This is a genomic window from Streptomyces sp. NPDC051051, from assembly GCF_040682975.1.
In the GTDB taxonomy this organism is placed as follows: Bacteria; Actinomycetota; Actinomycetes; order Streptomycetales; family Streptomycetaceae; genus Streptomyces.
The window spans coordinates 56036-111051 of sequence record NZ_JBFBCB010000001.1; the positions used below are offsets into that span (position 1 = coordinate 56036).

The following is a 55016-nucleotide window of genomic DNA, read 5'->3' on the forward strand; positions in this document are numbered from 1 at the left end:
GGGTGCTCGTCAACGACCTCGTCACCAACGGCGTGATCTGCTCGGTGTACTTCTTCAAGGACCGCAGCTGCGACGAGATGACGTCGATCCGCCTCCAGGCGAAGCTGACGTACGACCTCCAGGCCTACGTCGACAGGATGCACGGCGGCGCCGGCAAGGGCTGGTTCCGGATCGTCACCGACAGCGCCCAGGCCCGCCAGGTGATCGCGCAGGGCAAACTCGCGGTGGTCCTCGGCGTCGAGACCTCGGAGCCGTTCGGCTGCAAGCAGGTCCTCGACATCGCGCAGTGCGACGAGGAGGACATCGACAAGGGCCTGGACGAGCTGTACGCGCTCGGCGTGCGCAGCATGTTCCTGTGCCACAAGTTCGACAACGCGCTGTGCGGCGTCCGCTTCGACGAGGGCGGTCTCGGAACGGCCATCAACGTCGGGCAGTTCCTGTCCACGGGCACCTTCTGGAAGACGGAGAAGTGCACCGGCCCGCAGCACGACAACCCCATCGGCACCGCGGCCTCCGGGGCCGAGAAGGACCTGCCGGCGGGCGTCGAGGTCCCCGCCTACGACGAGAACGCCCGGTGCAACGTCCGCGGCCTCAGCGACCTCGGCGAGTACGCCGTGCGCGGCATGATGAAACGCAGGATGATGCTCGAGATCGACCACATGAGCGTCAAGGCCACCGGTCGCGTCCTCGACATCTTCGAGTCCGCCTCCTACCCCGGCGTGCTCTCCTCGCACAGCTGGATGGACCTCGGCTGGACCGAGCGGGTCTACGGCCTCGGCGGCTTCGTCGCCCAGTACATGCACGGCTCCGAAGGGTTCAGCGCGGAGGCGAAGCGCACGGACGCCCTGCGCGACAAGTACGGCGTCGGCTACGGCTACGGCACCGACATGAACGGCGTCGGCGGCTGGCCGGCCCCCCGCGGCGCGGGCACCTCCAACCCGGTGACGTACCCCTTCCGCAGCGTCGACGGCGGGTCCGTCATCGACAGGCAGACCACCGGCGACCGCACCTGGGACCTCAACACCGACGGAGCCGCCCACTACGGCATGGTCCCCGACTGGATCGAGGACATCCGGCTGGTCGGCGGCCAGGACGTGGTCGACGACCTGTTCCGCGGCGCCGAGTCCTACCTCGACACCTGGGGCGGCACCGAGACGCACCGGGCGGGCGTCGACCTCGCCGAGGGCGCCGCCGCGAAGGCCAGTTCGCAGGAGTGGAACCTCCTCACCAGTTACGCGGCGGGCCGCGCGGTGGACGGCGACCCCGGCACCCGCTGGGCCAGCGACTGGAGCGACGACCAGTGGCTGCAGGTCGACCTCGGCGCCACGCACCTGGTCGGACGCGTCACCCTCGACTGGGAACGCGCGTACGGGAAGTCGTACCGGATCCAGCTCTCCACCGACGGTGAGAACTGGCGGACGGTCTGGTCCACGGTCTCCGGTGACGGCGGCCTGGACACCGCCCGCTTCACCGGCACCCCCGCCCGCCACGTCCGGGTTCAGGGCCTGGCACGCGGCACGCAGTGGGGGTACTCGCTGCGCGAGGTCGGCGTGCACAGCGGCTGACCCCCACCCCGCCCGCCCGCGGGCGGGCCGCCGCGGACGCGAAGGACGCGCACATGGCGCGGATGCCGTCGGCCGAACGGCGCCGGCAGCTCACCGAGGCGGCGATCCGGGCGATGGTCCGCGACGGCGTCGCCGGGACGACGACCCGGTCCATCGCCGCCGAGGCGGGCGTGTCCCTGAGCGTCTTCCACTACTGCTTCGACTCCGAGCAGGCCCTCGTCGAGTCCGTCATCACGGCGATCACCGACCACTACGTCAGGGTCGTCCGGGAAGCGATCCGGCCGCGGGCCACGCTGGAGGAGACCGTCCGGGCCGGCTTCCAGGCGTACTGGGACCACGTCCGAGCCCACCCCGAGGAGCACCTGCTCACCTACGAACTGACCCAGTACGCCCTGCGTCGGCCGGAGTTCGAGCATCTCGCACGACGCCAGTACGAGCTGTACGCCGACACCTACGCCGAACTCGTCGAGCAACTACGCGCGAGCACGGACCTCGGGCTGCGCGTGCCCGTACCCGTCCTGGCCCGCTACCTGGCCGCCATGACCGACGGACTGACCCTCAACTGTCTGGTCCTCGGCGACGAAGCCGTCTGGACCGGCATCCTCGACACCGTCACCGCCCACATCGCCGGCCTGGTGCGGTCCCCGTGACGGGCCGTCACCCGGCCGGGGAGCGGGCGCTTCGCCCACCACCGGCCCGCTCGGGTCCGCCTCCGCTCCGCCGGGACCGGCGGGGCCCGTCCAGCAACCGGGCCGCCTGCTCCACCCGTGCGGGCAGCGGCCGGCGCCGGGCGAGCGCGGCGGGCAGCCGCGCCGTGACCTCGCGCAGGGCACGGCGGGCACCGGGCTCGCCGCGCACCGCGGAGGCCGCCAGCCGGACACCGGCCCGCAGGGCCAGTGGGAACGGACGCCGCAGCACCAGTGTCAGCACCTCGTTGCGCCGCACCTGATGACTGCGCCCGCTCCTGCCGCCGGGCTCGGGAACGTGCCGGGCGGTCAGCGAAGGCTCGTAGGTCACGCCCCAGCCGTCGGCCGCGAGGTCGTAGGCGAGCAGGGTCTCCTCCCCGCCGAAGAAGAGCAGCGGGTGGTAGCCGCCCGCCTCGAGGAAGGCATCGCGGCGTGCCACGCAGGCGCACGCGAGGAAGCCCAGCACCGGTCGGCCCGGCAGGTCGGGTTCCGGTGGCAGGGGCGAGGCCGCGAGCACGGCGTTCAGGGGGTCCTCGCCCCGGCCGGAGCCGACGAGGGTGCGCGCGGCGACCAGGCCCAGCCGCGGCCAGGCGTCCAGCAGGTCCGCCGCCCGGCGCAGGCTGCCCGGCTCCCACCACGAGTCGTCGTCGCTGAACGCCACGTACGGCGTGACGGCCTGCCGGACCGCGAGGTTGCGGCCGACGGCGCCGGTGTTGACGCCGGGCCTGATGAGACGGGTGACCGCCGGATGCGCGCGCACCGTCTCGAGGGCCGCGCCGTCGGAGCCGTTGTCGACGACGACCACGGGCGGGCGTTCCGGCAGCGCGGCCAGCACGTCGAGGGTGCGCAGCAGGCTCTCCGGCCGGTCGCGGGTGATCACCGCGACCGTGACCCGGCCGTCAGGGGCGGACGGGTGTGACACGGGCTTCCGCCCCCTTTCCCGCACAGGCGCGGTCCCGTCGCAGAAGCGTCCGCGCCGCGGCGGCGGCCTCGTCGACGTCGATGCGCAGCAGCCGCGGGTCTGGCACGGCGGCGTGCGGGTCACCCGGCGGCCCCGCCTTCCACAGGGCGACATGGCGCGGCGAACGGGGCGGGCCCCACAACCGCGGCGCCACCGGCCCGCAGAGCGTCACCGACGGTGTCGCGTGCGCCACGGCGAGGTGCGCGAGCCCCGTGTCGCCGCTGACGACGAGCGCGGCCCCCGCGACGAGCGCCGACAGCCGGCCGAACGGCAGTCCGCCGTACAGTGCGTCCCGCTCCGGCAGGCCCGCCCGCCCGGCGACGTCCAGGACCAGCGCGTCCTCCGTCGGACCGCCGGTGACGACGACCCGGTGGCCCTCCCCGCGCAGCGCCCGCACGAGGGCGGCGTAACGCTCGGCGGGCCAGCGACGGGCCGCGGACTCCGCGCCGGGGTGCACGACGACGGCCCCCGGCGCGGGCGAGTCCGCGGCCGGCGTCGGCAGCCGTACGTCGGCAGGGTCGGCGGCGATGCCGTAGGCCGCGAGGAAGCGGCACCAGCGGTCGCGTTCGTGCTCGTCCGGCCGCCACTCGGGCGGCGGCGGGTCGGGCTGGGCGAAGGCGAGCAGCCGACCGGGGGAGAGGGCGGCGAGCGCGTCCCGGCTCTCCGGTCCATTGCCGTGCAGGTCGACGGCGACCCGCGGCGGCGGTCCCGTCCAGTGGGCCAGCGACGGCACGCCCCGCCGCGGCGCCTGCGCCGGCAGGACCGTGTCCACCGCCCCCGTGGACAGCGCGGCCTCGCGCAGCGCCGGCGGCAGCGCCAGCACCACCTCGTGGCCGGGGAAGGCCCGGCGGACACCGCGCAGCGCGGGCACCCCGGCGAGCAGGTCGCCCAGACCCAGCGCCCGCAGCACCAGGACCCGAGGCGTCACCGGTGCCCCCGTCCGGGCGCCGGCCCCGCAGACCGCGGGGACAGAGCCGCCTTCTCGGCGATGCCGCTCGTCGAGCGGCCGTCCAGATAGGGGAAGAGGACGACCTGCCCGCCCCAGCTCTCCACCAGCGGGGCCTCCGGCAGCCGCTCCAGGGCGTAGTCGCCGCCCTTGGCCCAGATGTGCGGGCGCAGTTCGGCCAGCAGCCGCTCCGGGGTGTCCTCGTCGAACACGGCGACCGCGTCCACGCACTCCAGCGCGCGCAGCACCCTGATCCGGTCCGCGACCGGCACCAGCGGCCGTCCGCCGCCCTTGCGGCGGCGCACGGACGCGTCCGAGTTCACGCACACCACCAGACAGTCCCCGGTACGGCGGGCCGCCTGGAGCAGGGCGACGTGGCCGGCGTGCAGCAGGTCGAAGCAGCCGCCGGCGGCCACCAGGGTGCCGCCCGCCGCCCGCACCCGGGCGGCCGTGCGCAGGGCGTCGTCCGTCGGCTCGGCGTCGGCCGCCGGAGGCTCGGGCATCGGCAGCGCGGACACCGCGCGGGCGCCGCCCTCGGCGACGTACCGGGTCGCGGCGTGCACGGCTCCCCGGACCGCGGACTCGGTCAGCTCACCGTCGGCGAGGAGCCCGGCCGCGGTCGCCGCGAACCGGTCCCCGGCGCCGCAGGCGTCGCCTTCGGCCGTCACCGGCGACGGCACCAGCAGCGGGGTGTCGCCGTGCGACAGCAGTGCACCCCGGCCGCCCAGCGTCACCGCCACCGAGGCCGCTCGCCAGGCCCGGACGAGAGTGTCCGCGTCACGCGCAGCCGTCTGCAGCGTGCCCGCGCCCTCGGGCGGCTCGTCACCGGCGAAGCCCCGCGCCTCGCTCGCCGACGGCGTGACCAGCCGTACACCGGGCACCGGCCGCTCCCCGCGCGGATGCGGGTCCCAGACGACGGGCACCCGGGCCGCCGCTGCCGCCAGCTCCTCCCGCAGAACCTCGGCGGTGCCGCGGCCGTAGTCGGAGACGAGGACCGCGCCGGCCTCGGTGACCGCCCGGCGCGCCTCGTCGGTCACCCCGCCGGCCCGGCCGTCGCCGTCGTCCAGCCGCAGCAGCGGTGTGCCCTCGGCGAGGACCCGGGTCTTGCTGGACAGGTCGCCGGTCAGCGGCAGCCGCACCAGCCGCACCCGGCCGCCCAGCGCCTGCACCAGACAGGCGCTGGACTCGTCGTCACCGAGCGCGGTCACCAGGGTGACGGGCCTGCCGTCGGCGGCGGCGAGCCAGGCGGCGAGGGCCGCCCCGCCCGGCCGGGTGGTGCGCCGCGTCGAGCCGACCACGGGCACGGGCGCGTCCGGTGCCAGCCGCTCGGCCCTTCCGCACAGGTCGTGGTCGAGGAGCGCGTCCCCGACGACGAGCAGGGGGGCCGGGGCGCTCATACGCCGTCCCTCCCCGCCCCGCCCGCCCACCGGCCCGTGCGTGGACGCCGCCGTTCCACGGTCCGGTCGAAGGACTCGCAGAGCATGTGCACGGCCACCAGGTGCAGCTCCTGCACCGTGGCGGACGTCGCCCCCGTCACGCACAGGGCGTCGTCGGCCGTGCCCTCCAGGGGGTTGGGCGCGGGTCCGGTCAGCGCCCAGACGGTCATCCCGAGGCGGGCGGCCTCCTTCGCCGACACCAGCAGGTTCTCGCTGGCACCGCTGGTGGACAGCAGCATCAGCACGTCCGCGTCCCGGCCGTGCGCGGAGACCTGCCGGGCGAAGATCTCCTGCACGCCGTAGTCGTTGGCGATCGCCGTGGTGGACGAGGTGTCGGCGTGCAGGGCGATCGCGGAGAACGGCGGGCGGTCGTCGCGGTAGCGGCCGACCAGTTCGGCGGTCAGGTGCTGGGCCTGGGCGGCGCTGCCGCCGTTGCCCGCGACCAGCAGCCGCGAACCCGACCCCAGCCGGTCGGCGAGGGCCGCGCCCCACCGCTCCACCACGGGCGTGGCGTACTCGCGGAAGCCTGCGAGTGCCTTCATCAGGTCGTCGCAGTGAGCGACGGCGGCGGCGATTTTCATCGGACCACTCCCGAGAGCGAAGGGACGGAGGAGACGGCGCCGTAGACCCGGGTCACCCCGTCGGCGACGCGGTCCCAGGTGTAGCGGGCGAGGACCCGGCGCCTGCCCGCGGCGCCGTACCGGGCGAGCCGGGCCGGGTCGTCGAGCAGGTCGCGGATCGTGGCGCCGAGGTCGTGGTCCTCGGCGGGCGGCACGAGGAGGCCCGTGACGTCGTCGACGACCGTGTCGAGCTGGCCGCCGACGGCGGTGGCGACGACGGGGGCGCAGCAGGCCATGGCCTCGACGGGGACGATCCCGAACGGCTCGTAGCGGGGCAGGGAGAGCACCAGGTCGGCGCCGGACATCAGCCGGGGCATCCGGTCCGGGCCGATCCCGCCGAGGAGGGTCACCCGGTCGTCCACCCCGCACTCCTCGGCGACCGCCCGCAGTCGCTCCGCCTCGGGCTCGGCGCCCAGCAGGGCGGGCTCGGGTCCTCCGGCGATGAGGAGCTCGGCGTCGGGGACGTCGGCCAGGGCGCGGATCGCGCGGTCGAAACCCTTGCGGGGGACGAGCCGGCCGACCGACAGCAGCCGGCGGGGCCCGGAGCGGGACCGCCGGGCCCCGGCGACGGGCGCGAACCGCACCGGGTCGACCCCGCAGGGGACGACGGAGATGCGGTCGCGCGGCAGCCCCATGGCGATCAGCTCCGCCACCTCGTCCTCGCAGGTGGCGATGATGCCGCCGCATTCCCGTCCGACGGCGGACTCGATCGCGACGCGCTGCGGCGGGCTGGTGTCGGCGGCGCCCTGGTACCGCTTCTTCACGGTGCCGAGCGCGTGGTACGTCTGCACCACCGGCACTCCCAGGGCGCGTGCGCCGGCCACCGCCGCCATGCCGGACATCCAGAAGTGGGCGTGCACCACGTCGGGCGGCCCGGCCGCCCACTCCTGCGCCAGCCATGCGCCGAACTCCGGCATGTACGGAAGGAGTTCGTCCTTGGATATGGGCGCCGGAGGCCCGGCGGGCACGTGGACCACCTTCACCCCGTCCGGTGTGGTGACCCGCTCCGGCAGCCCGGGGCCGTCGCGGCGCGTGTACACGACGACCTCGTGACCGCGGCGGGCCAGCCGCCCGGCGAGCTGGGCCACGTACACGTTCTGTCCGCCCGCGTCCGGGCCGCCGAGTTCGGCCAGGGGGCTGGCGTGCTCGGAGACCATGGCGACGCGGCCGGCGGTCGGCTGACTGGGGCTCATCGGGTGACCTCCTTGATCAGGCGTTCCCAGTCGTCGCGGAAACGCCGTTCTGCGTAGCGGGCCTGGACCGCGGCCCGGCCGGCCTCCCCCGTCGCGCGGGCGTACGCGGAGTCCGCGACCAGGCGGCGGACGGCGTCCTCCAGCACGTCGAACCGGTTGGAGACCACCCCCGCCCCCTCGGGCACGGCCTCGCGCACCTCGGTGGTGTCCAGTGCCACCACGGGCATCCCGAGGAACATGGCCTCCAGCAGCGACAGCCCGAGCGAGGTCCAGCGGATCGGATGGAGGTAGAGGCGGCACCCGGCCATCGCCGGGTGCAGTTCGCCCTGCGGGAGGTCCCGGCTGCGGCAGCGCTCGGGCGGCAGCCCGAGGTGCCCGGCGAGTCCTTCGGTGCGCATGCCGAAGACGTCCAGGGGCGCCCACCGGGCGAACCGGGGCAGCAGATCCGTCCCGGTGGTACGGCCGCGCCGCACGGGCTCGTTGACGACGACCGCGGCGCGGGCCTCCTCACCGGTCCACAACGGGCCCGGGTCGATGATGCCGTGCTCGATCACCGTCGTCGGGGCCCGGCCGTTGTCCCACATCAGGCGGTTGAAGTGGGTGACGTGCACGACCGGCACGTCGGTCCGGCCGGCGAGGGGGTGGCGGGTGCCGACGGCCGACCCGTGCGGGCTGTTGTGCTCGACGTACACGGCCGGGACGTCGATCCCGGGGCGGCGGCCGGTCCACGCGCGGGCCAGCTCCAGCTCGTGCGGGCGCTGCAGCACCATCAGGTCGATGTCGGCCTCGCGCAGTTCGCCGGGCCCCGCCTCACGGACCGTGGCCGGCCAGTCCCAGGTCCTGGCCCGGCCCAGACCGTCGGGCCCGCGGTCCGGGGTCACCGGGACGAGGAAGGTGTACGGGCCCTGGACGAACGACGTCAGCCATGAGCCGTGCACATGCCAGACAAGGATGTTCATGTGTGCTCCTCGAGCAGTTTCCGCACCGCCTGCACCACGTCCTGGCCGGTGACCTCGTCCAGGCAGGGATGGCCCGCCACGGGACACTGCCGGGCCCTGCTGTCCGCGCACGGCGCCCGCTGGTCGCCGAGCAGCACGTTCGGCACGCCGTACGGCCCCCAGCGCTCCGCCGGGACGACGGGCGCGAACAGGGACACGACCGGGGTGCCGACCGCCGCCGCCAGGTGCGCGGGGCCGGTGTTGCCGCACACCACGACGTCGGCGGAGCGCAGTACGCCCGCCAGGGTGCGCGGCTCGGTCCGGCCGCCGAGGTCCACTGCCGTGCCGCCGCCGACCCACCGGGTGAGGTCCCTCTCGTCGGGCCCGCCGGTGACGACCACCCGGTGACCGGCGTCGGCGAGCAGCGCCACCGCCTCGGCACAGCGGTCGGGGCTCCAGGTGCGGGCGGGCGCGCTGGCACCGGGGTGGACGACGACGTACGGTCCGTTGCCGGTCAGCGCGACCGTGTCCGGCGGCGGCAGCACGCGCAGCCGCCCGTCGTCGCCGGGCGGTAGGGGAAAGCCCAGCGCGGCGGCGGTGTCGAGTGCTGCCTCGGCCTCGTGCCGACCGGGCAGCCGCCGGTGGCGCACGTCGAGGAGGCTGCCGGGGGCGTCGGCGCTGTCGGCGCCGATCCGGCCGACGCCGGCCAGCCGCAGCACCAGGGCGGTGGGCAGCGGGCTCTGGTGGAACGACGTCAGCACGAGGGCGACGTCGAACGCGGCCCGCCGCAGCCGCCGCACCAGCGCGTCGACGTCGGCCGCCCGCACCGGGGGCGGGTCCACGCCCTCCCACGGCGCCGACCACACCAGGACCTCGTCGACGCCGGGCAGCAGCCGGGCGGCCGGTTCGCCGCGCGGCCCGCACAGCATGGTCACGTGCGCGCCGCGGGCGGCGACCGCGCGGACGGCGGGCCCGGCGAGCAGCACGTCGCCGAAGCTGTCGAGCCGTACGACCAGTGCTTTCACGGCCGTCCTCCCGGTCTCCGCGCCAGCAGTCGGTCGACCGCGGTGAGCAGGTCGGGGGCGGTGGCGGGCGCCGACTCGACCTCCTCGGGCAGGGTCACCGCCGTCGGGACCAGCACGCACCGGGCGCCCGCGGCACGGGCGGCCAGCACATCCGCGCCGATGTCGCCGATCACCACGCAGTCCCCGACGGCCACGCCCAATCGGCGCGCCGCCTCGATCACCAGGCCGGGACGCGGTTTGCGGCAGGCGCAGCCGTCGCCGGGCGCGTGGGGGCAGTACACCCACGTGCCGAGACCGCCGAGCAGGGCGTCCACCCGGTCGTTGACCCGGCGCACGTCGGCGTCCGTGAGCAGTCCGCGGCCGATCCCCGACTGGTTGCTGACCACGCCGGTCGGGATGCCCTCGGCCCGCAGCAGGTCCAGCGCCCGCCGCGCGCCGGGCAGCAGGCGTACCCGGTCGGGGTCGCCGTTGTAGGGCACGTCCTCGACGAGGGTGCCGTCCCGGTCGAAGAGGACGGCGGCGACCCGGACCCGGCCGGCGGCGCGGCGGGTCACGGCCGGCCTCCCGTCGGCAGCACCCGGCGGTGGCGCACCAGGCCGTGCAGCCAGTGGCTCACCGCGAGCGGCGGGATGACCACGCTGGTGACCACCATGGTGGTCACCTCGTCCGGGGACCGCGGGCCGGGACGGATCCGGGCCGCGGCGAACTCGGCCGTGCCCAGCAACCACAGGGCGCCGGCCGCGGCGGCGGCACGGCGCCGGCCCGCCAGCACGCACAGGGAAGCGCTGAGCGCGGCGGACGTCACCAGGACGTGCCGGGGGAGCCGTCCGCGGGGCGCCTCGGCGCGGCTCCACCAGTCGGGGCCGTGCAGCCGGTTCATCAGGACGTCGTCGGCGTTGCCCCGCTGGGCGCGGACCGACACCCAGCGACCGGCCGGCCGCACCGGGTGCGCGGTCGTGCGCCGGCCGCGCCGCAGCGTCCAGCCGGCCTCCAGGACCCGCAGTGCCAGGTCGGCGTCCTCCCGGAAGGCCCGCCGGAACCGTTCGTCGAAGCCGCCCACGCCGACCAGTGCGGCCGTGCGGTAGGCCATGTCGGCGGTCGCCCAGGCGGCCTGCTCCAGCCCCGCCGTGCAGCGCTCCCAGTCGGTGGGCCTGCGGTTCTCGGGAAGGGGGACGGTCAGCCGGCCCTGGACGCCGCCGGTGTCCGGGCCGACCGCTCCGAGATCGTCGGCGAGGAGTCGGGACCACTTCGGCGGCACCCGCACGTCGTCGTCGAGGAACACCGTCCAGGGCGTGCCCACCGTGCGCCAGCCGGTGTTGCGGGCGGCGGCGGGGCCGCGTCCGCCGCTGCACAGGGTGCGCACCCGTCCGCGCAGCGGGCCGGCCGCCTCCAGCGGCAGCTCCCCGGCGGGCTCGGGGCGGTCGTCGACCACCACGACCTCCTCCGGCGGGTGGCCCGCGGCCGCGGCGAGGGCGCGCAGGCAGTCGGCGAGACAGGGCCGCCCGATCGTCGGGATCACCACCGAGTAGGCGGGTGCGCCCGTCACGCGAACACCTTCTTCCGCCGGACCGCGAACGGGCCGAGCGCGAGCAGGTCCACGGGCGCGGACCCGAAGCACTCCAGCGCGTCCCGGGGGTCGTCGACCATCGGCCGTCCCGCCGTGTTCAGGCTGGTGTTGACCACCACCGGCAGCCCGGTCCGCCGCTCGAACCCGTCGATCATCCGCGCCACCAGCGGTTCGGCCGCCCGGTCCACGGTCTGGATGCGGGCCGTGCCGTCCACGTGGACGACGGCCGGGATCCTCTCCCGCCACTCGGCGGCAACCTCGTGCACGAACAGCATGTACGGGCTGGGCAGCGGCCCGTCGAACAGGTCCGCTGCACGCTCCGCCAGCACCATCGGGGCGACCGGACGGAACTCCTCCCGCCCCTTCACCGCGTTCAGCCGCTCCAGGTTCTCCGCCCGCCCCGGATGGGCCAGCAGCGAACGGTGGCCGAGCGCCCGCGGCCCGAACTCGCTGCGCCCCTGGAACCAGGCCACGACACCGTCCCGCGCCAGTTCCTCGGCGACGGTCTCGGCGATGTCCGCCGGCTCCTCGTACGGCACGGCCGCCCGCTCCAGCCGGTCCCGCAGCTCCGCGTCGCTCCAGCCGCGGCCCAGGGCGGCCGTCGGCATGGCCTCCACCGCCTCCTTCTGGTGCGCGACGTGCAGCGCGGCCCCCAGCGCCGTGCCGGCGTCACCGGCCGCGGGCTGCACCCAGACCCGCTCGAACGGTCCCTCCCGGTACAGCCGGGTGTTGGCCACGCAGTTCAGCGCCACCCCGCCTGCCAGCGTCAGCACGTTCTCGCCGGTGCGCTCGTGCAGCCACCGCACCAGGGCGAGCAGCACCTCCTCCAGACAGGCCTGCGCGCTGGCCGCGACGTCGGCGTGCTCCTGCGTCCAGGGCGCGCCCGCGGCACGGGGCGGGACCAGCGAGGACCACGGCACGGGCCCGGCCCGGAAACCGCCCTCGCCGTCCGGGCGGACGTACTCGCGCAACCGGTCGAGGAAGCGCGGGGTGCCGTACGAGGCGAGCGCCATGACCTTGAACTCGTCGCTGCTGCGGAGGAAGCCGAGATGCTGGGTGAGGTCCTCGTAGAACAGGCCCATCGAGTCGGGCAGCGACTGCGAGGCCAGGACGGTGAGCTCACGGTTGGCGTAGCGGCCCGCCAGGTGGGAACCGCACTCGCCGCGGCCGTCGAGCACCAGGACGGCGCAGTCGGGGTACGGGGAGGCCTGGCCGGCCGAGGCTGCGTGGGCGACGTGGTGGGGGACGAAGCGGACCTTGGCCGGGTCGAGGCCGGGCAGCGCCTCGGCCAGGAACTCCGGGGCGCGGCGCGCGTACTCCTGCCGCAGATGGTCCCAGGGGTCGTCCAGTCCGAGTCTGTCCGCCGGGCGCGTCAGGTCGGGGTGGTAGGAGTAGGCGACGGCGTCCAGCTCGGACGGGTCGAGTCCGGCCTGCTCCAGGCACCAGCGGGCGGACAGTTCGGGCAGCTCCCATGCGGAGAAGGGAACGGGGCGCTTGCCGTGCTTGCGGCGGCTGAAGCGCTCTTCCTCCGCCGCCGCCGCGATCCTGCCGTCCAGGACGAGCGCGGCGGCGGGATCGTGGAACAGGGCGTTGACACCCAGTACGCGCATGCGATGCCTCCGTGGTGGCGGGGGTGGGACGGGGCTCGGCGCCGCGGCCTACAGCTGCGGATCCCGCGTCGGCTGCGTCGCGGCGAAGTAGGCGATCGTGTGTTTGATGCCCTCCTCCCAGGGCATCCGCGGGGCCCAGCCCAGCAGCTCCCGGGCCAGCGTCGTGTCAGGGCGGCGCCGCTGCGGGTCGTCGACGGGACGGTCGACGAACTCGATCCGCGAGCCGGATCCGGTCAGCTCCACCACCCGGCGCGCGATGTCGCGGACCGCCACCTCGTCGGTTCCGCCGATGTTGACCGGTCGCACCGACTGACTGGCGGCCACCAGCAGGACCCCCTCGACCGTGTCGTCGACGTAGCACAGCGACCGCGTCTGACCGCCGTCGCCCGCCACCGTCAGCGGCTCACCGGCCAGTGCCTGACACACGAACGTGGGCACCGCGCGCCCGTCGTGCGCCCGCATCCGCGGCCCGTACGTGTTGAACAGCCGGACGATGCCCGCGTCGGCGTCGCGGACGCGGACGTGGGCCGTGACCAGCGCCTCGGAGAACCGCTTGGCCTCGTCGTACACGCTGCGCGGGCCGACGGGATTGACGTTGCCCCAGTAGTCCTCCCGCTGCGGATGCACCAGCGGGTCGCCGTACACCTCGGACGTCGAGGCGAGCAGGAACCTGGCCCGGTCCCGTTCCGCGACGGCCAGCACGTTGCGGGTGCCCAGGCTGCCGACGTCCAGCGTCTCCAGCGGCAGCCGCAGGTAGTCGGCCGGCGAGGCCGGACAGGCGAAGTGCAGGACCAGGTCGTACGGTCCCTCCAGGCGTTCCGGGCAGTCCGGCGCGGACACGTCGCACTCGACGAACCGGAAGCCGGGCCGGCCTTCGAGGTGAGCGACGTTCGCCCGTGAACCCGACACCAGGTTGTCCGCGCAGTCGACTTCGACACCTGAAGCCGACAGGCGCTCGCACAGATGGCTGCCGAGGAAGCCGGCGCCGCCGGTGACCACGGCACGGCGCCAGGGCAGACTGGTGGTCGCATCGTTCATGGGACGTCCTTCGGTCGCGTGCGGAAGAGCGCCGGCCAGGCCTGCGCGCCGGTCCGGTGCGGCACGGGGGTGAGTCGAACGGTGAAGGAGCGGGACGCGCGGAGGGCTGCGCAGCGGTCCCGGCCGGCTGCCGTGTTCCCGACGGCACGGGTGCGGGATTCCCGTACCAGGTGCTTTCACTTTTCGATCTTCATTGTGCGGAGACACCGGAGGTTCCGCGACCGCAGCCGACGGCACCACCCGCATCGTCCGCCCCGGCAGCACCACAGCCCGTGCCACCCGGTCGAACCGGTGTCAGGGGGGCGGCGCCGGGCACCCGGGGCCGTGGCGGGCCCGTCCCGGGCCCGAGGTGCCGAGGCTTGGAGGTACAGGACATGGGGCACGGTGGGAACGTCATCGACGAGCTGATGGCCGATCATCGCGAGGTCGAGGAGCTGTTCGGCAAGATCGAGGGGCTGCCGTCCGGCCACAAGGACCGCAAGATGTACGCCGATCAGGTGACGATGGAGCTGGTCAGGCACTCGGTGGCCGAGGAGGCCTACCTCTACCCGGCTGTGCGCGAGCACGTCGCGGGCGGGGACGCCCTGGCCGACAAGGAACTGGAGGACCACGCCGGAGCCGAACAGATCATGAAGGACCTGGAGGGCTGCGAGGCGGACGACCCGCAGTTCGACCTGCTAGTCGGCAGGCTGATGAGCGAGATCCGGGAGCACGTCGCCGACGAGGAGGGCAACCTCTTCCCGCGACTGCGCTCGGCCTGCCCCGCGGACGCCCTCGACGACCTGGGGGACAAGGTCCGCATGGCGAAGAAGACCGCACCGACACGCCCCCACCCCTCCGCCCCGGACAAGCCGCCCGCCAACAAGATGCTGGCCCCGGGGGTCGGCCTGGTCGACCGGATGCGCGACGCGCTGAGCGGGCGGGGCAAGCACGGCTGACGCCCCGGACGCAGGGTGCCGGGCCCGTCGCATTCCGCGACGGGCCCGTCGGCGTCCCGAGCGGACGACCGGGGCCCCGGCGGCCCTGTGAGCAACCGCACTCGGCACGGCAAGTACCCCACGGGCGCCCCTGTTTGGGCCGTCGGCGGTGCCGCGGCGGGGGCGGCCTGTCCTCGACCCGCCCGGCCCGTCTGCCACGATGGTCCGCGCCGTGACCGATCAGGCGGAGTGGCCGCGCGACGCAGCCGACGTTCCCCGGTTCCGCGGCCCGTGACCTCCCCTTCGCACCCTCGGGTACCGCACTGTGTCTTCGCCCCCCGTCTCCGCGCCCGCCCCTGCCCCCGGCACCTCCTCCCGCGCCACCTCACGCTCGCCGTGGCGGTCCCTGCGGCACCGCAGCATGCGCTGGTGGTCCGTCGCGAACTTCGTGTCCAACGCCGGCACCTGGATGCAGCTCACCGTCCAGAACCTGCTCGTCCTCCAGATCACCGGGTCCGCCGCCGCCACCGGCCTGTCCATGTCCGTGCAGGCGGCCCCCGCGCTCTTCATGAGCATGCTGGGCGGTGCCGCCGTCGACCGCTGGCCGCGCAAGGCGACGGCCGCCGTCAGCCAGGCGCTGCTGGGCGCGGTCGCGTTCACCACGGCCGTGCTCGTCGCGACGGACCGGCTCGACATGACCTCGCTGATGGTGCTGGCCGCCGTGACCGGCACCATCGCCACCGTCGACGGACCGGCCTGTGCCCTGCTCGGCAACGACCTGGTGCCGCTGGAGGACGTGCCCTCCGCGATCGGCGTGGGCGCGCTGGTCCACAACGCCGGCCGGCTCGTGGGCGCGGCACTGGCCGGTGTCACGGTGGGCTTCCTCGGCACGGCCGCCGCCTACGCGGCCAACGGGCTGTCGTTCCTCTTCGTCGCCGCGGTCGTCCCGTTCCTGCGCCCGGCGGCCGGCGCCGCGCGGCGGGCGGCCGGCCCCGGTCCCCGCACCGGGAAACGCGACGACATGACCATCCGCGAGGGGCTGGCCTTCTTCGCCCGCCGACCGCGCCTGGTCGCGCTCGCCGGCATCACCGGCGTCAGCGCGGTCTTCGGGCGGAACTACGGGCTCACCCTCGCGGTCCTCGTCACCGGCCCGCTGGCCGGTGGACCGGGTGCCTTCGGCACCGTCTCGACCGTCCTCGCGGTCGGCGGCATCCTGGGCGCCGTGCTCGGTGCCCGGCTGCGCCGTCCCTCGGTCCGCGTCGTGGGAACCCTCGCGGCGGCGGGCGCGCTGCTCCAGGTGGTGGCCGGACTGTCGCCCTCGCTCGCCGTCCTGCTCGTGCTGGTGCTCCCCATGGCCGTCGTCGAGTCCGTCTCGGACACGGCCGGTACCGCCGTGCTCCAGACCGACCCGCCCCCTCACCTGAGGGGACGCGTCCTGGGCGTCTGGAGCAGCATCGGCACCGTGTGGGGCCTCGGCGGTCCACCGGCGCTCGGCCTGCTGATGGAACTCGCGGGCCCGCGCGGCGCGCTGGTGACCGGCGGCGTCGTCGTCGCCGCCACGATCACCGCGGGCCACATCCTGCGCGCCCGGCGCACCCCGCGACCGGTGCCGCTCCCGACGCGGCCGGGGGAGGAGATCCCGGGGCGCGAGGCACTGGGGACGGCGGCCTGAGGGATTCCCCCCTTGCCTCCACGCGCCCGCACCCTCAGGCGATCAGCGCCTGCCCGGGGCCCAGCAGGTCCCTCAGCCGCGGACCGTGCAGGTCGGCGACGTGGGCCAGGAGGTCGGGGTGGCGGAGGAGGGCCGCCGCCTCGCGGTCGCGGGTGTCCGGGGTGAGCAGGCGGCGGAACTCCACCGGCACACCGGTCGTGTGGTCGCCACCGTCCAGGCGGGCCACCGCCAGCGCGGCCAGCCCGGGGTCGGCGAGCAGGCAGGCCGCCCAGCTCGCCACCACCTCGTCCACCCAGCTGCGCCAGGCGTCCGTACCGTCCGCTCCCGTACCGTCGGCGTCGCTCCCGCAGATCCGGTCCAGTCCGGCCGAGCCGCCCGGCCCCGCCATCCCGACCAGCGCGGCGTCCATCACCGTCGGATAGCGCAGCCAGGCCGCGACGGTCACCGCCTGGCGGGCCTGGGCCTCGCACAGGGCGGACGCGAGCGCGCCGCCGCAGGACGGGTAGGCCCGCGTCAGCCACCGGGCGGTCGCCGCTATGACAGGGGAGAGATCTGCGCGCACTGATGGCCGTCCGAGCTGCGTACGGGGGAGGGGACCTGCGGGAAACCGTAGCCCGCGCCCCACGCGTGAGGACATGGCCGAGCGCTCGGGAACGACGTGGCTTCGGCCACACGCCGGCCGTGGCCGTCGTGCTCAGTGGCGCAGCAGGTAGCGGGTGAGCAGGGAACGGGCCCGGTCCGGGCTGACGCCCAGCGCCGTGCCGACGGACGCCCAGGACAGCTCGTCGTCGCGCACCGCCTGGGCCGCCTCCTGCCCGATGTCGGGCAGCAGCCGTTCCAGCGTGGTCACGGCCTTGAGCGCGGCCACCGGGGCCCGCTCGGTCAGAGCGGTCAGCTGCTCCTCCAGCTGGTGGATCAGGTACGTGAGCTGGTCCGGAAGCGGCACGGTCCGGCGCTCGACGGCGCGGATGTGCCCCCTCCAGTCACTGCGCGCGGCGGAGACGTCCAGTTCGTGGAGCCGGCCGTCGGCCGTCCACACCCCGTCGATCGGATGGGTCTCGCCACGCCAGCCGCACGCGCAGGCCGCGCGGAAGCCGGCCGCTCTCGGGCGACGGAGCCTTCCGTCGTACGCCCACCACTCGCTGGTCTCCAGCACGCTGTCGGCGCTGCTGCCGAAATCCAGGTACACCGGCTTGGGCTCGCTGCCGTCGGCCAGGACCGCGCCCGCGATGCCCTCGTGGGACTCCCCGAACTCCTCCGTCGTCCACCCCAGCGCGTCTTCCCCCTTGTCCGTCGCCTGCCCCGAGCGGGACGCCACCGCACGGCGAGGGCCGCCCCGGAGACGAACATGCCCCGGGCAGGTCACCGGTGAACCGTCCGCCCCAGGCGTCCACCGGCCGGTCGGCGACCCGCAGGACGCGCCCCGCGAGGCAGGACTTCGACGAGGGGGACGCGCCGGCCGGCGCGTCCCCCGGTTCCGCGATCGCCTGCGCCGCCATCGAGACGATCCGGCCTCCTGGCCGTATCTGGGGGCACGAGGGGCCGTGCGCCCCCGGCACCGCCGTCGAGCCAGTCGATCCAAGGGAATCCGCCTCATGAACGCAACCGCCGCCATCGGTGTCACCGGTCTCGGTGTGATGGGCCGCAACCTCGCGCGGAACTTCGCACGCAACGGGTACACCGTCGCCGTCCACAACCGCACCGCCGGCCGCACCCGTGCGCTCGTCGAGGAGTTCGGCCACGAGGGCGCGTTCGTCGCGGCGGAGACGGCGCGGGAGTTCGTCGCCGCGCTCGAACGCCCCCGCCGGCTGATGATCATGGTGCAGGCGGGCGCCGTCACGGACGCGGTCGTCGACGAGTTCGTCCCGCTCCTGGAGCCCGGCGACATGATCATCGACGGGGGCAACGCCCACTTCGCCGACACCCGCCGCCGCGAGGAGGCCCTGCGCGCGCGTGGCCTGCACTTCGTCGGCACCGGCGTCTCCGGCGGCGAGGAGGGCGCCCTCGACGGGCCGTCGATCATGGTCGGCGGCTCGCCCGAGTCGTACGACGTGCTCGGGCCGATGTTCGAGGCGATCAGCGCGCGGGTCGGCGGCGAGCCCTGCGCCGCGCACGTCGGCACCGACGGCGCCGGGCACTTCGTCAAGATGGTCCACAACGGCATCGAGTACGCCGACATGCAGCTCATCGCGGAGGCCTACGACCTGCTGCGCCAGGTCGCCGGCTACACCCCGGCCGAGATCTCCGACATCTTCCGCGCCTGGAACCAGGGGCGGCTCGGTTCCTACCTCATCGAGATCACCGCGGAGGTCCTCGCGCACACCGACGAGGCCACCGGAGCGCCGTTCGTGGACATCGTGACCGACGCGGCCGGGCAGAAGGGCACCGGCCGCTGGACCGTGCAGACCGCCCTCGACCTCGGCTCGCCGGTCACCGCCATCGCCCAGGCCACCTTCGCCCGTGCCGCCTCCGGCCAGGCCGACCTGCGCGCCGCGTACTCCGGGCTGCCCGGCGGCACCACCCCCGTGATCAGCCGCACGGAGGCCGCGCGCTTCACCTCGCAGGTGGAGCACGCCCTGTACGCCTCCAAGGTCATCGCCTACGACCAGGGCTGGAAGATGATCCAGGACGCGGCGGGCGAGTACGGCTGGAAGATCGACCTGGGCGCGGTCGCCCGGATCTGGCGCGGCGGCTGCATCATCCGCGCCTCGTTCCTGGACCGCATCCGCACCGCGTACGCCGCCGACCCCGAACTGGTCAGCCTGCTCGGGGAGATGGAGTTCGCGATGGAGATCACCGACGCCCAGGTGCCCTGGCGCGAGACGGTGGCCTCCGCGGCCCGCCGGGGCATTCCGGTCCCCGCGTTCTCCGCGGCCCTCGCGCACTACGACACCCTGCGCGCCGGCCGGCTCCCCGCGGCCCTGCTCCAGGGCCAGCGCGACTACTTCGGCGCGCACACCTACGGCCGTACCGACCGCCCCGGCGCCTTCCACACGCAGTGGGCCGAGCCCGGCCGCCCGGAGACGGTCTCGGGCTGAGACGCACGACGTGTCCGGCCCGGCGGAACCGGGCCGGACCGCCGGTCAGGCGCGCGGCGCCGGGAACGTCGGGTACTCGACGCCCGACACGTGCTGGACGACGCGGACGACCTGGCAGGAGTAGCCGAACTCGTTGTCGTACCAGAGGTAGAGGATCGCATTGTCGCCCTCCACCTTCAGGGCGCCGGCGTCGACGATCGAGGCGTGGCGCGAGCCGATGAAGTCGCTGGAGACCGCGTCGGGGGCGCTGATGAAGTCGATCTGGCGCTTCAGCGGCGAGGTCAGCGAGACGTCCCGCAGGTAGTCGAGGACCTCGTCGCGGCCGGCCTCGCGGGCCAGCTGGAGGTTGAGGATCGCGATCGACACGTCCGGCACCGGTACCCGGATCGAGCTGCCGGTGATCCGCGCGTCGAGGTCGGGCAGCGCCTTGGCGACGGCGGAGGCGGCGCCCGTCTCGGTGATGACCATGTTGAGCGGCGCGGAGCGGCCCCGGCGGTCGGACTTGTGATAGTTGTCCAGCAGGTTCTGGTCGTTGGTGAACGAGTGGACGGTCTCCACGTGGCCGCGCAGCACGCCGTACTCGTCCGCCATCGCCTTCAGCGGCGGGACGATCGCGTTGGTGGTGCAGGACGCGCAGGACAGGATCCGCTCGTCCGGCTTGATCGTGTCGTGGTTGACGCCGTGCACGATGTTGGGGACGTCGCCCTTGCCGGGCGCGGTCAGCACGACCTTGTCGATTCCGGGACGCAGGTGCTTCGACAGCCCCTCGCGGTCGCGCCACTTGCCGGTGTTGTCGATGAGGATGGCGTCGGTGATGCCGTACGCCGTGTAGTCGACCTCGCTCGGGTCGTCGGCGTAGATCACCTTGATCTCGTTGCCGTTGGCGACGATGGTGCTGTTGTCCTCGTCGACGGTGATCGTGCCCTGGAACTGTCCGTGCACGGAGTCGCGGCGCAGCAGTGACGCCCGCTTGACGAGGTCCTGCTCGCCGCCCCCGCGCACCACGACGGCGCGCAGCCGCAGGCCGTTGCCGGACCCGGACTTCTCGATGAGCAGGCGGGCGACGAGGCGGCCGATGCGGCCGAAGCCGTACAGCACGACGTCGCGCGGCTCCCGGCGCTCGATCTTGTGGGCGCCGGTGGCGCCGGCGACGGCCTCGGCGGTGAACTCCGGCACCGACAGACCGTGGTCGCCCGCCCGGTAGTGCTCGGCGAGCAGGCCGATGTCGATCTGGGACGGGCCGAGGTCGAGCGCGGTGAGGGCCTGCAGGAACGGCAGGGTCTCGGTGACCGAGAGTTCCTCACCGGCGATCTGCCGGGCGAAGCGGTGGGTCTTGAGGATGCTCACCACCGACTTGTTCACCAGGGAGCGGCTGTGCAGCAGGACGGTGACGTCCCGCTCCCGGTGGAGCTTCCCGATCATCGGGATCATCGACTCCGCGATCTCCTCGCGGTTCTTCCAGTTGGTGAACGAGTCGTCGTTGACAGTCACAGGATTCTCTTTCGAGCTAGGTGGCGCTCATATGCTAACCACCCCCTCCTCCGATCATTCAAGCGGCCCCCCGCTCAGGTGTGCGCGGCCCTCCGGAGGCGTCCCGAAGCCTGCTTTCCGGGTCCTGAGCCCCGCCTTCCGGCGCCCGACCCGATGAGGGCCGCCGCGCGTCGCCGAAATGCGCCGCCCCTCTTGGTGCGGAAAGGGAGATACCCGCTCAGGCTGCCCGTAGGTTTGGCCCCGAGTCACGGCGGTGAGGTCGGGCGCGGCCCCGTGGCTGATCACGGGGGAAGTGCCGTGTCCGATCCTCGGCTGGGGAGCGGCTCTCGGCCGACGGCCCGGCCCGGGCCGCCCGGCTCGGTCCCGCTGCGGCCTGCGCGCGACGGCGGCGCGCTGGGACCCGCGGGTGGGCGTGCCGTTCGGGGAGGAGTTCCGCCGCGCCCTCACGCCTCCTTCGCCGGGGCCCCGGCCCGCGGCCGGCGCGGGATGCCGAGGGCGCACAGCGCGCCGAGCAACACCACGGCGACCCCGGTCCACACCGCGGGGCGCAGCCCGTCCACGAACTCCTGCGGCCCCCGCGTGCCGCCGTGCGCCACGAACACGGTGCTCAGTACGGCGATGCCGAGCGCGCCGCCGATCTCGCGGACCGTGGTGTTGGCACCGGACGCCTTGCCCGCGTGCTCCGCCCGGACCGACCCGAGGACGACCGCCGCCGTCGGCGCGAACACGAAGCCCATGCCCGCTCCGGCCACGATCATCGGGGCGACCAGGGCCGAGTAGGCGGTGCCGGTGCCGGCGAGGAGGTTGAGCCAGGCCAGTCCGACGCCCTGGAGGAACAGCCCGAGCGCCATCAGCCGGCCGCCGCCGACCCGGTCGGTGAGCAGTCCGGCGACCGGGGCGACGAACATCGGCATCAGCGTCCAGGGCAGGGTGCGCACCCCGGCCTCCAGCGGGGTGCGCGGCGGCACGATCTGGAGGTACTGGGCGAGCAGGAACAGCGAGCCGAAGACACCGAAGTACATCGCGGCCGAGACGACGTTGGTGAGGGTGAAGGCCCGCACCCGGTAGAAGGACAGGGGCAGCATCGGCTGCGGGACGCGGGCCTCCCAGGTGACGAAGGCCGCCAGGAGCACGAGGCCCGCCGCGAACGCGCCCAGCACCGTGGCCGAGGTCCAGCCGTCCGGCTCCCCGTGCACGATTCCCCACACCACGGCGCACAGTCCGGCCGCCGCGAGGACCATGCCGACCAGGTCGAGGCGGGCGTCGGGCAGGGCGCTCTCCCGCAGCGCGAACAGCACCAGCGGCACCGCGATCAGGCACACCGGCACGTTGATCCAGAAGATCCACCGCCAGTCCAGGCCCTCGACCACCGCGCCGCCCACCACCGGTCCCATCGCCACGGCGAGCCCGCTCACGCCGGACCACACGCCCAGGGCCACGCCGCGCATCCGTTCCGGCACCGCTGCGGACAGCAGGGTCAGCGACAACGGCATCACGGCCGCCGCGCCGAAGCCCTGGACCGCGCGGAAGGCGATCAGCCGGCCGCTGGTGTCGGCCAGGCCGCAGCCGACGGAGGCCAGGGTGAACAGGGCGATGCCCACGACGAAGACCCGTCGCCGTCCGAACCGGTCGCCGAGCGCGGCGCCCGTCATGAGCAGGCAGGCGAAGCCGAGGACGTAGGCGTTGACGAACCACTGGAGTTCCTGGGTGTCCGCCCGGAGGTCGACGGCCAGGGTGTGCAGGGCCGTGGACACGACGAGGTTGTCGAGCGCGACCATGAACATGGGCACGCTGCAGGCGACGACCGCGAGCCACAGCGGCACGCGCCGTCGGGCTCCGGCGGCGGCGACGGGGTTCCCGTCGAGGACGGGCGGGGACACGGTCATGGCGGGCTCTCTCCTCGGGAAGGGCCGGGCGGGGTCTCAGGCGCCGGTGCGTTCCTGCTCGGCGAGCCGGCGGCGGGCGTCCGCCCAGTCGACGGGCAGTCCGGCGGCCGGGACCCGCCAGAAGGTGAACGCCGAGGCCTTCGTCGTGGAGCGCAGTCCGGTCATGACCGACCGGTGCGGCTCGGTCCGCGCGTACCGGTACAGGGCCTCCTCGCTCTCCCAGGCCGACAGGGTCCAGAAGGTGCGCTTGAGGGGCTGGGCGACGAGCGAGGCGCCGTACGCGCCCGGCGCGCGGGTGACCTGCCGCCACGCGCCGAGGGACTTCAGGAGGAAGCGCGGGACGTCCTTGAGGGAGCGGACCTCGAAGCGGGAGGCCATGACGACGGCCTCGGCGCCGGGGGCGGGCTCGTCGACCGTGGTCCAGGGCAGGGTGGGCATGGCTGTGCCCTTCCGTGAGACAGGCGGGACAGGGGGAGGGATCCACGCGGAGTGATTGGATACCTTCACTATCCATGTTAGACAGTGGAGGTATCCAATTTCTAGAGCGGAGCCGTCCCGATGCGCATGTCCGAGCTGAGCCGCCGCAGCGGCGTCTCCGTCACGACGATCAAGTACTACCTCCGCGAGGGCCTCCTCCCGCCCGGCCGGCAGACCTCCGCGACCCAGGCCGAGTACGACGACCAGCACCTGCGCCGCCTGCGCCTGATCCGGGCGCTGACCGGCGTACGGGGGCTGTCCGTCACCACCACCCGCGAGGTGCTGGACGCGCTGACGGAGCGCACCGGCGACACCCACGTCCTGCTCGGCCTCACCCTGGGCTCCGTGTCGCTGTCCGGCGATTCCCCCGCACAGGACCCGGCGGCCGGTGAGGTCGAGGCGCTCGTCGAGGAGCTGGGCTGGCGCGTGCACGAGGCGGCGCCCGCCCGCGCCACCCTCGCCGAGACCCTGACCTCGCTGCACTCGCTCGGCGTGCCCGTGGACCGGCACACCCTGCTGGCCTACGCCCGGCTCGCCGAACGGATCGCCGTCCTCGACCTCGACCAGCTCGACGGCCTCACCGATCCGCTGGAGACCGCCGAACGAGCCCTGCTGCTGACCGTCCTGCTGGAACCCGCTCTGATGGCGCTGCGCCGCATGGCCCAGGAGAACGAGTCGGCCCGGCGCCACACGCCGTAGAGGCGGCGCCGCGCATCGTGGGGGAGGCGTCCCGCGACGCGGAGGTGGCGTCCCGTGGCGTGAGGCGGACGGCGGAAAGGACGAGGCGAATGGCCGAAGACCCGATTGCCCGCCGGCGGACGGGGTACGCGTGGCCGGACCCGCCAACCACCGCTACCCGGGGAGTTGCCATGGAGACACCCGCCCACGACACCGCCGCCGCGCAGGCGCTGGACGCGCTGGCCAAGGACACCGGCGACACGACCGCACTGGACACCCTCGCGCACTGCGAGGTCCTGGTGCCGGTGCCCGAGGACGCCACCGACGAGGACGTGACCAATCCCAGCATGCTGGCCCTGCCCGTCCTGGAACAGCCGGGCACGACGCCCGTCGTCCCGGTCTTCACCTCCGAACCCGAGATGGTCGACCTGCTCCCGGGGGTGGACCGCTACCGCCTGGTGCCCCTCGGCGCACTGGCCCATCAGTGGCCGGAGGGCGAGCTGTCCCTCTCCATCGACGCCGCGGGCGACCACCCGCTGACCCTCACCTCGGAAGGGGTGCGCACCCTGCTGGCCCGCTGAGCCCGGCCGTCACACGCCCGCCGGGCCCGAAGGCGTCACACCCGCCCCCCGTGCCGGGCTCAGCCGGCCAGCATGCGGGTCAGCACCGCGCGCTGGAGCGGCAGCACCTCCTCGTGCAGGGCCCGGCCCTTCGGGGTGAGGGCGACCCACACCCCGCGCCGGTCGTCCGTGCAGACGGAACGCTCCACCAGACCGTCCTTCTCCAGTCGCCCTATGAGGCGCGAGAGCGCGCTCTGGCTCAGATGGACGCGTCCGACGAGGTTCTGCACCCGGCACTGGTCACCCGGCCGGGGCGCCTCGGTGGCCAGGATGTCGAGCACCTCGAAGTCGCTCGCCCCGAGACCGTGCGGATGCAGTACGCGGTCGATCTCGCACGTCGTGCGCGCGTGCACCGACAGAATGTCCCGCCACCGGTCCTCGAGGTCCGTTCCGGCCGTCTTCGCTGCCATACCTGCACGGTAACACCGAGAACCCGGTTTGTTTACTGTGCAACTAGTGCGGGTGCAAGGGAATCGCGGACCGCACGGGAGGCGGACGAGGACTCAGGAGGCCGCCGGGTCCTGGGTCAGCCCGACGAGGTTCCCGTCGGCGTCCTTCACGAAGGCGATCAGCTTGCCGCCGCCGACGTCCTGCACGTCCTGGAGCACCTCCGCCCCCGCCTCCACCAGCGCCGCCAGCCGCGTCCGGATGTCGGCCACGTGCCAGTACGGCACCGGACCGGTCATGCCCCTGGCGTGGCCGTTGGGGTCGAGCCCGACGTCCTGCCCCGCCGATCTGAAACCGACGTAGTAGCTCTCGTCGGCGTAGGGCTCGACCTCGAGCAGCGCCCGGAACAGGGCCTTCGCCCGGTCGAGGTCCTTGACGGGGTAGATGACGGTCTGCAGGCCGGTCTTCATCGCGCACGCTCCTCGCCGAGATCGGGACCGACGGACACCGTCGGTGGTCCCACGCTAGGCGAGGGCCGCACCGGGCGCTTCCTCAGTCCCGTCCGCACCTCACGTCGACTCGCGGGTGACCAGTTCCGTCGGCAGGATGACCGCGGCCGGGTCCTCGCCGCCGATCTGCGCGAGGAGGACGCGGACCATCTCGCTGCTGATCCGGTCCCAGGGCTGGCGGATCGTGGTGAGCGCGGGGGTGGAGGAGGTGGCCGCGGGGGAGTCGTCGAAGCCGCCGACCGCGACGTCCTCCGGCACCCGGCGGCCGGCCCGCCGCAGCGCGGCCAGCGCACCCTGCGCCATCAGGTCGGACGCGACGAACACCGCGTCCAGGTCGGGGGCCTGCGCCAGCAGCCGCTCGGCGCCCGCCTCGCCGCTGGCCCGGCTGTAGTCCCCGGACACGACCAGCCGCTCGTCGATCCCGATGCCCGCCTCGGTGAGAACCTCCTTGTAGCCGGCGAGCCGTTCCACACCGCCGGGGGTGTCCAGCGGGCCCGTGACCACACCGATCCGGCGCCGGCCGCGGTCGAGCAGGTGGCGCACCATGTCCCGGGCGCCGTCGCGGTCGTCGGCGGCCACGTAGCTGACCTTCGACCCGATCCCGATCGGCTTGCCGCAGGCGACGAGCGGCACGCCCGCCTCGCGCAGTTCGGTGGCGATCGGGTCCCCGGAGTGGCTGGACACCAGCAGCACCCCGTCGACGTGCCCGGCGGTGATGTACCGGGTGATGCGCCGCCGCTCGTCGTCGGTCCCGGCCAGCATCAGCAGCAGGGGGACGTCGTGCGTGGCCAGTGCCTGGGTGCAACCCCGCAGCAGCACGTTGAAGTTGGGGTCCTCGAAGAACCGCTCCTGAGGCTCCGTCAGCAGGAAGCCGACGGAGTCGGAGCGGCCCGTGATCAGGGAGCGGGCGTGCCGGTTCACGACGTAACCCGTCCTGCGGATGGCGGCGTTGACCGCCTCCTGGGCGGCCGGACTGACGTAGTGGCCGCCGTTGAGCACGCGCGAGACGGTCCCTCGTGAGACCCCCGCCTCGCGCGCCACGTCGTGGATGGTCGGCGGCCTGCGCCTGCCCCCGGTGTTGCTCATGGTCATGACTTTACGGCCCCGGACAGCAGGTCCAGGCTCCAGAACCGCTGAATGACCAGGAACAGCGCCACCAGCGGAAGCACCGCGAGGAACGCGCCGGTGATCACCAGGGTGTACAGGGCCGGAGTGTTGGCGCCCTGCTCCAGCAGCGTGAACAGCCCGAGCGTGATCGGGAACTTCTCGTCGTCGCTGAGCATGATGTACGGCAACAGGAAGTTGTTCCACACGGCGACGAACTGGAAGAGGAACACCGTCACCATGCCGGGGACCATCATCGGCAGTGCGATCCGGGTGAAGATCCGCCACTCGCTCGCCCCGTCCATCCGGCCGGCCTCCACCACGTCGGCCGGCACGGCCGCGGCCGCGTAGATGCGCGAGAGGTAGACGCCGTAGGGGGAGAGGAGCTGCGGCAGCAGCACGGACCAGTAGGAGTCCGTGAGATCGGCCTTGGCCAGCAGCAGGTACTGCGGCACGGCCAGGATGATCGGCGGCATCAGCACGCCCGCCAGCAGGACGTTGAACATCGTCTCGCGGCCGCGGAAGCGGTACGTCGCCAGCGCGTAGCCGCTGAACGCGGACACGCACGTCGACAGCAGGGCGCCGAGACCGGCGTAGAGGGCGGAGTTGCCCATCCACTTCCAGTAGACGCCGTCGCGGTAGGCGTTCAGGTCCGCGATGTTGTCGGTGAAGCCACTGCCCGGCAGGAACGTGAAGGTGGAGAATAGTTCGCTGCCCGACTTGGTGGACGCGATCACCACCCACGCCACCGGCAGCAGGCAGTACAGCGCGCCGAGCAGCAGCGTGATCGTGGGGACCAGGGCGACACGACGGCGCAGCGGCGGTCGGCCGCGGTCGGCGTCCGTGGTGCCGGCCGCCGACGGGGTCTTGTGGACGGCGAGAGAACTCACTGGGCTGCCCCCTGCTTGTTGCGACGGTTCGCGGCCCGCAGGAAGCCGAAGGACAGCAGCAGCGTGGCGATGGCGATGATCACGGCCTGGGCGGCCGCCGCGTAGATGTCACCGGTGCCGAACGCGTCCCGGTACACCTTCATCAGCGGACTCCACGTCGTGGAAACGGAGTTGGTGAGCGGTTTGAGGGTCGTCGGCTCGTTGAACACCTGGAGCGTCGCGATGATCGAGAAGAAGAAGGTCAGCACCAGCGAGGGCGCCACCATCGGGATCTTGATCCTGAGCGCGATCTGCAGCGGGGTGGCGCCGTCCAGCTTGGCCGCCTCGTACACCTCGGCCGGAATGGCCTGGAGCGAGGTGTAGATGACGATCATGTTGAAGCCGGTGCCGCCCCACACCGCGATGTTCGACAGGGCGAGATACAGCGGTCCGCCGTCCAGCAGGTCCGGCTGCGGCAGGCCGAGCCGGTCCAGCACGAAGTAGAACGGGCTGACGTCCGGCAGGTACAGGAAGCCCCACAGCAGCGCCGCCACGACGCCGGGGATGGCGTACGGCAGGAAGATCGCGAGGCGGGTGAACGGGGCCAGCCGCACCTTGTCGGAGTCCAGCATCAGCGCGAAGACCAGGGCGAGGCCCAGCATCACCGGGACGACGATGCAGCCGTAGCCGAGGACGCGCAGGGCGCCGTCCAGCAGCTCGCTGTCGGTGAAGGCGTCGGTGTAGTTCTCCAGGCCGGCCCAGACCTCCTTGCGGGCGCCGGAGCCCAGGCCGAGGCCGGACACCTTCACCTTGTGGAAGCTGAGCCAGACCGCGTACCCGATGGGCAGCGCGAAGAACAGGGCGAAGAGGACGGTGGCGGGGAGGAGGAAGGCGTACGGAGCCCCCTTGACTCCGTACGCCTTCCGGCGTGCGCTGGTCACTCGGAGACCTCGAAGCCCTGCTTCTTCATGTCGGCGACGGTGTCCGCCTGCATCTTGTCCAGGGCGGCGGAGAAGTCCGACTTGTTCTTCGCGGCGGCGCCGAAGGCGTCCTTGAAGGTCGTGTAGGCGACGTTCACGTTCGGGCCCCAGGCCGAGGGAGCCGTGGTCTTCGCGATCTTCGCGGCGGTGGTGTAGAAGTCCGCCTGGTTCGAGAAGTACGCCGGCGGGTCGATGAAGGCGCCGCTGAGCTGGGCGGAGGTGGAGGCCGGGTAGATGCCGCTCTCCTTGGCCAGCGCGTTGAGCGCGTCGCCGTCGGTGTTCAGCCAGGCGGCGAACTTCGCGGCGGCCTCCTTGTTCTTGGAGTCCGTCGTGACGGCGGTGGACGAACCGCCCCAGCTGCCGGTGACGTCGTCGGTCTGCGACCATTGGGGGAGCGGGGCCATGGCCCACTTGCCCTTGGTGTCCGGGGCGGCGGTGGTCAGGGTGCCCGGCGCCCACACGGCACTGACCCAGGCGATCTGCTTGCCGGTGTTGAGCGCCTTGTTCCAGGCCGGGGTGTACATCGGCTGGTTGTCGACGGCGCCCTCCTTCACGAGGCCGCCCCAGAAGTCGGCGACCTTCTTGGTGGCCGCGTCGTTGATGCCGACCCGCCACTTGTCGCCGGCGGTGGTCCACCACTTGGCGCCGGCCTGCTGGGCCAGGCCCGCGAAGAGTCCGGAGTCGTTGGCCGAGAAGGTGGTCAGGTCCGTGCCGGGGGCCTTCTTCTTCAGCGCGCGGGCGGTCTCGGCGAACTGCTCCCAGGTGGTGGGGACGGTCAGGCCGTACTTCTCGAACAGGTCCTCGCGGTAGTAGAACATCATCGGGCCGATGTCCTGCGGCACCGCGTAGACCGCGTCCGTGCCCAGCGTCGTCTGCTGCCAGACGCCGTCGGCGAACTTGCTCTTCACGTCGCCGACGTTCTTCGCCATGTCCGCCAGCGCGTCGTTGCTGACCAGCGTCGGCAGCGCCTGGTACTCGGCCTGGACCAGGTCGGGGGCCTTGCCCGCCTTGTGCGCGGTGAGGATCTTGGTGACCAGCGTGTCGCCGGAGGCCTGCTTCTTCACCGTGACGGTGATCTGCTCCTTCTTGCCCGGCCCCTTGTTCCACAGGTCCACGACCTTGTCCATGCCGGGCGTCCACGTCCAGTACGTGAGCGAGACCGGCCCCGACCGGGCCTCGTCGTCGTCGGACGAGCCGCAGGCGGTGAGTGCGGTGGCGCCGAGCGCGACGGCGACGGCGGACGCTGCGACCTTGAAGAGCCGCCGGCGCTGGGTGTTGGGCATGGGTTTCTCCCCTGACCTGGGTTCCCGCCTGCTGCGGGAACCTGCCATGCGTCACATGAACCGGTGTCCTCGCCCGTCGCGAGGCCCTGCCATGCTTCTGTGAGCGTTCACAGTAGAGAAACATCCCGGACACTTGTCAATGGTTGTTGCTGTGCGGTTATGTTGGGCTCGCATCGCCGAAAACATGTGTGCACGTTCCCAAATGATCGATTAAACGGGAGAGATCCATGCCGGAGACCACCCCCAAGGGCCTCACCAGGCTCGCCTTCGGTGGGGACTACAACCCCGAGCAGTGGCCGGAAAGCGTCTGGCAGGAGGACGTCCGGCTCATGCGCGAGGCCGGCGTCACCATGGTGAGCGTCGGGATCTTCTCCTGGGCGCTCCTGGAACCCGCGCCGGGGGAGTACGACTTCGGCTGGCTCGACCGGATCATCGGCCTGCTGCACGAGAACGGCATCCGCGTCGACCTGGGCACGCCCACCGTGGCCCCGCCCGTCTGGTTCTACCGCGCGCACCCCGAGGCCCTGCCCGTCACCGCCGACGGCGTCCGCTACGAATTCGGCTCGCGCGCGGCGATCTGCCACAGCAACGCCGACTACCGCGCGGCCGCGGCGAACATCGCCACCCGGCTCGCCGAGCGCTACGGCGACCACCCGGCGCTCGCGATGTGGCACGTCCACAACGAGTACGGCGTCCCCGTCTCGGCCTGCTACTGCGAGTCCTGCGCCGCCCACTTCCGCCGCTGGCTGGAGACGACGTACGGCACCGTCGACGCGGTCAACGAGGCCTGGGGCACCGCCTTCTGGGGCCAGCGCTACGCGGCCTTCGGCGACATCAACCCGCCGCGCACCACCCCGACCGTCGGCAACCCCGGTCAGGCGCTCGACTACCGGCGCTTCGCCGACGCCACCATGCGCGAGAACTTCGTCATGGAGCGCGACATCCTGCACCGCCTCGCGCCCGGCGTCCCCGTCACGACCAACTTCATGACCGCGCTCAGCCAGTGCGACTCGGTCGACTACTGGGCCTGGGGCCGTGAGGTCGACATCGTCACCAACGACCACTACCTGATCACCGACGGCCGCCGCACCCACGTCAACCTGGCGATGGCCGCCGACCTCACCCGCTCCGTCGCCGGCGGCGCCCCCTGGATCCTCCTGGAGCACTCCACCTCGGGCGTCAACTGGCAGCCCCGCAACCCGGCCAAGGCCCCCGGCCAGATGGCCCGCAACTCCCTCGGCCACGTGGCCCGCGGCTCCGAGGGCGCCATGTTCTTCCAGTGGCGGCAGTCCCGGCGCGGCGCCGAGAAGTTCCACTCCTCGATGGTCCCGCACGGCGGCACCGACACCCGCGTGTGGCGCGAGGTCGTCGAACTCGGCGCCGCTCTCGACTCCCTGAACCCGGTCCGGGGCACCCGCACCGAGGCCGACGTCGCCGTCCTGTGGGACTGGCACTCCTGGTGGGCGCAGAACCTCGACTGGCGTCCCAGCGAGGACCACGACGCCCGCGAGCGCGCCGACGCCTTCTACGAGGCCCTCTACGACCGCCACCTCACCGTCGACTTCGCCCACCCCGAGGCCGACCTCTCGCCGTACCCGCTGGTCGTGGTGCCCGCCCTGTACCTGATGACGGAAGCGGCCGGGAACAACCTCCGGGAGTACGTCGAACGCGGCGGCACGCTCGTCGTGTCGTACTTCTCCGGCATCGTCGACCAGCACGACGCCGTGCACGAGGGCCCCTACCCGGGCGCGCTGCGCGACGTCCTCGGCCTCACCGTCGAGGAGTTCTCCCCGCTGCTCGGGGGCGAGCGCGTCCGGATCACCGGCCCGGACGGGGCGGAGCTGAGCGGCGACGTGTGGACCGAGTTCGTCGAGCCGCGCGGCGCCGAGACCGTCTGGACCTACGCCGACGGCCTCACCGCCGGCCGCCCGGCCGTCACCCGGCACCGCCTCGGCGAGGGCACCGCCTGGTACGTCTCCACCCGGCTCGGCGCCGAGGGCCTGGACGCCCTGCTGGGCCGGGCCGCCGAGGACGCCCGCGTCGCCCCGCGCGCCGGCCTGCCCCGCGACGTCGAGGTCGTGCGCCGCTCCGGCGAGGGGGGCGGCTACCTCTTCGCGATCAACCACACCGCCACCGACGCCAAGGTGCCGCTGGAGGCGTCCGGCACCGAGCTGCTCACGGGCGAACACGCCGCCGGCCGCCTCGCGGTACCGGCGGGAGCCGTACGGGTCGTACGACTCGACGGCTGAGCCGACTCCCCCTCCGCCCGTGGAGCCGCGAGCCGCGGGCGGAGGGGGTCCCTCATCCCGAGGGAGACCCACCCCCATCACGTCGAAGGGACGACGGACGAAGATGTTCCATCCCAGACGCACGCTCAGAGCCCTGCTGCTCCCGCTCACCGCGGGGCTCGCACTCACCGCCCTGCCGGCGCAGACCGCACAGGCGGCCGCCATGCTCACCAACGCCGGCTTCGAGGCCGACGGCGCCGGGGCGGCCGTCCCCGGCGGCTGGTCCGAGTACGGCGACACCGGTGCCTCGTTCACCGAGTCCGGCGGGCACGGCGGCAGTTACCGCCTCAGCCACTGGGCGTCCGCCGCCTACAAGGTGGAGACGTACCAGTACCTGTCGGGGCTGACCAACGGCGCCTACAAGCTCACCGCCTGGGTGCGCTCCGGCGGCGGCCAGAAGTCGGCCTACCTGGCCCTGAAGAACTGCGGCGGTGCCGAGCAGCGCACCGACCTGCCGGTCTCGGCGAGCGGATGGATCCATGTCGTCGTCCCCGTCAAGGTGACGAACAACCAGTGCACGATCAGCGTCAACAGCGACGCGAACGCCGGCAACTGGATCAATGTCGACGACCTGGCCTTCACGTCCGGCACCACCGGACTGTCGATCAAGGGTGCCGACATATCGTCCCTCGCCAAGAGCGAGGCCAAGGGCGGTGTGTACCGGACCGCGTCGGGCACGACCGCCGACCCGATCACCGTCCTGAAGAACGCCGGCATGAACTACGCGCGCCTGAAGGTGTGGGTCGACCCCGCCGACGGCTACAACAACAAGGCGCGCGTGCTCGCCACGGCCAAGCGGGTCAAGGCGGCCGGCCAGAAGCTCCTGGTCGACTTCCACTACTCCGACATATGGGCCGACCCGGGAGCCCAGACCAAGCCCAGCGCCTGGGCGGGGCATTCGTACAGCCGGCTCAGGACGGACGTGTACCACCACACGTACGACGTGCTGAGCGCGCTCAAGGCCCAGGGCACCGCCGCCGACATGGTCCAGGTGGGCAACGAGATCAACGGCGGCATGCTGTGGAGCGAGGGCTCCACCGACAACTGGGGCCAGCTCGCCGGACTGCTCAACTCGGGCTACGACGCCGTCAAGGCGGTCGACTCCGCCACCCCGGTCGCCCTGCACCTCGCCAAGGGCGGTGATCTGGCCGGCACCCGCTGGTGGTTCGACAGCGCGGTCTCCAACGGCGTGAAGTTCGACGCCATCGGCCTCTCCTACTACGGCTACTGGCACGGCACCCTGGCCGACTTCCAGACCACGCTGGACGACGCGGCCTCCCGCTACGGCAAGCCGGTCTTCGTCGCCGAGACGGCCTACCCGTTCCGCCTCGACAGCGACGACGCGCACGAGAACATCATCGACCTGCCGAGCGAACTGGTCTCCGGCTACCCGGCGACCGCGGCCGGACAGCTGGCCTGGATGAACTCCGTGGCCGACATCGTGGAGGCCGTCCCGAACGGCCGCGGGCTCGGCGTCTTCTACTGGGAGGCGACCTGGACCGCCGTGAACGGCAACGGCTGGGACCCGGCCGACGCCGCTTCCGGCAACGGCTGGGAGAACCAGGCCCTGTTCGGCTACGACGACCGGGCGCTGTCCTCGATGGCGTGGTTCGGCCACCGCTGACCCGCGATCACCCGGCCTCGTGACGGCGGGGCCCGGCCGCGACCCGGCGGCCGGGCCCCGCGCGTTCCCGTCTCCCTGCCCGACTCCCCTGAACGAACGGTGTCCGCACCTCCTGGAACGGCTGAAGGAACCGGCGCGGCACTTCCCGCCGCAACGACGCGCCGACCTCGTCGAGGACGGCGCCACGGCGGACTCCGTGGCGGCGAAGCCGGGCGTGCACCCCAGGGTGGCGGACACCCACCTCACCCCCCTCGCCGACCTGGGTCTGCTGCGCGCCAGGCGGATCCGGCGCCGCACCCACCACCGGCGCGACGAGATGCGCACCGATGCGCACCACCGAAGTGGCCCGCATGGTCGACAAGGGCTGGTGGGCGGCCCGCGGAGGACCCTCGGACGCCGGCCGGAGGCCGCCGGCGTCGAACGATTCGGCGTTACCCTGTTGACCAGCCGTGATCACCCCGCGCGCCGGGGCGACCGGGGATCGAGGCAGGAGACGTACGACATGACGGCCCCGGAGACCGAGAGCCTCCGCAGCAGCGCCCTGCGCCGGTCCGCCGGGTCGGGGCAGCTGCCGGCGGTCGCCGTGGTCGCGGCCGGCGGCGGGCTGGGTGCCACCGCCCGCTACGCGGCCTCGCTGTGGTGGCCCTCGACGGCCGGCGGGTTCCCGTGGACGACCTTCTGGGTCAATGTCGTCGGCTGCGCCGTGATCGGCGTGTTCCTGGTGCTGATCACCGAGGCGCTGACCGTGCACCGACTCGTGCGCCCCTTCTTCGGCACCGGCGTGCTCGGCGGTTTTACCACCTTCTCCACCTACGCCGTCGACCTCCAGCGCCTGTTCGACACGGGGCACCCCCGTACGGCGCTGGCCTACCTGGCGGCGACCCCCCTCGCGGCGCTCACGGCGGTGTGGCTCGCGGCCACCGCGACGCGCCGCGTCCTGACCCGGAGGCAGCGATGACGAGGCTCACCGGCAGTGCCCTGCGCGTGACCGTCTTCGTCGGCGAGAACGACACCTGGCACCACAAGCCCCTCTACACCGAGATCGTGCACCGGGCCCATGCGGCGGGCCTGGCGGGTGCCAGCGTCTTCCGCGGCATCGAGGGCTTCGGCGCCTCCTCGCTGATCCACACCTCGCGCCTGCTCTCCCTCAGCGAGGACCTCCCGGTCGCCGTCGTCGTCGTCGACACGGAGGAACGCGTGCGGGCCTTCCTGCCGCAGCTCGACGAGCTGGTCACCGAGGGGCTCGTCATCCTCGACCCGTGCGAGGTCATCAGGTACGCCGGGCGCGCCCCGAACCAGGGCGAACCGGACGGCAAGGGTAAGAGGTCGTCGTGAACTGGCTGCTGGTCGTCGCCGGAGGCATGGCCGGTGCGCCCCTGCGGTACCTGACCGACCGCGCGGTGCAGGCCCGGCACGACTCGGTGTTCCCCTGGGGCACCTTCGTCGTCAACGTCGTCGGCTGCGCCGTCCTCGGGCTGGTGACCGGTGCCGGCGTCGCCGGGGTGGCCGACCCCCACCTGCGGCTTCTCCTGGGCACCGGCTTCTGCGGGGCCCTGACCACCTACTCCACCTTCTCCTACGAGACGCTGCGGCTGACCGAGACCGGAGCGGCACTGCACGCCGCCGCGAACGTCGTCGCCAGTGTGGCGGCGGGCGCCGGGGCCGCCTTCGCGGGGGTGTGGATCGCACAGACGGTGTGGTCATGACCGGGAAACACACCCACGGCTGGTAGGACTGTGCACCGCACCGTCGACCCACCCGCAGAACTGGATCCCATGAGCGCCATCTCCGTCGGTCAGGCCGTCGTCCTCGGAGCCGTCGAGGGAGTGACCGAGTTCCTCCCCGTCTCCTCCACCGGACATCTGAAGATCACCGAGGGCCTGATGGGCATCCCGGTCGACGACGACGCGGTCGTCGGGTTCTCCGCCGTCATCCAGGTCGGCGCGATCGCCGCGGTCCTCGTGTACTTCCGCAAGGACATCGCGCGGATCGTCTCCGCCTGGTTCCGCGGTCTCGCCGACAAGGGCGAACGGCACCACCACGACTACAGGTTCGCCTGGTGGGTGATCTGGGCGACGATCCCGATCGTCGTCGTCGGCCTGGCCGCGAAACCGCTCATCGAGGGATCTCTGGCCTCGCTCTGGGTGGTCGCGGGTTCGCTCGTCGCCGGCAGCGGCGTGATGTGGGTGGCCGACCGGACGGGCCGGCACAAGCGGGGCGAGGGCGACATCTCGTTCAAGGACGCCATGCTGGTCGGGAGCTCCCAGATCCTGGCACTGCTCTTCCCCGGCTTCTCCCGTTCCGGCGCCACCATGTCGACCGCGCTGATGCTCGACCTGGACCGGGTCGCCGCCACCCGGCTGTCGTTCTTCCTCGGCATCCCGGCCCTCACCGGCGCCGGCCTGTACGAGCTGAAGGACGCCCTGGGCACCGGGGCGGGTGCGGCGCCGCTGGCCGTCGGCACGGCCGTGTCCTTCGTGGTCGCCTACGCCTCCATCGCCTGGCTGCTGAGGTTCGTCGCCAAGCACTCCTTCAACGCGTTCGTGATCTACCGGATCGTCGTGGGCGTGCTGCTGTTCGCCCTGCTGGCCACGGGAGTCCTCGACAGCTGACCCGCGGCGGGGGCGGCCGGCGCGGGCCCGGAGCGGCAACCGGGCCCGAGGTGCCGGCACCGACCCCGCCCCCGGACCCGAGCGGAGGCGGGAATCCCGCTTTCACGCCGACCGCCGCTGAATTCTTCCTTTCACCCGCCTTGACAGCGGCCTCCGGCCACCCGGAGTATCACTCCCGTGAACCTGTCAGACAGCCAGACAGGTGGCCCGGCACCCCGTCGCGTCAGTGCGATGGAAGCGGTGCTCACCCACCTCCGCGGCGCCATCGAGCGCGGCCACTACGCCATCGGGGACAAACTCCCCTCCGAGGCGGAACTGTGCCGCACCCTCGAGGTCTCCCGGCCCGTCCTGCGGGAGGCCCTGCGCGCCCTCCAGACCATGGGCCTGACGGTCTCCCGGACCGGCAAGGGCACCTTCGTCGTCGCCAACACCGTCGAGGACCCCACCTTCGGCGACTACGCGGCCAGCGACCTGCTCGAGGTGCGCCGCCACATCGAGATCCCGGTCGCCGGGTACGCGGCCGTGCGCCGCACCCCGGAGAACCTGGACCACCTGGCCCACCTCCTGGACCGGATGGAACGGGAGACCGACACCACCGCCTGGGTCGCGATGGACACCCTCTTCCACCTCGCCGTCGCCGAGGCCGCGCAGAACCCGGTCTTCCGCCGGGTCATCGAGGAGATTCGCGACGCGCTGGCGCGCCAGTCGGCCTTCCTCAACGAGCTGGGCGGGCGCCGCGAGCAGTCCAACCGCGAACACCGGGCCATCGTCGAGGCGCTGATCGACGGTTCCGAGTCCGACGCGCTGGAGGCCATGAGCCACCACCTCGACCGCGTCGAGACGACCCTCACCGACATCGTGCGCCCCCCGCGCACCGACTCCCCCCTGAAAGGCGGACCCGAGCGTTGAGCGAACAGCACCTCAAGGACGGGACGCGCCCCGCGCCCCGTCACGTCGACGCCGGAGACGCGGGCTACAGCAAGTCCCTGAAACACCGGCACGTCAACATGATCGCCATCGGCGGCGCCATCGGCACCGGCCTCTTCCTCGGCGCCGGCGGCCGCCTCGCCGACGCCGGCCCCTCCCTCTTCATCGCCTACGCGGTCTGCGGCGTCTTCGCCTTCCTCGTGGTGCGCGCCCTCGGCGAACTCGTCCTGTACCGCCCCTCCTCCGGCGCCTTCGTGTCGTACGCCCGCGAGTTCATGGGGGAGAAGGGCGCCTACACCGCGGGCTGGATGTACTTCCTGAACTGGGCCACCACCGGCATCGCCGACATCACCGCGGTGGCCACCTACACCCACTACTGGGGCATGTTCTCCGACATACCCCAGTGGGTGATCGCGCTGGTCGCCCTGGCCGTGGTCCTCACGGTGAACCTGATCTCCGTGAAGATCTTCGGCGAACTGGAGTTCTGGTTCGCGATCGTCAAGGTCGGCGCGCTCGTGATCTTCATGTGCATCGGCATCTTCCTGCTGGTCACCCAGCACCAGGTCGACGGCACCACCCCCGGCCCGTCCCTGATCACCGACAACGGCGGCGTCTTCCCCAACGGCCTGCTGCCCCTGCTGCTGATCGTCCAGGGCGTCGTCTTCGCCTACGCCTCCGTCGAACTGGTCGGCGTCGCCGCCGGCGAGACCGAGAACCCCGAGCAGATCATGCCGAAGGCGATCAACTCGATCATGTGGCGCGTGGGCCTGTTCTACGTCGGCTCGGTCCTCCTGCTGTCGATGCTGCTGCCGTGGAACAAGTACACCTCCGGCGAGAGCCCCTTCGTCACGGTGCTGTCCAACATCGGCGTCCCGGCCGCGGGCGGCGTGATGAACCTCGTCGTGCTCACGGCGGCGATGTCCTCCCTCAACTCGGGCCTGTACTCCACCGGCCGCATCCTGCGCTCCATGGCCGTGAGCGGCTCGGCACCGCGGTTCACCGGGAAGATGAGCCGCACCCAGGTCCCCTACGGCGGCATCCTGCTCACCAGCGGCGTCTGCGTCCTCGGCGTCGGCCTCAACTTCGTGGTCCCCGCCGACGCGTTCGAGATCGTCCTGAACTTCGCGGCGCTCGGCATCCTCGCCACCTGGGGCATGATCATGATCTGCCACCTGCTGTTCTGGCAGAGGACCCAGAACGGCCACCTGACCCGCCCCGGCTACCGGCTGCCGGGCTCCCCCTGGACCGAACTCGTGACGCTGGCCTTCCTCGCCTCCGTCCTGGTCCTCATGTACGCCGACGGCGGCGCCGGACGCACCACCGTGCTGTGTCTGCCGCTGATCGCCGCCGCGCTCGTCGCCGGCTGGTACGCCACCCGCGTCCGCCGCGCGCGCACCTCTTCCGGGACCGACGCGTGAACCCGCCGCCGGCCCCCGCCCACCCACCAGTGACCAGGCAGTGATGTACACCAGCCCTCTCGCCGACGCGCCCGCCATCCGCGAACCCCTCCACGCCCCCGTCGCCCACCTCGTACGCGGCGAGGTGACCGAAGGCGTCCACTACGGCTCCGTCGTCGTCCTCGGCACGGACGGCGAGGTCGACTTCCAGCTCGGCGACGTCGAGGTCGCCTTCTACCCGCGCTCCGCGCTCAAGCCCGTCCAGGCCGTCGCCATGGTGCGCGCCGGGCTCCCGCTCGACGGCGAACTGCTCTCGCTCGCCGCCGCCAGCCACTCCGGCGAGGAACGCCACCTCGCCGGCACCCGGCGCATCCTCGAACTGGCCGGCGTCACCGAGGACGACCTGCGCAACGTCACGGACCTGCCGTACGACCCGGTCGTCCGCGACACCTGGACACGGCAGGGCCGCCCGCCCTCGCGCCTCGCCCAGAACTGCTCCGGCAAGCACGCGGCCATGCTGTACACCTGCAAGCTCAACGGCTGGTCCCTCGACGGCTACCTCGACCCCGGGCACCCGCTCCAGCAGGCGATCGCCGAGATCGTCGAGGACCTCACCGGTCAGCGGATCGCCCGGGTGACCGTCGACGGGTGCGGCGCGCCGCTCTTCTCCGTCTCCCTGAGCGGTCTGGCACGTGCCGTCGCCCGCGTCACCACCGCCGTGCCCGGCACGCCCGAGGCGCGGGTGGCGGACGCGATGCGCGCGCACCCCGAGATGGCCTCCGGTTCCGGCCGGGACGTCGCCGCCCTGATGCGGGCCGTTCCCGGTCTTCTCGCCAAGGACGGCTTCGAGGGCGTCGAGGTCGCCGCGCTCCCCGACGGCCGGGCCGTCGCCGTGAAGATCTCCGACGGCGCGAACCGGGCCCGCGTCCCGGTCACCGCGGCCGCCCTCGCCCGGGCGGGCGTCGACCCCGTGCTGCTCACGCCCTTCGCCGGCGAGCCGCTCCTCGGCGGCGGCCGGCCCGTCGGCAGCGTCCGCACGGTTCGCGCCCTCGACCCGGTCACTCAGCCGATCCGCGTGTGACCCCCGGCGGTGCGTGAGCCGCCGGCCCGGCCGGGGGAGGGGCCGGCGGCGGCTCGGCCGGGGGAGTCCGCGCCGGCGGCCGCCTCCCGTCCCGTCCCCGGCGGCCCCGCACCGTTCCGCCCTCCCGAAGCCCGACGCTTCCGGGGCCCGACGCTTCCGGGGCCCGAGGCCGCAGTCCCCGGTCACCCACCCTCCCTCCCGCTCCAGAAAGAGGCCGCACCCTCATGACCGTCGTCGTCAGCCGCCGCGAACACGATCTGCTCGGAGACCGGGACGTCCCCGCCGACGCGTACTGGGGCATCCACACCCTGCGCGCCACCGAGAACTTCCCGATCACCGGCACCACGATCTCCGCCCACCCGCACCTGATCGACGCCCTCGCCGCCGTCAAGGAGGCCGCCGCCCTCGCCAACGAGGAACTGGGGCTGCTGGCCCCGGAGAAGGCCGCCGCGATCGTCGCCGCCTGCCGCGAGATCCGCGCCGGCAAGCTGCACGACCAGTTCGTGGTGGACGTCGTCCAGGGCGGCGCGGGCACCTCGACCAACATGAACGCCAACGAGGTCGTCGCCAACCGGGCCCTGGAACTGCTGGGCCACGCGAAGGGCGAGTACCGGCACCTGCACCCCAACGAGGACGTCAACCTCGGGCAGTCCACCAACGACGTCTACCCGACCGCCGTGAAGGTCGCGACCGTCTTCGCGGTGCGCGGGCTGCTCAAGGCCATGGCCGTCCTCCAGGACGCCTTCGCCCGCAAGGCCGTCGAGTTCCGCGACGTCCTGAAGATGGGCCGCACCCAGCTCCAGGACGCCGTCCCGATGACCCTCGGACAGGAGTTCTCCACGTTCGCCGTCATGCTCGACGAGGACCGCAGCCGCCTCGCCGAGGCCGTCGAGCTGATCCACGAGATCAACCTCGGCGCCACCGCCATCGGCACCGGGCTCAACGCGCCGGCCGGTTACGCCGAGTCGGCCCGCCGCCACCTCGCCGGGATCACCGGCCTGCCGCTCGTCACCGCCGCCAACCTCGTCGAGGCTACCCAGGACTGCGGCGCGTTCGTCCAGATGTCCGGCGTGCTCAAGCGGATCGCGGTCAAGCTCTCCAAGAGCTGCAACGACCTGCGCCTGCTGTCCTCCGGGCCGCGCGCGGGCCTCGGCGAGATCAACCTGCCGCCCGTGCAGGCCGGTTCGTCCATCATGCCCGGCAAGGTCAACCCGGTGATCCCCGAGGTCGTCAACCAGGTCGCCTTCGAGGTGATCGGCAACGACGTCACCATCACCATGGCCGCCGAGGCCGGACAGCTCCAGCTCAACGCCTTCGAGCCGATCATCCTGCACTCCCTGTCCGAGTCGATCACCCACCTGCGCGCGGCCTGCCTGACCCTGGCCGAGCGCTGCGTGTCCGGCATCACCGCCAACACCGAGGTGCTGCGCGCGAGCGTCGAGAACTCCATCGGCCTGGTCACCGCCCTCAACCCGCACATCGGGTACACGGCGGCCACGGACATCGCCAAGGAGGCCCTCGCCACCGGCCGCGGTGTCGCCGAACTCGTCCTGGAAAAGGGCCTGCTCCCCGCCGAGCGGCTCGCCGCCCTGCTGCGCCCGGAGATACTCGCCGGCAGCGGCAGGACGCAGGCGCTCTGAGGAACGACAGCCCGCGCGCGGCCGGGGCCGGGCGCTCCGCAGCCGGCCGACACGCGGGCTGTCGTCACACCCAGGGATGAAGCCCGTCCGACGCGGCGCGGCTTCCGGGCCGCGGATGGTGATCCCGCTCGTGTTGTTCGCCTCGATGGCGCGCGTGCCGCTCGCCGGGATCATCGCGCGGCCCGTTCCGCAGGACTCGGTCACGACGGGTTCACGGAGGTCGCAGGCGTCCCCCGCCCGATGCTCAGCGTTCCCGGCAGCCGATCGCCCGCCTTCAGCCGCAGCAGGTCACCCGGCTTGGACCGCCGGGCGTCGGCAGGGCGAAGGGGGGCGCCAGGCGGTCCGCAGGGTCCGGCCGTCGTCGCCTCGGGGACTGGGACAGAACGTCGGTCCGCCCTGTGGACTCTCCCGCCCTGCGGACTCTCCCGGACGGGGGACGGGGTGGACGGGGACGTGCGGGCCCGGCCAGCACGCGGAGTCCGCGGCAAGACACGCCTGATGGGACGGCACGTCGAGGGCGGCCCGGCGCCCCGGGACACCCGGGGCCGGCGTGCGGCATGATGACGATCATGTGCTCGCAGTTCCAGCCGGTCCTCGACCGCATCGCCGAGGAGATGGCCCGCACGCCCGGCCGCGGGCGGCCCGCCGACTACATCCCGGCGCTCGCCGCCCGCGACGCCCGCAGCTTCGGGATGGCGGTGGCGGAGCTGGACGGCACGGTGTACGGGGTGGGGGAGTGGCGCGAGCCGTTCTCGACCCAGTCGATCACCAAGGTCTTCACCCTCGCCCTCGACCTGGCGCGCGAGGGGGACGAACTCTGGGAGCACGTCGGCCGCGAACCCTCCGGCAACCCCTTCAACTCGCTGGTCCAGCTGGAGTACGAGAACGGCATCCCCCGCAACCCGTTCATCAACGCGGGCGCGCTCGTCGTCACCGACCGCCTCCAGACCCGCACCGGGGACGCGGCGGGCGAACTGCGTGACTTCCTGCGGGCCGAGAGCGGCAGCGAGGTGCTCGACTTCGACCTGGAGGTGGCCGCCTCCGAGTCCGCGCACGGCGACCGCAACGCCGCCCTCGCCCACTTCATGGCGTCCTACGGCAACATCGACAACCCGGTGCCGGTCCTCCTCGACCAGTACTTCCGGCAGTGTTCCCTCACCGCCTCCTGCGCCGACCTCGCGCTGGCCACCGGCTTCCTCGCCCGGCACGGCGTCCGCGCCGACGGCAGCCGCCTGCTCAGCCGCAGCCAGGCCAAGCAGGTCAACGCCGTCATGCTGACCTGCGGCACCTACGACGCGGCCGGCGACTTCGCCTACCGCGTGGGTCTGCCCGGCAAGAGCGGGGTCGGCGGCGGCATCATCGCGGTCGTGCCCGGCCGCTGCACGCTGTGCGTGTGGAGTCCGGGCCTGGACGAACGCGGGAACTCGGTGGCGGGCGTGGCCGCCCTGGACCGTTTCACGACGCTGACGGGCCTGTCGGTGTTCTGAGCGGCCGCGCTCACCGGCTCCCGCCGTCCCCGCCGGCCGGTCGACGCCCCACGCGGCGGCGGGCTTCGAACCGCAGTACCAGGGCGACGGCGGCGCCGCCCAGCGCGGCGGCACCCGCGATGACCGCCGCCTTCGACCAGCCGGACCCGTCGTCGGCCACGGCGACCGCGGGGGCCGTGGGAGCCGTTGTGGCCACAGGTGTCGCCTGCGGTCCCGGACCCGGCCTCGGCCGCGCCCGCAGGGCGTCCAGCGAGCCCACGGGATCGACCCGCCCGGCGGCCCCGAACCCCCAGTCGAGCAGTTCGCGCGCCTCCTCGTAGACGGCGAGGCCGCCGCCGGACCGGGGGTTGAGCACGGTCACGACGAGGGTCCGGTCGCCCCGCCGGGCCGCGGCCACGAGGGTGTTGCCCGCGTTGCTGGTGTAGCCGTTCTTGATGCCGATCAGCCCGGGGTACGGCTCGACCCCGTCCGTTCCGCTGAGCAGACGGTTGGTGTTGACGATGCCGTACGTCCCCCCGTCGCGCGCCGGGAACCGGGCCTCGACGGTGGCGCAGTACCGGGCGAAGTCCGGGTTGCGCAGACCCGCCCGTCCGAACACCGCGAGGTCGTACGCGGAGGACACCTGGCCGGGGGCGTCGTACCCGTCCGGGGACAGCACGCGTGTGTCCAGGGCGCCCAGCGAGCGGGCCTTGTCCTGCATCCGGGCGGCCGTGGTGCGCCAGCCGCCGTTGAGCGCGGCCAGGACGTGCACGGCGTCGTTGCCGGAGTGGAGGAACACCCCCCGCCACAGGTCGGAGACCTGGTACGACTGCCCTTCGGCGACTCCCACCAGGCTGCTGCCGGCTCCGATCCCGGCCAGCTCGGTCTCGGTGACCCGGTGCCGGACGCCGCCGGGCAGGACCGGCAGCACCGTGAGGGCGAACAGGGTCTTCAGGGTGCTCGCGGGAGGCAGCCTGCGGTGCGCGTTCGACGCGGCGAGCACGTCGCCGGTGTCGGCGTCGGCCACCAGCCACGACAGTGCGGAGACGTCCGGGACGCCGGGTGCTCCCGGGTGTGGCCGGACCTGCGTACCGGAGCGGTACAGCAGGGCGGGCCGCGGTGGCGTCACACGCGCTCCGCCCGCCGGGCCGGGGTCCGCGCCGACGGGAGCGGCGGACGCCGCGGGCCCGAGGACCAGGACGCCCGTCACGCAGAGCGCGCGGGCCGAGGCAGCAGCCCGAGAGGAGAATCCGATTGTCATACGAGCAACGTAAGAATGAAGTGGGCTTTCCCCGCGCTGTCCGTGCCGCACATCGCGGCGCGTGCACCCGGATGCCGCATGCGACGGCACCCCGGCCCCACCGAGCGGCCCGCTCCGCGCGCCGTACCGCGTCCTCGCGGTCGGTGTCGTCGGTCGTCGTACCGCCCCCTCCGCCACGGCACCTCCCGCCGGGGCCCCGCGGAGCGAGGCGATCAGGCGGCCGGGAGGGTCGGCTGGACGCGGCGGACGAACGTCGCGTTGTCCGGGGTGGCGCGCATCCGCTCCAGGAGGGTGTCCAGGTTGGCCTGGCCGTCCCGGGTCCGCAGGGCGCGGCGCAGACCGCGGGAGGCGGCCAACTCGGCCGGGGGGAGCAGGAGTTCCTCGTGGCGGGTACCGGAGGCGGTGATGTCGACGGCCGGGAAGACACGGCGCGAGGCCGGTTCGCGGTCGAGGCGCAGCTCCATGTTGCCGGTGCTCTTGAGCTCCTCGAAGAAGAAGTCGTCGGCGCGGGAGCCGGTTTCCACCAGCGCGCTGGCGACGATGGTGAGCGAGCCGCCCTCCTCGGCGGTCCGCGCGGCCCCGAAGAACCGCTTGGGGCCGATGAGCGCGGTGGCGTCGACGCCGCCGCTGAGGGTGCGGCCACCGGGGGCGGCCGCGTTGTTGTGGGCCCGGCACAGCCGGGTCAGGGAGTCCAGCAGGATCACGACGTCCTCGCCCGCCTCGACGAGCCTTTTGGCCCGTTCGACGACCAGGTCGGCCAGGGCGATGTGCTGCCTGGGCGTCCGGTCGAACGTGGAGGCGTAGACCTCGCCGCGCACCGAGCGCCGCATGTCGGTGACCTCCTCCGGGCGTTCGTCGAGCAGCAGCACCATCAGCCGGGCCTCCGGGTGGTTCCCGGCGACGGCGGCGGCGAGCTGCTGGATCAGGACGGTCTTGCCGGTCTTGGGCGGCGCCACGATCAGCCCGCGCTGGCCCTTGCCGACGGGCGCGAGCAGGTCGACGACCCGTCCGGCGAGCCCGGCCGCCGGGTGTTCGAGGCGGAGCCGCTCGTGTGGGTACAGGGGTGTCAGGTCGCGGAAGTGACGGCGGCCGCGCAGGGCGTCGGGCGTGCGTCCGCCGACGCGCGCCACCTCGGTCAGCGTGTGCCGGCCGTCGCGCGTCCCTTCGACGAAGTCGCCCTTGCGCAAGTCGAGTCGGCGGATCAGCGCGGCCGGGACCTGGACGTCGTCGGGGGCGGGCAGACAGGTCCGGGCGCGCAGTTGCCCCTTCCCGTTGCCGTCGACGTCCAGGACGCCGCCGACGAGCTGGGTGGGGGGCTGCTGCCGGACAGGGGGATGTTCGAGTGCGGTGGTCATGGTGGTCTGTCCTTTCGGGGACGGAAGGCACGAGGCATGCGAAGGAAGGGGGTGGATCCGCGAGGGGAGGGCGGTGTACGCGCGCCTCCGGCGGTGGGAAGCAGGACCTCGGACGCGGCCGAACCGCTGTTCACGAGGTTTCCGCGGAAGATCCGGCGCACCGGCCGGGACCGGCGGGCGCAACGGTGATCTGGGAGAGGAACCGCACCGGCGCCCCGGAAAGGAGGAGGCGTACACAGGTGCTGCAGGGGAGCCTAGCAGTCGCCTGCCGTCGTGGCGAGGGGAACCGCGTCTCCACCCGCCTCGACACGGGGTCGGCCCCCGTTGTTCCCGGGTGTTTCCCCTCCTGGTCCGGACCGCGATGTCATCGATCGGCATCAGATGTCCCCAGACCATAACGATCCTGGACGACAAGGGACTTGGCCTCCGACGCTGCACTATCTTCACGTCATGTCCACGCCGCCCACGCCTCCGCAGGAACCCGAGCAGCCGTCCGGGGCGCCGGCTCCTCCGAGTGCGTATCCGTATCCGAATCCGCAGTCGCCGGGCCCAGGAGCGGCGGGGGGTTTCCCGCCGCCGGCCGCGCCCGTGCCGGGCCGGCAGAACTTCTACGCCACTCCGACCCTGGCCGGTCAGCCGGGCCCGCCCGGGGGACCGGGGCAGCCGGCGGCCGGCTATCCGTACGGCCGGCAGGGTCCGTATCCGACCGTTCCGCCGCCGCCGTCCGGCGGTGGCGGGGCGGGACGGGCGGTGCTGTGGGTGGCCGTGGGCGCGGTCGTCGCCTCGGCGGCCTGGGCGGCGGGTGTCTTCCTGACCGGGGGGAAGGACGCCGACGCGGACCTGCGCGGCTACACGGCGCCGGCGAACCTCTGCTCCAGCACGGACTACTCCTCCTTCGAGACGGAGTACCCGGACAACGACGGCACCCCGACGCACAACGCCCTCAAGGACGCCGCCCTCGACGAGAGTTACTGCAGCATCAACCTGAAGAAGACCGGGTCGAGCTACGCCGACGCCTACCTCTCCACCCAGGTGGACCTGCACAAGAAGTCCGACCCGGGCCCGGAGTTCACGGCCATGTGGAAGAACTACCAGGAGAGGTACCCCGGTTACGACGTGGAGACCGTCGAGGACATCGGGGAGGAGGCCTACCTGGTCAGTGAGGACACCACCAGCGGATCCACCAGCGGCTCGCTCTACGCCACACTCGCCGTCCGGGACGGCTGGACGACGTACACGATGAGCTACAGCACCTACCTCTCCTCCTACGACGAGGACAAGGACCCGCCGTCGCTCGAGCAGGTGACCGACTGGCTGAAGGCGGACTCGAAGACCACGCTGGACCAGATCAAGGACTGACGCGCGGGACGCGCGGTGGCCGGCGCACGGGGTTCGCCCCGCGTGCCGGCCACCGGTGTGTTCAGCGGGTGCGCGCCTCGGCCTCCTTCGCGATCTGCTCGAACCGTGCCCCCATCGCCTCGGCCAGCGCCTGCGCGCCCGACAGGGGCCGCACCATCACCGTCAGCCGGTCGATGAGCCCGTCCTCGTCCACATGGATGAAGTCGCAGCCGCTCAGCTCCCGCCTGCCGACGCGCGCGGTGAACACCAGCGCGTGGTCGCGACCGTCCGCCCCGGCGAGTTCCCCCTCGTAGCGGAAGTCCTCGAAGACCTGCGCCACCGCGCGCAGGATCGCCGCGGTGATCGCCTTGCCGGGGTAGGGCTTGAACACGACCGGGCTGGTGAACACGACGTCCTCGGCGAGCAGGGACTCCACCGCGTCGAGGTCGCCGGCCTCGACCGCCTCTCGGAACGCGCGCATCCGATCACCTCATACTCAAATAGTTGTCTAAGTGCGGATGAGAATAATCACCTGCTGTTACCGTGTCCACATGTCGCTCAAGTACGCCGTCCTGGCGGCCCTCCTGGAGGGCGAGGCCTCGGGCTACGAACTGTCCAAGGTCTTCGACGTCTCCCTCGCGAACTTCTGGCCCGCGACCCCGCAGCAGCTCTACCGCGAGCTGGAGCGCCTCGCGCAGGACGGCCTGGTCGCGGCACGCGTCGTGCGGCAGGAACGTCGCCCCGACAAGCGGATGTTCACCCTCACCGAGGCCGGCCGCGAGGACCTGCGCGCCTTCGCCGCCGCACCGCCGCGCCGGCCCACCGCCGTGCGGGACGAACTCCTCATCAAGGTCCAGGCGATGGACGGCGTCGGCGTCGACCCCGGAACGACCCGCGCGCAGATCGAGGAACGGATGGGCTGGGCGCGCGCCAAGCTCGACCGTTACCTGCGGGTGCGCGAACGACTGCTCGCCGGGCGCACCGAGGAGGAGTTCCTGCGCGAGGCCGACCGGATCGGGCCCTACCTGACGCTGATGGCCGGCATCGCCTTCGAGGAGGAGAACCTGCGCTGGTGCGAGCGGGTCCTGGTGCACCTCCGGCGTCGTACCGCCGTAGGCTGACGCCGATGTTCAGCCCAGAAGGCCCCACGCTGCGCGAACTCGCCGTCCAGGCGCTGTCGTCCGTCGAGCACGGCTACGACCTCCTCGCGCCGAAGTTCGACCACACGCCGTTCCGCACCCCCGCCCCCGTCCTCGACGCAGTCACGTCGGCCCTGCGCCGCACCGGCCCCTACGGCGACGGCCTCGACCTGTGCTGCGGCACCGGCGCCGGCGTCGACGCGCTGGCCACGCTCTGCCGCGGCAGCGTCACCGGGGTCGATTTCAGCGCCGGGATGCTCGACGTCGCCCGCGGGCGCGCCCGGCCGCCGCAGCCGCGGGTGTCCTGGGTGCGGGCGGACGCGCGCGCCCTGCCGTTCACGGACGCCTTCGACCTGGTCGTCAGCTTCGGTGCGTTCGGGCACTTCCTGCCGGGGGAACTGCCCGGCCTGTTCGCCCAGGTGCACGGTGCGCTGCGGCCGGGCGGCCGGTTCGCGTTCCCGGTTCTCGCGCCGCCCCGGCCGTCCTCCCCCGCGTTCTGGACGCTCCTCGGCTTCGACGCGGTGATGCGGGTCCGCAACGCCGTGTGGCGCCCCCCGTTCGTGATGTACTACCGGGCCTTCCGGCTGGGCGAGGTCCGCCGGGAGCTGGAGCGCGCCGGGTTCCGGGTGGACCTGCGCGCCCTGCCCGAGTTCGGGACGCGGGGCGACGGGAGCCCTCGGGCCCGGCTGGTCGAGGCGCGCCGGACGCGTTGAGGCGGGCGGACGCGGTCCGGGTCAGCGGGCCGCCGGCAGGGTGAACGCGTACACCAGTGCCTCCTGGCGGGTCCTCACCACCAGGTCGGTGATCTCCAGCGGCCGTGCGTACTGGTCGTGCACGTGCCGGGTCACCCGCATCGACGCGGCGTCGTCCGGACGGGTGATGGCGTCCCGGTGGTGCAGGGTCAGCCCGGCCCGCCGCATCCAGTCGTAGACGCGCCGGAGCTGTGGGGAACCGGTGGTGTCGGTGCGGTCGCGGTAGCGGGCGAGTTCCTCGACCTCCGCGAGGGCCACCGTCGAGAAGGAGGTCACGGCCGTGCGCAGGGCGCGGCCGTCGGCGTCCGTCGACTCGTAGCGGTGGACCAGCGTCGGCCGGTGCGGGGCGAGGTCCAGCGCGGTGGCGTGCCCGGGCGGGGGCGGCTCCCAGCTCAGCGCCGTGCGGTCCACCGCGCAGGAGTCGTCCGCGGCCCGGGAACCGACGGGGAAGGCGAGCCAGGCCGGGTCGGCGACCGGCGCTCCCGGCAGGACGGCGTGACTGCCGCGCCGGTCGGTGGCGACCTGTCCGTCACGGCGCAGCACCTCCAGAGCCTGCCGGACGGTGACCCGGCTGACCCCGAAGTGCTCCGCCAACCGCCGTTCGGCGGGCAGGCGTTCACCGGGCGGGATGGTGCCGTCGCGCAGCTCGCCGAGCAACTCCTTCGCTATCCGCCGGTAGAGGGGCTGATCGTGGGGGATGGTGCGGGCCATGCCGCGCGCCTCCTGTGGTGACGTGCCGTGCGGGCTTGTGCACCACCAGATCTAGCATTGGTCTAAACCACCAGGGAAGGGCGGGCGGCCCGAACGGCCGAAACCGGACCGCCCGCCGCCCCCTCGCAGCGCGCTGTACACGGCCTCCACCAGCGCCGTCTTCCGTGGATCATCGACGATATGAGGCCCCATGCGGTTCATCACGTAGCCCAGCGACAGCCCGGCCTCCGGGTCGGCGAGACCGCACGAGCCGCCGAAGCCGTCGTGTCCGAAAGCGCGCGGGTTGGGTCCGTAGGAGCCGTTCGGGCCGCTCAGCCACAGGCCGAGCCCGATCTCCGTGTCCTGGGCGAGGCCGGCGCCCAGCACCAGGTCCCGGCAGCTGCCCTGGCCCTCGCGCACCCGTTCGGCCGCTTCGGGGGACAGGACGCGCCGACCGCCGGGGGAGCCGCCCGCCAGCACGCCGTACAGGGCGGCGACCGCCCGCGCGGTGCCGTGGCCGTTCGCGGCCGGAATCTCCGCGGCCCGCCAGGCGGGGGTGTTCGCCTCCTCGGCGCCCGCCGGGGGATTGGCCAGCGCGGCGACGGCCGCGGGCGCCAACCGGCTGAAGAGGGCGGCCTGTTCACTGCTCGACGCGGCGGGCGGGTGCACCAGCTCCGCCGCCCGCCCGGCCTCCCCCTCCGGCAGTCCGATGGTGAAGTCGATCCCCAGTGGACCCGTCACCTCACGCTCCAGGAAGGCGCCCGGCAGCAGCCCCGTGACGCGCCGCACGACCTCACCGACCAGGAAGCCGTAGGTGAGCGCGTGATAGCCGGACCGGGTGCCCGGTTCCCACCAGGGCTCCGTCGCCGCGAGGCGGGCGGTGGTCAGCTCCCAGTCGTAGAGCTGCTCCAGCGTGTGCGGCTCGCGCAGCCCCGGCAGTCCGGCGCGGTGCGACAGCAGGTGCCTGACGAGGACGCCCTCCTTGCCGGCCGCGGCGAACTCCGGCCAGTACGCGGCGACCGGGGCGTCGAGGTCGAGCAGCCCCCGGTCGGCCAGGATGTGCGCGCACAGCGCGGTCGGTCCCTTCGAGGTCGACCACACGTTGACCAGCGTGTCCCGCTCCCACGCGCGCGTGCGTGCCCGGTCGGCCCAGCCGCCCCACAGGTCGGCCACGGTCTCGCCGCCGACCGTGACGGCCACGGCGGCACCCAGTTCACCCCGCTTCCGGAAGTTCTCCTCGAACGCGGTGCGCACCGCCGCGAAACGCTCGTCGCAGTGGCCGTGCACCTCGGGCACGTGCTCGGTCATGGGCCCTCCCTGATCCGCCGGGGCCCCGGACCGCAGCCCCGCGGCCCGGAACCCCCTGAACATACCGACTGGTCGGACGGGAAGGAAGGCGGCGGTCAGGACCTCACGCGTACGACCGCAGCCAGCGCACCTTGGCGGCCTCGTGGTACGGGCCCCCGCCCTCGTGGTCGTTGAAGTCGTACACCTCGATCGTCCGGTCCTCGTGCGCCCACGCGTTGAAGGCCGCGAACACCGTCGACGGCGGGCACGTCTGGTCCTCCAGGGCCACCGAGAACAGGGCCGGCGCCGAGCCGCGGGACGCGAAGTGCACGCCGTCGAAGTAGGACAGGGTGCGCAGCGCGTCCTGCGTGCGGCCGCGGTGCGTCTTGAGGAACAGGCCGATCTCCCGGTACGGGTGACGATCCGTCAGCGTCGCCGCGCGCGGGAAGTCGCACAGGAACGGCACGTCCGGCGCGACCGCCGTCAGGTCCGGCACCAGACCGCCCACGGCGATCGTGATGCCGCCGCCCTGGCTCGCGCCGAGCGCCACGGTCCGCGTCGCGTCCGTCAGCGGGTGCGAACGGGCCGCCTCGACGGCACGCACCGCGTCGGTGAACACCCGGCGGTAGTAGTAGTTCTCGGGAGCGTCGATGCCCCGGGTCATAAAACCGGGGAATGCCGGCCCGGCGCCCACCGGATCGGCGGTACCGCCACCGCCACCCCAGGCGCTGCCCTGACCGCGGGTGTCCATGATGAAGTGCGCACGCCCCGTCGACGCCCACAGCAGGTGCTCGTGGGGCAGGCCGCGGCCCCCGCCGTAGCCGACGAACTCCACGACCAACGGCACCGGTTCCTCCGTCGCCGCGGGCAGGGTCAGCCAGCCCTTGACCGGGTGCCCGCCGTACCCGGCGAACGTCACGTCGAACACCCGCACCGTCGCCAGCCCGGTGTCGACCGGCTCGAAGCGGGCGTCCAGGTCGTGCTCGCGGGCCTCCTGGAGGGTCTTGGACCAGAACGTGTCGAAGTCCTCCGGCTCGGCGGATCCGCTGCGGTACTCGTGGAGTTCCTCCAGGGACAGGTCGAACAGGGCCATGAGCAACCGCCTTGTGATGAGTGGCCGTACGGATGATCACACCGTACGTGGGCGGTGGTAGCGCTTACTAGACCCCGGACCAGGCCCGAAGCCGCCCCGGCCGCTGCCCTCAGTCGCTGCGCCGGCTCCACTCGGGCCCCGTGCGCGCCCACTCCCGGTCCCATTCCGCCAGCCGGTGCCGCAGTGCCACCCGGCGCACGACCGCGTGCCCGAGGAGCACCGCGGCGGCCGAGCCGCCCGCAGTGGCGACCCCCAGCGTCAGTGTGTGCTGCCACACCGCCGTGCCGTCGGGCGGCGGCGGGACGCTCCGGCCCCGGGCGTCGAACCACACGTCGACCCGGTCTCCCCGGTGGGTCCCGGCGGGCACGAGCGCGGTGGTCGTCCGCGGGCCCGTGCCGGGCTCCGTCCAGCGCACGGCGATCCGCGAGCGGTGCTCCCCGACGCCCTCCGCCGTCGGCGGCGTGTCCGGCGGCCGGCCCACGACCTCGGCCCGCACCCGGTGCCGCTCGGCCCGCTGCTCGGCCGCCACCGCCCGCGCGTCCTCATGGGCCCACCGGCCGGCGAGCGCCCCGGCGAGGGGCGCGCCGATCAGGACGAGTACCGCGACCACCAGCACCGTCCACGCCTCCACGACGTCCGACCGGCGCCGCAGGGGGTTGTGCCGCCGGCGCCTGTCGAGCAGCATGCTTCGCATGCCGACCTCCTCGCTGTCACGAGGACGAGTGCCCACGAGGAGTGGACACCACCTACAGGAGGAATCGTTTCACCTTCGCGACGGGCCGGAGATGTCGAAGCCGGCGGCGCCCCGGCCGGAGGTGCCGCAGGCCGGCCCGGGACCGGGGGAGGCAGGGCCGGCGCCGCCCGTCCCCGCCTCGGAGAGCGGACCACCGGGGATCGTCAGCCGAACCGCTCGATCCGGATCCGGTCCACCGGCTGCCCCGCCGCCACCAGCAGCCGTGAAGCGTGCTCGGCGAACCCGTTGGACCCGCAGACGTACGCCTCCCAGCCGCCCTCCGGCCGCTCCGCGAACAGCGGCGCCAGACGGTCGGCCGTGAGCCGGCCCACGGGCGTGCCCGCCGGTGCGCTCCGCGTGAACACGGGCGTCGTCTCCGCGCCGTACTCGCGCGCGTAGATCAGTTCCTCAGGGCCGCGCGCGGACACCAGCAGCCGCAGCGGCACCGCCAGACGGCGGGCCCGGTGGTGGCGCACCATCGACATCAGCGGCACGACCCCGGAGCCGGCGCCGACCAGCAGCGCGGGCCGGTCGCCGGGCCAGGCGAAGAAGCCGCTCAGCGGACCGCGGACCTCGATCGCGTCGCCGGGCGCCGCCACGGTGTGGAACCAGCCGGACACCTCGCCGCCGTCGACGTGGTCCAGGGTCAGCTCGATGTGTCCGGCGTCGTCGGGCGCCGAGGCGATCGAGTAGTGCCGCTGGGCGAGATAGCCGTCCCGGGCCCGGAGCCGCACCATCAGGTGCTGCCCCGGCAGGTGCCCCTCCCAGTCGGGCACCGCGAGGCGGAAGGTGGCCGCGTACGGCGTCTCGCGGCGGATCTCCGTGATCGTGGCCGTCTGCCACACCGACGCGGCCCGCTCGCTGACGGCGATGCGGTCGGGCACCGCGAACCGGGTCGGCGGGGTGAAGGTCTCAGTCACCGGAGTACCTCTGCTCCTCCCAGGGGTTGCCCCGAGCGTGATAGCCGTTCCGCTCCCAGAAACCCGGCTCGTCGTGGTCCAGGAGCCGCAGTCCGGCGATCCACTTGGCGCTCTTCCAGAAGTACAGGTGCGGCACCAGCAGCCGCGCCGGACCGCCGTGCTCGGGGGAGAGCGGCTGCCCGCCGTACTCGAAGGCGATCCATGCCCGGCCGCCGGTGAGGTCGGCGAGGGGCAGGTCGGCGGTGTACCCGGTGTGCGAGTACGCGACGGCGTGGGTCGCGGACGCCCGCGGCCGGACCGCGTCCAGGAAGGCGTCCAGCGACACGCCCCCGAACCGCACCCCGAACTTCGACCAGCCGGTGACGCAGTGGATGTCGCCCTCGTAGGCGGAGGCGGGCAGCGCGTGCGCCTGCTCCCAGTTCCAGGTGCGGGGCGCGTCCACCAGCCCGTCGATGCACAGGCTCCAGTCGGCGGGCGCGATGTCGGGCGTGACCTCGGCGGACAGTACGGGCCACTCGTCGCGCGCGTCGTACTGGCCCGGGGGCAGGCCCGGGTTGTCGACGCGCGGGCGTCCGGTGAAGCCTCGGGTGACGTTCATGGGGTTCCAGCGTGAGGACGGCGGTTGCTTACGCATTCAACCGTACGGGCAAGTCAGCCGTGCTCCGAATCCGTCCGGCCGTCGATCGTGAAGCGCGTGTGAACACTGCGGTGCCCGGGGAACAACCGTCCCGCGATCCCCCTTGCACGAGTCGTTCCGTGCCGGATCCGGCGGTCCGCCGGTCCGGCGGCAGCGAAGGAGAGTGGGAGCAATGCCGAAGGCGTACGCCTTCACGCGCCACGGCGGCGCGGAGACCGAGGCGCCTCTCGACGTGGACCGGCCCGGTCCTGACCCCGGCCGGGCACCCGCCGCGGCGCACACGGGTGCGGTCCCCGGCGTCCGGGAGCGGCGCACGGGCCACCGGCGTTCCGCCGGCGGCGCCGAGCGCGTCGTCCCCGCCGTCCCGGGGAACGAGGCCGCCGCTGCGGCGACCGACCGGGCGGAGCGGACCACCACGGGCGCCCCGCCCGAGGAGGCGGAGCGGCCCGGCGGCACGCGCTTGGCCCGCGACGCGACGGTCCTGCGGGCGCTCACCGGCCTCGCCGGCCGTGGCACGCCGGACCCGCGCGCCCCCCGGACCGGCCCGCCGGAGCGGGCGGGCCGGGCCCTGCGCGAGGTCGAGGACGGCCACGCCCGCCGCAGGGCCGTGAGCGTGACCGGCGGGGCCGTATGAGCCGGACCGCGTCCCGGCACGTCCTGGACAACCCCGCCCTCGCCTCCCTCACCGGCCCGCACTCCCGGTTCGCCGAGCGCCACGGCCGGCTCCTGCGCTATCCCGTCGACATGTCGCCCTGGCTGGCCCTGCCCGACGACCCGGACGCCGACGACTGGGCGGACCTGGCCGCGCTGGCCGGCCCCGGCGGGGAGGTCCCGCTGCTCGGCTTCCACGGGGAGGTGCCGGCCGGCTGGGAGACCACCCAGCGCATCGAGGGCGTGCAGTTCGTCGACGACGGGCTGGCCGCCGCGCCGGACGCCGAGGCGGTCCGCCTCGGCCCCGCCGACGTCCCCGACATGCTCGACCTCGTGGCCCGCACCCGGCCCGGCCCCTTCGAGCGCCGCACCGTCGAACTCGGCACCTATCTCGGCATCTACCGCGAGGGCGCCCTCGTCGCCATGGCGGGCGAGCGCCTGCACCCGCCGGGCTGGACCGAGATCAGCGCCGTCTGCACCGACCCCGCCGTCCGGGGGCAGCGCCTCGCCACCCGGCTGATCCTGGCCGTCGCCCACGGCATCCGCGAACGCAGCGAGACCCCGTTCCTCCACACCGGCGCCGCCAACACCGGTGCCATCCGCCTCTACGAGTCCCTCGGGTTCCGCCT

General features: G+C 73.4%; 53 protein-coding genes and 1 pseudogene (2 of these 54 running past the window's edge). 23 read left to right on the plus strand and 31 right to left on the minus strand.

Annotated features, from left to right (window positions below):
- Together AB0N31_RS00285 and AB0N31_RS00290 are read left to right on the plus strand one after the other, a co-directional pair.
- Window positions 1-1565, plus strand: partial view of a discoidin domain-containing protein gene (locus AB0N31_RS00285; RefSeq protein ID WP_366056033.1) — the 3' portion only. The gene continues 496 nt to the left of window position 1, outside the view; 1565 of the gene's 2061 nt are visible here — the last part of the coding sequence; its start codon lies beyond the left edge, outside the window; its stop codon occupies window positions 1563-1565.
- 53 nt (window positions 1566-1618) lie between these two features.
- Complete coding sequence (locus AB0N31_RS00290; protein WP_366056034.1) at window positions 1619-2215, plus strand: TetR/AcrR family transcriptional regulator; 597 nt, start codon at window positions 1619-1621, stop codon at window positions 2213-2215.
- Window positions 2216-2222: 7 nt separating this feature from the next.
- On the opposite strand, the gene AB0N31_RS00295 is transcribed toward AB0N31_RS00290, so the two are convergent.
- Genes AB0N31_RS00295 through AB0N31_RS00345 form a run of 11 tightly spaced genes read right to left on the minus strand, consistent with a single transcriptional unit; the run spans window position 2223 to window position 13585 of the window.
- The gene (locus tag AB0N31_RS00295; RefSeq protein WP_366056035.1) at window positions 2223-3173 is read right to left on the minus strand and encodes a glycosyltransferase; all 951 of its coding nucleotides are present in this window, start codon (window positions 3171-3173) and stop codon (window positions 2223-2225) included.
- Window positions 3151-4140: a glycosyltransferase family 9 protein gene (locus AB0N31_RS00300; protein ID WP_366056036.1), complete on the minus strand. Its 990-nt coding sequence runs from the start codon at window positions 4138-4140 to the stop codon at window positions 3151-3153. The genes AB0N31_RS00295 and AB0N31_RS00300 overlap by 23 nt, the downstream gene beginning before the upstream one ends.
- The gene (rfaE2, locus tag AB0N31_RS00305; RefSeq protein WP_366056037.1) at window positions 4137-5555 is read right to left on the minus strand and encodes a D-glycero-beta-D-manno-heptose 1-phosphate adenylyltransferase; all 1419 of its coding nucleotides are present in this window, start codon (window positions 5553-5555) and stop codon (window positions 4137-4139) included. Before rfaE2 ends, AB0N31_RS00300 begins: the two co-directional genes overlap by 4 nt.
- The gene (locus tag AB0N31_RS00310) at window positions 5552-6175 is read right to left on the minus strand and encodes an SIS domain-containing protein (protein WP_366056038.1); all 624 of its coding nucleotides are present in this window, start codon (window positions 6173-6175) and stop codon (window positions 5552-5554) included. Before AB0N31_RS00310 ends, rfaE2 begins: the two co-directional genes overlap by 4 nt.
- Window positions 6172-7407, minus strand: coding sequence for a glycosyltransferase (locus AB0N31_RS00315; protein WP_366056039.1), 1236 nt, complete (start codon window positions 7405-7407; stop codon window positions 6172-6174). The genes AB0N31_RS00310 and AB0N31_RS00315 overlap by 4 nt, the downstream gene beginning before the upstream one ends.
- Complete coding sequence (locus AB0N31_RS00320) at window positions 7404-8366, minus strand: glycosyltransferase (RefSeq protein ID WP_366056040.1); 963 nt, start codon at window positions 8364-8366, stop codon at window positions 7404-7406. Before AB0N31_RS00320 ends, AB0N31_RS00315 begins: the two co-directional genes overlap by 4 nt.
- Window positions 8363-9370, minus strand: coding sequence for a glycosyltransferase family 9 protein (locus tag AB0N31_RS00325; protein WP_366056041.1), 1008 nt, complete (start codon window positions 9368-9370; stop codon window positions 8363-8365). Before AB0N31_RS00325 ends, AB0N31_RS00320 begins: the two co-directional genes overlap by 4 nt.
- Window positions 9367-9924, minus strand: a complete 558-nt coding sequence (locus AB0N31_RS00330; protein WP_366056042.1) for an HAD family hydrolase — start codon at window positions 9922-9924, stop codon at window positions 9367-9369. Before AB0N31_RS00330 ends, AB0N31_RS00325 begins: the two co-directional genes overlap by 4 nt.
- A complete protein-coding gene (locus AB0N31_RS00335; RefSeq protein ID WP_366056043.1) occupies window positions 9921-10916 on the minus strand; it encodes a glycosyltransferase in 996 nt (331 codons plus the stop codon). Before AB0N31_RS00335 ends, AB0N31_RS00330 begins: the two co-directional genes overlap by 4 nt.
- Window positions 10913-12547: a carbamoyltransferase C-terminal domain-containing protein gene (locus AB0N31_RS00340; protein WP_366056044.1), complete on the minus strand. Its 1635-nt coding sequence runs from the start codon at window positions 12545-12547 to the stop codon at window positions 10913-10915. The genes AB0N31_RS00335 and AB0N31_RS00340 overlap by 4 nt, the downstream gene beginning before the upstream one ends.
- A gap of 48 nt (window positions 12548-12595) precedes the next feature.
- Window positions 12596-13585 (minus strand): NAD-dependent epimerase/dehydratase family protein, encoded by a 990-nt coding sequence (locus AB0N31_RS00345; protein ID WP_366056045.1) that lies wholly within the window; start codon window positions 13583-13585, stop codon window positions 12596-12598.
- 374 nt (window positions 13586-13959) lie between these two features.
- On the opposite strand from AB0N31_RS00345, the gene AB0N31_RS00350 reads away from it, so the two are divergent.
- Both AB0N31_RS00350 and AB0N31_RS00355 read left to right on the plus strand, forming a co-directional pair.
- On the plus strand, window positions 13960-14523 hold the full coding sequence (locus AB0N31_RS00350; protein ID WP_366056294.1) for a hemerythrin domain-containing protein: 564 nt from the start codon (window positions 13960-13962) through the stop codon (window positions 14521-14523).
- 400 nt (window positions 14524-14923) lie between these two features.
- Window positions 14924-16174, plus strand: a complete 1251-nt coding sequence (locus AB0N31_RS00355) for an MFS transporter (protein ID WP_366056295.1) — start codon at window positions 14924-14926, stop codon at window positions 16172-16174.
- A gap of 34 nt (window positions 16175-16208) precedes the next feature.
- Here AB0N31_RS00355 and AB0N31_RS00360 read toward each other — a convergent pair whose 3' ends face one another.
- Window positions 16209-16736, minus strand: coding sequence for a hypothetical protein (locus tag AB0N31_RS00360; RefSeq protein ID WP_366056046.1), 528 nt, complete (start codon window positions 16734-16736; stop codon window positions 16209-16211).
- A gap of 132 nt (window positions 16737-16868) precedes the next feature.
- Complete coding sequence (locus AB0N31_RS00365) at window positions 16869-17492, minus strand: hypothetical protein (protein WP_366056047.1); 624 nt, start codon at window positions 17490-17492, stop codon at window positions 16869-16871.
- Between the two features lie 277 nt (window positions 17493-17769).
- Here AB0N31_RS00365 and gndA point away from each other — a divergent pair, with 277 nt between their 5' ends.
- Complete coding sequence (gene gndA / locus AB0N31_RS00370; RefSeq protein ID WP_366056049.1) at window positions 17770-19212, plus strand: NADP-dependent phosphogluconate dehydrogenase; 1443 nt, start codon at window positions 17770-17772, stop codon at window positions 19210-19212.
- 45 nt (window positions 19213-19257) lie between these two features.
- Here gndA and AB0N31_RS00375 read toward each other — a convergent pair whose 3' ends face one another.
- The 3 genes from AB0N31_RS00375 to AB0N31_RS00385 all read right to left on the minus strand — a co-directional run bounded on the left by AB0N31_RS00375 (window position 19258) and on the right by AB0N31_RS00385 (window position 23027).
- Entirely contained in the window at window positions 19258-20703 is a 1446-nt protein-coding gene (locus AB0N31_RS00375; RefSeq protein ID WP_366056050.1) for a glyceraldehyde-3-phosphate dehydrogenase, read from the minus strand.
- A gap of 443 nt (window positions 20704-21146) precedes the next feature.
- The gene (locus AB0N31_RS00380) at window positions 21147-22589 is read right to left on the minus strand and encodes an MFS transporter (RefSeq protein WP_366056051.1); all 1443 of its coding nucleotides are present in this window, start codon (window positions 22587-22589) and stop codon (window positions 21147-21149) included.
- A gap of 36 nt (window positions 22590-22625) precedes the next feature.
- Window positions 22626-23027, minus strand: coding sequence for a DUF3291 domain-containing protein (locus tag AB0N31_RS00385; protein ID WP_366056052.1), 402 nt, complete (start codon window positions 23025-23027; stop codon window positions 22626-22628).
- Window positions 23028-23147: 120 nt separating this feature from the next.
- On the opposite strand from AB0N31_RS00385, the gene AB0N31_RS00390 reads away from it, so the two are divergent.
- On the plus strand, window positions 23148-23765 hold the full coding sequence (locus AB0N31_RS00390; RefSeq protein ID WP_366056053.1) for a MerR family transcriptional regulator: 618 nt from the start codon (window positions 23148-23150) through the stop codon (window positions 23763-23765).
- 170 nt (window positions 23766-23935) lie between these two features.
- Window positions 23936-24325 (plus strand): SseB family protein, encoded by a 390-nt coding sequence (locus AB0N31_RS00395; protein ID WP_366056054.1) that lies wholly within the window; start codon window positions 23936-23938, stop codon window positions 24323-24325.
- A 59-nt stretch (window positions 24326-24384) separates the two neighbouring features.
- On the opposite strand, the gene AB0N31_RS00400 is transcribed toward AB0N31_RS00395, so the two are convergent.
- The 6 genes from AB0N31_RS00400 to AB0N31_RS00425 all read right to left on the minus strand — a co-directional run bounded on the left by AB0N31_RS00400 (window position 24385) and on the right by AB0N31_RS00425 (window position 29496).
- Entirely contained in the window at window positions 24385-24774 is a 390-nt protein-coding gene (locus AB0N31_RS00400) for a MarR family transcriptional regulator (protein WP_366056055.1), read from the minus strand.
- A 93-nt stretch (window positions 24775-24867) separates the two neighbouring features.
- The gene (locus AB0N31_RS00405; protein ID WP_366056056.1) at window positions 24868-25221 is read right to left on the minus strand and encodes a VOC family protein; all 354 of its coding nucleotides are present in this window, start codon (window positions 25219-25221) and stop codon (window positions 24868-24870) included.
- A 99-nt stretch (window positions 25222-25320) separates the two neighbouring features.
- Window positions 25321-26352, minus strand: coding sequence for a LacI family DNA-binding transcriptional regulator (locus AB0N31_RS00410; protein ID WP_366056057.1), 1032 nt, complete (start codon window positions 26350-26352; stop codon window positions 25321-25323).
- A complete protein-coding gene (locus AB0N31_RS00415) occupies window positions 26349-27254 on the minus strand; it encodes a carbohydrate ABC transporter permease (RefSeq protein ID WP_366056058.1) in 906 nt (301 codons plus the stop codon). Before AB0N31_RS00415 ends, AB0N31_RS00410 begins: the two co-directional genes overlap by 4 nt.
- Complete coding sequence (locus AB0N31_RS00420) at window positions 27251-28174, minus strand: sugar ABC transporter permease (protein WP_366056059.1); 924 nt, start codon at window positions 28172-28174, stop codon at window positions 27251-27253. Before AB0N31_RS00420 ends, AB0N31_RS00415 begins: the two co-directional genes overlap by 4 nt.
- The gene (locus AB0N31_RS00425; protein ID WP_366056060.1) at window positions 28171-29496 is read right to left on the minus strand and encodes an extracellular solute-binding protein; all 1326 of its coding nucleotides are present in this window, start codon (window positions 29494-29496) and stop codon (window positions 28171-28173) included. Before AB0N31_RS00425 ends, AB0N31_RS00420 begins: the two co-directional genes overlap by 4 nt.
- Before the next feature lie 227 nt (window positions 29497-29723).
- On the opposite strand from AB0N31_RS00425, the gene AB0N31_RS00430 reads away from it, so the two are divergent.
- The 11 genes from AB0N31_RS00430 to AB0N31_RS00480 all read left to right on the plus strand — a co-directional run bounded on the left by AB0N31_RS00430 (window position 29724) and on the right by AB0N31_RS00480 (window position 42552).
- Entirely contained in the window at window positions 29724-31745 is a 2022-nt protein-coding gene (locus tag AB0N31_RS00430) for a beta-galactosidase (RefSeq protein ID WP_366056062.1), read from the plus strand.
- 103 nt (window positions 31746-31848) lie between these two features.
- Window positions 31849-33408 carry an arabinogalactan endo-1,4-beta-galactosidase gene (locus AB0N31_RS00435; protein ID WP_366056063.1) on the plus strand — a complete coding sequence of 520 codons (1560 nt, stop codon included), beginning with the start codon at window positions 31849-31851 and terminating at the stop codon, window positions 33406-33408.
- Window positions 33409-33910: 502 nt separating this feature from the next.
- Window positions 33911-34366 (plus strand): CrcB family protein, encoded by a 456-nt coding sequence (locus AB0N31_RS00440; RefSeq protein WP_366056296.1) that lies wholly within the window; start codon window positions 33911-33913, stop codon window positions 34364-34366.
- On the plus strand, window positions 34363-34743 hold the full coding sequence (locus AB0N31_RS00445) for a DUF190 domain-containing protein (RefSeq protein ID WP_366056064.1): 381 nt from the start codon (window positions 34363-34365) through the stop codon (window positions 34741-34743). Before AB0N31_RS00440 ends, AB0N31_RS00445 begins: the two co-directional genes overlap by 4 nt.
- Window positions 34740-35114 carry a fluoride efflux transporter CrcB gene (gene crcB, locus AB0N31_RS00450; RefSeq protein ID WP_366056065.1) on the plus strand — a complete coding sequence of 125 codons (375 nt, stop codon included), beginning with the start codon at window positions 34740-34742 and terminating at the stop codon, window positions 35112-35114. Before AB0N31_RS00445 ends, crcB begins: the two co-directional genes overlap by 4 nt.
- A gap of 69 nt (window positions 35115-35183) precedes the next feature.
- Window positions 35184-36020: an undecaprenyl-diphosphate phosphatase gene (locus AB0N31_RS00455; RefSeq protein ID WP_366056066.1), complete on the plus strand. Its 837-nt coding sequence runs from the start codon at window positions 35184-35186 to the stop codon at window positions 36018-36020.
- Window positions 36021-36251: 231 nt separating this feature from the next.
- Entirely contained in the window at window positions 36252-36929 is a 678-nt protein-coding gene (locus AB0N31_RS00460) for a FadR/GntR family transcriptional regulator (RefSeq protein WP_366056067.1), read from the plus strand.
- Window positions 36926-38365: an amino acid permease gene (locus AB0N31_RS00465; RefSeq protein ID WP_366056068.1), complete on the plus strand. Its 1440-nt coding sequence runs from the start codon at window positions 36926-36928 to the stop codon at window positions 38363-38365. Before AB0N31_RS00460 ends, AB0N31_RS00465 begins: the two co-directional genes overlap by 4 nt.
- Before the next feature lie 43 nt (window positions 38366-38408).
- Window positions 38409-39425, plus strand: a complete 1017-nt coding sequence (locus AB0N31_RS00470; protein WP_366056069.1) for an asparaginase — start codon at window positions 38409-38411, stop codon at window positions 39423-39425.
- Between the two features lie 224 nt (window positions 39426-39649).
- Window positions 39650-41065, plus strand: a complete 1416-nt coding sequence (aspA, locus tag AB0N31_RS00475) for an aspartate ammonia-lyase (protein WP_366056070.1) — start codon at window positions 39650-39652, stop codon at window positions 41063-41065.
- A gap of 557 nt (window positions 41066-41622) precedes the next feature.
- On the plus strand, window positions 41623-42552 hold the full coding sequence (locus tag AB0N31_RS00480; protein ID WP_366056071.1) for a glutaminase: 930 nt from the start codon (window positions 41623-41625) through the stop codon (window positions 42550-42552).
- Between the two features lie 10 nt (window positions 42553-42562).
- On the opposite strand, the gene AB0N31_RS00485 is transcribed toward AB0N31_RS00480, so the two are convergent.
- Together AB0N31_RS00485 and rho are read right to left on the minus strand one after the other, a co-directional pair.
- Window positions 42563-43792, minus strand: coding sequence for a serine hydrolase (locus tag AB0N31_RS00485; RefSeq protein WP_366056072.1), 1230 nt, complete (start codon window positions 43790-43792; stop codon window positions 42563-42565).
- 212 nt (window positions 43793-44004) lie between these two features.
- Window positions 44005-45147 carry a transcription termination factor Rho gene (rho, locus tag AB0N31_RS00490; RefSeq protein ID WP_366056073.1) on the minus strand — a complete coding sequence of 381 codons (1143 nt, stop codon included), beginning with the start codon at window positions 45145-45147 and terminating at the stop codon, window positions 44005-44007.
- Window positions 45148-45597: 450 nt separating this feature from the next.
- On the opposite strand from rho, the gene AB0N31_RS00495 reads away from it, so the two are divergent.
- A complete protein-coding gene (locus AB0N31_RS00495; protein ID WP_366056074.1) occupies window positions 45598-46506 on the plus strand; it encodes a hypothetical protein in 909 nt (302 codons plus the stop codon).
- A gap of 61 nt (window positions 46507-46567) precedes the next feature.
- Here the strand turns inward: AB0N31_RS00495 and AB0N31_RS00500 are convergent, their stop codons facing one another.
- Window positions 46568-46966, minus strand: a complete 399-nt coding sequence (locus AB0N31_RS00500; RefSeq protein WP_366056075.1) for a nuclear transport factor 2 family protein — start codon at window positions 46964-46966, stop codon at window positions 46568-46570.
- 70 nt (window positions 46967-47036) lie between these two features.
- Here AB0N31_RS00500 and AB0N31_RS00505 point away from each other — a divergent pair, with 70 nt between their 5' ends.
- Together AB0N31_RS00505 and AB0N31_RS00510 are read left to right on the plus strand one after the other, a co-directional pair.
- Window positions 47037-47606, plus strand: a complete 570-nt coding sequence (locus tag AB0N31_RS00505; protein ID WP_366056077.1) for a PadR family transcriptional regulator — start codon at window positions 47037-47039, stop codon at window positions 47604-47606.
- A 5-nt stretch (window positions 47607-47611) separates the two neighbouring features.
- On the plus strand, window positions 47612-48337 hold the full coding sequence (locus tag AB0N31_RS00510; RefSeq protein WP_366056078.1) for a class I SAM-dependent methyltransferase: 726 nt from the start codon (window positions 47612-47614) through the stop codon (window positions 48335-48337).
- A gap of 21 nt (window positions 48338-48358) precedes the next feature.
- On the opposite strand, the gene AB0N31_RS00515 is transcribed toward AB0N31_RS00510, so the two are convergent.
- The 6 genes and pseudogenes from AB0N31_RS00515 to AB0N31_RS00540 form a co-directional block, all read right to left on the minus strand.
- The gene (locus AB0N31_RS00515; RefSeq protein ID WP_366056079.1) at window positions 48359-49087 is read right to left on the minus strand and encodes a GntR family transcriptional regulator; all 729 of its coding nucleotides are present in this window, start codon (window positions 49085-49087) and stop codon (window positions 48359-48361) included.
- Window positions 49088-49213: 126 nt separating this feature from the next.
- Window positions 49214-50374 (minus strand): annotated as a pseudogene (locus tag AB0N31_RS00520) (serine hydrolase domain-containing protein); the annotation flags it as partial.
- A gap of 103 nt (window positions 50375-50477) precedes the next feature.
- Window positions 50478-51446, minus strand: coding sequence for an acetylxylan esterase (locus AB0N31_RS00525; protein WP_366056080.1), 969 nt, complete (start codon window positions 51444-51446; stop codon window positions 50478-50480).
- Between the two features lie 109 nt (window positions 51447-51555).
- Entirely contained in the window at window positions 51556-52140 is a 585-nt protein-coding gene (locus tag AB0N31_RS00530; RefSeq protein ID WP_366056081.1) for a hypothetical protein, read from the minus strand.
- Window positions 52141-52343: 203 nt separating this feature from the next.
- Complete coding sequence (locus AB0N31_RS00535) at window positions 52344-53099, minus strand: ferredoxin reductase (protein WP_366056082.1); 756 nt, start codon at window positions 53097-53099, stop codon at window positions 52344-52346.
- Entirely contained in the window at window positions 53092-53697 is a 606-nt protein-coding gene (locus AB0N31_RS00540; protein WP_366056083.1) for a sulfite oxidase-like oxidoreductase, read from the minus strand. Before AB0N31_RS00540 ends, AB0N31_RS00535 begins: the two co-directional genes overlap by 8 nt.
- 211 nt (window positions 53698-53908) lie before the next feature.
- On the opposite strand from AB0N31_RS00540, the gene AB0N31_RS00545 reads away from it, so the two are divergent.
- Together AB0N31_RS00545 and AB0N31_RS00550 are read left to right on the plus strand one after the other, a co-directional pair.
- Window positions 53909-54370, plus strand: coding sequence for a hypothetical protein (locus AB0N31_RS00545; protein ID WP_366056084.1), 462 nt, complete (start codon window positions 53909-53911; stop codon window positions 54368-54370).
- Window positions 54367-55016 carry the 5' portion of a GNAT family N-acetyltransferase gene (locus AB0N31_RS00550; protein ID WP_366056085.1) on the plus strand. The gene runs 64 nt beyond the window's last position, so only the first 650 of its 714 coding nucleotides appear in the window; it begins with the start codon at window positions 54367-54369; its stop codon lies off the right edge, out of view. Before AB0N31_RS00545 ends, AB0N31_RS00550 begins: the two co-directional genes overlap by 4 nt.

Excerpts from the sequence above, each read along its gene's own strand:
- AB0N31_RS00290 (WP_366056034.1), top strand. The coding sequence starts at position 1,619 with ATGGCGCGGATGCCGTCGGCCGAACGGCGCCGGCAGCTCACCGAGGCG.
- rfaE2 (WP_366056037.1), bottom strand. The coding sequence starts at position 5,555 with ATGAGCGCCCCGGCCCCCCTGCTCGTCGTCGGGGACGCGCTCCTCGAC.
- AB0N31_RS00310 (WP_366056038.1), bottom strand. The coding sequence starts at position 6,175 with ATGAAAATCGCCGCCGCCGTCGCTCACTGCGACGACCTGATGAAGGCA.
- AB0N31_RS00315 (WP_366056039.1), bottom strand. The coding sequence starts at position 7,407 with ATGAGCCCCAGTCAGCCGACCGCCGGCCGCGTCGCCATGGTCTCCGAG.
- AB0N31_RS00320 (WP_366056040.1), bottom strand. The coding sequence starts at position 8,366 with ATGAACATCCTTGTCTGGCATGTGCACGGCTCATGGCTGACGTCGTTC.
- AB0N31_RS00340 (WP_366056044.1), bottom strand. The coding sequence starts at position 12,547 with ATGCGCGTACTGGGTGTCAACGCCCTGTTCCACGATCCCGCCGCCGCG.
- AB0N31_RS00345 (WP_366056045.1), bottom strand. The coding sequence starts at position 13,585 with ATGAACGATGCGACCACCAGTCTGCCCTGGCGCCGTGCCGTGGTCACC.
- AB0N31_RS00350 (WP_366056294.1), top strand. The coding sequence starts at position 13,960 with ATGGGGCACGGTGGGAACGTCATCGACGAGCTGATGGCCGATCATCGC.
- AB0N31_RS00355 (WP_366056295.1), top strand. The coding sequence starts at position 14,924 with ATGCGCTGGTGGTCCGTCGCGAACTTCGTGTCCAACGCCGGCACCTGG.
- gndA (WP_366056049.1), top strand. The coding sequence starts at position 17,770 with ATGAACGCAACCGCCGCCATCGGTGTCACCGGTCTCGGTGTGATGGGC.
- AB0N31_RS00380 (WP_366056051.1), bottom strand. The coding sequence starts at position 22,589 with ATGACCGTGTCCCCGCCCGTCCTCGACGGGAACCCCGTCGCCGCCGCC.
- AB0N31_RS00385 (WP_366056052.1), bottom strand. The coding sequence starts at position 23,027 with ATGCCCACCCTGCCCTGGACCACGGTCGACGAGCCCGCCCCCGGCGCC.
- AB0N31_RS00390 (WP_366056053.1), top strand. The coding sequence starts at position 23,148 with ATGCGCATGTCCGAGCTGAGCCGCCGCAGCGGCGTCTCCGTCACGACG.
- AB0N31_RS00395 (WP_366056054.1), top strand. The coding sequence starts at position 23,936 with ATGGAGACACCCGCCCACGACACCGCCGCCGCGCAGGCGCTGGACGCG.
- AB0N31_RS00400 (WP_366056055.1), bottom strand. The coding sequence starts at position 24,774 with ATGGCAGCGAAGACGGCCGGAACGGACCTCGAGGACCGGTGGCGGGAC.
- AB0N31_RS00405 (WP_366056056.1), bottom strand. The coding sequence starts at position 25,221 with ATGAAGACCGGCCTGCAGACCGTCATCTACCCCGTCAAGGACCTCGAC.
- AB0N31_RS00410 (WP_366056057.1), bottom strand. The coding sequence starts at position 26,352 with ATGACCATGAGCAACACCGGGGGCAGGCGCAGGCCGCCGACCATCCAC.
- AB0N31_RS00425 (WP_366056060.1), bottom strand. The coding sequence starts at position 29,496 with ATGCCCAACACCCAGCGCCGGCGGCTCTTCAAGGTCGCAGCGTCCGCC.
- AB0N31_RS00430 (WP_366056062.1), top strand. The coding sequence starts at position 29,724 with ATGCCGGAGACCACCCCCAAGGGCCTCACCAGGCTCGCCTTCGGTGGG.
- AB0N31_RS00435 (WP_366056063.1), top strand. The coding sequence starts at position 31,849 with ATGTTCCATCCCAGACGCACGCTCAGAGCCCTGCTGCTCCCGCTCACC.
- AB0N31_RS00440 (WP_366056296.1), top strand. The coding sequence starts at position 33,911 with ATGACGGCCCCGGAGACCGAGAGCCTCCGCAGCAGCGCCCTGCGCCGG.
- AB0N31_RS00445 (WP_366056064.1), top strand. The coding sequence starts at position 34,363 with ATGACGAGGCTCACCGGCAGTGCCCTGCGCGTGACCGTCTTCGTCGGC.
- AB0N31_RS00455 (WP_366056066.1), top strand. The coding sequence starts at position 35,184 with ATGAGCGCCATCTCCGTCGGTCAGGCCGTCGTCCTCGGAGCCGTCGAG.
- AB0N31_RS00460 (WP_366056067.1), top strand. The coding sequence starts at position 36,252 with ATGGAAGCGGTGCTCACCCACCTCCGCGGCGCCATCGAGCGCGGCCAC.
- AB0N31_RS00470 (WP_366056069.1), top strand. The coding sequence starts at position 38,409 with ATGTACACCAGCCCTCTCGCCGACGCGCCCGCCATCCGCGAACCCCTC.
- aspA (WP_366056070.1), top strand. The coding sequence starts at position 39,650 with ATGACCGTCGTCGTCAGCCGCCGCGAACACGATCTGCTCGGAGACCGG.
- AB0N31_RS00480 (WP_366056071.1), top strand. The coding sequence starts at position 41,623 with ATGATGACGATCATGTGCTCGCAGTTCCAGCCGGTCCTCGACCGCATC.
- AB0N31_RS00485 (WP_366056072.1), bottom strand. The coding sequence starts at position 43,792 with ATGACAATCGGATTCTCCTCTCGGGCTGCTGCCTCGGCCCGCGCGCTC.
- rho (WP_366056073.1), bottom strand. The coding sequence starts at position 45,147 with ATGACCACCGCACTCGAACATCCCCCTGTCCGGCAGCAGCCCCCCACC.
- AB0N31_RS00495 (WP_366056074.1), top strand. The coding sequence starts at position 45,598 with ATGTCCACGCCGCCCACGCCTCCGCAGGAACCCGAGCAGCCGTCCGGG.
- AB0N31_RS00500 (WP_366056075.1), bottom strand. The coding sequence starts at position 46,966 with ATGCGCGCGTTCCGAGAGGCGGTCGAGGCCGGCGACCTCGACGCGGTG.
- AB0N31_RS00505 (WP_366056077.1), top strand. The coding sequence starts at position 47,037 with ATGTCGCTCAAGTACGCCGTCCTGGCGGCCCTCCTGGAGGGCGAGGCC.
- AB0N31_RS00510 (WP_366056078.1), top strand. The coding sequence starts at position 47,612 with ATGTTCAGCCCAGAAGGCCCCACGCTGCGCGAACTCGCCGTCCAGGCG.
- AB0N31_RS00515 (WP_366056079.1), bottom strand. The coding sequence starts at position 49,087 with ATGGCCCGCACCATCCCCCACGATCAGCCCCTCTACCGGCGGATAGCG.
- AB0N31_RS00525 (WP_366056080.1), bottom strand. The coding sequence starts at position 51,446 with ATGGCCCTGTTCGACCTGTCCCTGGAGGAACTCCACGAGTACCGCAGC.
- AB0N31_RS00530 (WP_366056081.1), bottom strand. The coding sequence starts at position 52,140 with ATGCGAAGCATGCTGCTCGACAGGCGCCGGCGGCACAACCCCCTGCGG.
- AB0N31_RS00540 (WP_366056083.1), bottom strand. The coding sequence starts at position 53,697 with ATGAACGTCACCCGAGGCTTCACCGGACGCCCGCGCGTCGACAACCCG.
- AB0N31_RS00545 (WP_366056084.1), top strand. The coding sequence starts at position 53,909 with ATGCCGAAGGCGTACGCCTTCACGCGCCACGGCGGCGCGGAGACCGAG.